Origin of the sequence: Agreia sp. Leaf283 (assembly GCF_001422485.1) — a bacterium.
In the GTDB taxonomy this organism is placed as follows: Bacteria; Actinomycetota; Actinomycetes; order Actinomycetales; family Microbacteriaceae; genus Agreia.
Window position 1 is genome coordinate 1 of sequence record NZ_LMNF01000004.1, and the last position, 56768, is coordinate 56768.

Annotated in this window: 58 protein-coding genes (1 of these 58 running past the window's edge); 33 read left to right on the forward strand and 25 right to left on the reverse strand. The window is 68.2% G+C overall.

From position 1 onward, the window contains the following. Positions 1-226: 226 nt before the first annotated feature. Both ASF51_RS16200 and ASF51_RS16205 read left to right on the forward strand, forming a co-directional pair. The gene (locus ASF51_RS16200; protein WP_055932339.1) at positions 227-1603 is read left to right on the forward strand and encodes a glycosyltransferase family 87 protein; all 1377 of its coding nucleotides are present in this window, start codon (positions 227-229) and stop codon (positions 1601-1603) included. Continuing rightward, positions 1600-3216 carry a hypothetical protein gene (locus ASF51_RS16205; RefSeq protein ID WP_055932342.1) on the forward strand — a complete coding sequence of 539 codons (1617 nt, stop codon included), beginning with the start codon at positions 1600-1602 and terminating at the stop codon, positions 3214-3216. The genes ASF51_RS16200 and ASF51_RS16205 overlap by 4 nt, the downstream gene beginning before the upstream one ends. Before the next feature lie 105 nt (positions 3217-3321). On the opposite strand, the gene ASF51_RS16210 is transcribed toward ASF51_RS16205, so the two are convergent. Beyond that, complete coding sequence (locus ASF51_RS16210) at positions 3322-4305, reverse strand: type IV toxin-antitoxin system AbiEi family antitoxin domain-containing protein (RefSeq protein ID WP_082480302.1); 984 nt, start codon at positions 4303-4305, stop codon at positions 3322-3324. 243 nt (positions 4306-4548) lie between these two features. Continuing rightward, complete coding sequence (locus ASF51_RS16215) at positions 4549-5610, reverse strand: LacI family DNA-binding transcriptional regulator (RefSeq protein ID WP_055932349.1); 1062 nt, start codon at positions 5608-5610, stop codon at positions 4549-4551. 67 nt (positions 5611-5677) lie between these two features. Between ASF51_RS16215 and ASF51_RS16220 the strand changes: the two genes are divergently transcribed. The 13 genes from ASF51_RS16220 (at position 5678) to ASF51_RS16280 (ending at position 15337) form a co-directional block, all read left to right on the forward strand. Further along, positions 5678-6916 carry an MFS transporter gene (locus ASF51_RS16220; RefSeq protein ID WP_055932352.1) on the forward strand — a complete coding sequence of 413 codons (1239 nt, stop codon included), beginning with the start codon at positions 5678-5680 and terminating at the stop codon, positions 6914-6916. Positions 6917-6941: 25 nt separating this feature from the next. Beyond that, positions 6942-7745, forward strand: a complete 804-nt coding sequence (locus tag ASF51_RS16225; RefSeq protein ID WP_055932355.1) for an IclR family transcriptional regulator C-terminal domain-containing protein — start codon at positions 6942-6944, stop codon at positions 7743-7745. A gap of 112 nt (positions 7746-7857) precedes the next feature. After that, positions 7858-9024, forward strand: coding sequence for a CaiB/BaiF CoA-transferase family protein (locus ASF51_RS16230; RefSeq protein WP_055933516.1), 1167 nt, complete (start codon positions 7858-7860; stop codon positions 9022-9024). Next, a complete protein-coding gene (locus tag ASF51_RS16235) occupies positions 9021-9845 on the forward strand; it encodes a citryl-CoA lyase (protein ID WP_055932358.1) in 825 nt (274 codons plus the stop codon). The genes ASF51_RS16230 and ASF51_RS16235 overlap by 4 nt, the downstream gene beginning before the upstream one ends. 2 nt (positions 9846-9847) lie before the next feature. After that, positions 9848-10708 carry an extradiol ring-cleavage dioxygenase gene (locus ASF51_RS16240; protein ID WP_055932361.1) on the forward strand — a complete coding sequence of 287 codons (861 nt, stop codon included), beginning with the start codon at positions 9848-9850 and terminating at the stop codon, positions 10706-10708. After that, the gene (locus ASF51_RS16245; protein ID WP_055932364.1) at positions 10705-11079 is read left to right on the forward strand and encodes a hypothetical protein; all 375 of its coding nucleotides are present in this window, start codon (positions 10705-10707) and stop codon (positions 11077-11079) included. The genes ASF51_RS16240 and ASF51_RS16245 overlap by 4 nt, the downstream gene beginning before the upstream one ends. Before the next feature lie 79 nt (positions 11080-11158). Further along, positions 11159-12646 carry an amidohydrolase family protein gene (locus ASF51_RS16250; RefSeq protein ID WP_055932367.1) on the forward strand — a complete coding sequence of 496 codons (1488 nt, stop codon included), beginning with the start codon at positions 11159-11161 and terminating at the stop codon, positions 12644-12646. Further along, positions 12643-13218 (forward strand): NADPH-dependent FMN reductase, encoded by a 576-nt coding sequence (locus ASF51_RS16255; RefSeq protein ID WP_055932370.1) that lies wholly within the window; start codon positions 12643-12645, stop codon positions 13216-13218. Before ASF51_RS16250 ends, ASF51_RS16255 begins: the two co-directional genes overlap by 4 nt. Positions 13219-13267: 49 nt before the next feature. Next, the gene (locus tag ASF51_RS16260; RefSeq protein ID WP_055932373.1) at positions 13268-13528 is read left to right on the forward strand and encodes a type II toxin-antitoxin system Phd/YefM family antitoxin; all 261 of its coding nucleotides are present in this window, start codon (positions 13268-13270) and stop codon (positions 13526-13528) included. Further along, a complete protein-coding gene (locus ASF51_RS16265; RefSeq protein WP_055932376.1) occupies positions 13525-13788 on the forward strand; it encodes a Txe/YoeB family addiction module toxin in 264 nt (87 codons plus the stop codon). The genes ASF51_RS16260 and ASF51_RS16265 overlap by 4 nt, the downstream gene beginning before the upstream one ends. Before the next feature lie 22 nt (positions 13789-13810). Then, positions 13811-14506 (forward strand): endonuclease NucS, encoded by a 696-nt coding sequence (nucS, locus tag ASF51_RS16270; RefSeq protein ID WP_055932380.1) that lies wholly within the window; start codon positions 13811-13813, stop codon positions 14504-14506. An 8-nt stretch (positions 14507-14514) separates the two neighbouring features. Beyond that, complete coding sequence (locus tag ASF51_RS16275; protein ID WP_055932383.1) at positions 14515-14928, forward strand: SseB family protein; 414 nt, start codon at positions 14515-14517, stop codon at positions 14926-14928. A 10-nt stretch (positions 14929-14938) separates the two neighbouring features. Next, positions 14939-15337, forward strand: a complete 399-nt coding sequence (locus tag ASF51_RS16280; protein WP_055932386.1) for a hypothetical protein — start codon at positions 14939-14941, stop codon at positions 15335-15337. Positions 15338-15369: 32 nt separating this feature from the next. Here ASF51_RS16280 and ASF51_RS16285 read toward each other — a convergent pair whose 3' ends face one another. The 4 genes from ASF51_RS16285 to ASF51_RS16305 all read right to left on the reverse strand — a co-directional run bounded on the left by ASF51_RS16285 (position 15370) and on the right by ASF51_RS16305 (position 20157). Further along, the gene (locus tag ASF51_RS16285) at positions 15370-17313 is read right to left on the reverse strand and encodes an amino acid transporter (RefSeq protein ID WP_055932390.1); all 1944 of its coding nucleotides are present in this window, start codon (positions 17311-17313) and stop codon (positions 15370-15372) included. Between the two features lie 73 nt (positions 17314-17386). Continuing rightward, on the reverse strand, positions 17387-18520 hold the full coding sequence (locus tag ASF51_RS16290; protein WP_055932393.1) for an SLC13 family permease: 1134 nt from the start codon (positions 18518-18520) through the stop codon (positions 17387-17389). Positions 18521-18705: 185 nt separating this feature from the next. Beyond that, positions 18706-19014 carry a hypothetical protein gene (locus ASF51_RS16295; RefSeq protein ID WP_157412195.1) on the reverse strand — a complete coding sequence of 103 codons (309 nt, stop codon included), beginning with the start codon at positions 19012-19014 and terminating at the stop codon, positions 18706-18708. Between the two features lie 450 nt (positions 19015-19464). Next, positions 19465-20157, reverse strand: coding sequence for a TetR/AcrR family transcriptional regulator (locus ASF51_RS16305; protein ID WP_055932402.1), 693 nt, complete (start codon positions 20155-20157; stop codon positions 19465-19467). A 79-nt stretch (positions 20158-20236) separates the two neighbouring features. Here ASF51_RS16305 and ASF51_RS16310 point away from each other — a divergent pair, with 79 nt between their 5' ends. Further along, positions 20237-20554, forward strand: coding sequence for a putative quinol monooxygenase (locus ASF51_RS16310; RefSeq protein ID WP_055932404.1), 318 nt, complete (start codon positions 20237-20239; stop codon positions 20552-20554). A 40-nt stretch (positions 20555-20594) separates the two neighbouring features. Here the strand turns inward: ASF51_RS16310 and ASF51_RS16315 are convergent, their stop codons facing one another. Beyond that, positions 20595-21398 (reverse strand): NAD(P)H-binding protein, encoded by an 804-nt coding sequence (locus tag ASF51_RS16315; RefSeq protein WP_055932407.1) that lies wholly within the window; start codon positions 21396-21398, stop codon positions 20595-20597. A gap of 80 nt (positions 21399-21478) precedes the next feature. Between ASF51_RS16315 and ASF51_RS16320 the strand changes: the two genes are divergently transcribed. Further along, complete coding sequence (locus ASF51_RS16320) at positions 21479-21892, forward strand: helix-turn-helix domain-containing protein (RefSeq protein WP_055932410.1); 414 nt, start codon at positions 21479-21481, stop codon at positions 21890-21892. Between the two features lie 43 nt (positions 21893-21935). Further along, entirely contained in the window at positions 21936-22607 is a 672-nt protein-coding gene (locus ASF51_RS16325; RefSeq protein WP_055932414.1) for an HAD hydrolase-like protein, read from the forward strand. Between the two features lie 60 nt (positions 22608-22667). Here ASF51_RS16325 and ASF51_RS16330 read toward each other — a convergent pair whose 3' ends face one another. Further along, positions 22668-23687, reverse strand: coding sequence for an endonuclease/exonuclease/phosphatase family protein (locus tag ASF51_RS16330; RefSeq protein WP_055932416.1), 1020 nt, complete (start codon positions 23685-23687; stop codon positions 22668-22670). Between the two features lie 74 nt (positions 23688-23761). Further along, positions 23762-24652, reverse strand: a complete 891-nt coding sequence (locus ASF51_RS16335) for a DMT family transporter (RefSeq protein ID WP_055932419.1) — start codon at positions 24650-24652, stop codon at positions 23762-23764. 184 nt (positions 24653-24836) lie between these two features. Between ASF51_RS16335 and ASF51_RS16340 the strand changes: the two genes are divergently transcribed. Further along, entirely contained in the window at positions 24837-26237 is a 1401-nt protein-coding gene (locus ASF51_RS16340) for a PLP-dependent aminotransferase family protein (RefSeq protein WP_055932422.1), read from the forward strand. Positions 26238-26418: 181 nt separating this feature from the next. On the opposite strand, the gene ASF51_RS19615 is transcribed toward ASF51_RS16340, so the two are convergent. From ASF51_RS19615 to ASF51_RS16355, 3 genes are all read right to left on the reverse strand, one after another. Continuing rightward, positions 26419-26805 (reverse strand): hypothetical protein, encoded by a 387-nt coding sequence (locus ASF51_RS19615; protein WP_055932425.1) that lies wholly within the window; start codon positions 26803-26805, stop codon positions 26419-26421. A gap of 184 nt (positions 26806-26989) precedes the next feature. After that, on the reverse strand, positions 26990-30082 hold the full coding sequence (locus ASF51_RS16350; RefSeq protein WP_055932428.1) for a glycoside hydrolase family 38 C-terminal domain-containing protein: 3093 nt from the start codon (positions 30080-30082) through the stop codon (positions 26990-26992). Positions 30083-30087: 5 nt separating this feature from the next. Beyond that, entirely contained in the window at positions 30088-31431 is a 1344-nt protein-coding gene (locus tag ASF51_RS16355) for an alpha-L-fucosidase (RefSeq protein WP_055932431.1), read from the reverse strand. A gap of 146 nt (positions 31432-31577) precedes the next feature. Here ASF51_RS16355 and ASF51_RS16360 point away from each other — a divergent pair, with 146 nt between their 5' ends. From ASF51_RS16360 to ASF51_RS16390, 7 genes are all read left to right on the forward strand, one after another. After that, the gene (locus ASF51_RS16360; RefSeq protein ID WP_055932439.1) at positions 31578-32930 is read left to right on the forward strand and encodes an alpha-L-fucosidase; all 1353 of its coding nucleotides are present in this window, start codon (positions 31578-31580) and stop codon (positions 32928-32930) included. Positions 32931-33100: 170 nt separating this feature from the next. Next, positions 33101-34351 carry an ABC transporter substrate-binding protein gene (locus ASF51_RS16365; protein WP_235497290.1) on the forward strand — a complete coding sequence of 417 codons (1251 nt, stop codon included), beginning with the start codon at positions 33101-33103 and terminating at the stop codon, positions 34349-34351. Between the two features lie 4 nt (positions 34352-34355). Beyond that, a complete protein-coding gene (locus ASF51_RS16370) occupies positions 34356-35324 on the forward strand; it encodes a carbohydrate ABC transporter permease (RefSeq protein ID WP_055932445.1) in 969 nt (322 codons plus the stop codon). Continuing rightward, positions 35314-36198, forward strand: coding sequence for a carbohydrate ABC transporter permease (locus ASF51_RS16375; RefSeq protein ID WP_055932448.1), 885 nt, complete (start codon positions 35314-35316; stop codon positions 36196-36198). Before ASF51_RS16370 ends, ASF51_RS16375 begins: the two co-directional genes overlap by 11 nt. Beyond that, positions 36198-37292, forward strand: coding sequence for a mandelate racemase/muconate lactonizing enzyme family protein (locus tag ASF51_RS16380; protein ID WP_055932451.1), 1095 nt, complete (start codon positions 36198-36200; stop codon positions 37290-37292). The genes ASF51_RS16375 and ASF51_RS16380 overlap by 1 nt, the downstream gene beginning before the upstream one ends. A 4-nt stretch (positions 37293-37296) precedes the next feature. Then, positions 37297-38304 (forward strand): aldo/keto reductase, encoded by a 1008-nt coding sequence (locus ASF51_RS16385; protein ID WP_055932454.1) that lies wholly within the window; start codon positions 37297-37299, stop codon positions 38302-38304. A gap of 23 nt (positions 38305-38327) precedes the next feature. Beyond that, the gene (locus ASF51_RS16390; protein WP_235497291.1) at positions 38328-39059 is read left to right on the forward strand and encodes a GntR family transcriptional regulator; all 732 of its coding nucleotides are present in this window, start codon (positions 38328-38330) and stop codon (positions 39057-39059) included. A gap of 15 nt (positions 39060-39074) precedes the next feature. Here ASF51_RS16390 and ASF51_RS16395 read toward each other — a convergent pair whose 3' ends face one another. From ASF51_RS16395 to ASF51_RS16410, 4 genes are read right to left on the reverse strand one after another with little or no spacing between them, the layout of a single operon-like run. Beyond that, the gene (locus tag ASF51_RS16395) at positions 39075-39398 is read right to left on the reverse strand and encodes an L-rhamnose mutarotase (RefSeq protein ID WP_055932460.1); all 324 of its coding nucleotides are present in this window, start codon (positions 39396-39398) and stop codon (positions 39075-39077) included. 3 nt (positions 39399-39401) lie between these two features. Next, a complete protein-coding gene (locus tag ASF51_RS16400; protein ID WP_055932463.1) occupies positions 39402-40256 on the reverse strand; it encodes an amidohydrolase in 855 nt (284 codons plus the stop codon). After that, positions 40253-41023: an SDR family NAD(P)-dependent oxidoreductase gene (locus ASF51_RS16405; protein WP_055932466.1), complete on the reverse strand. Its 771-nt coding sequence runs from the start codon at positions 41021-41023 to the stop codon at positions 40253-40255. The genes ASF51_RS16400 and ASF51_RS16405 overlap by 4 nt, the downstream gene beginning before the upstream one ends. 11 nt (positions 41024-41034) lie before the next feature. Further along, positions 41035-41883 (reverse strand): fumarylacetoacetate hydrolase family protein, encoded by an 849-nt coding sequence (locus ASF51_RS16410; protein WP_055932469.1) that lies wholly within the window; start codon positions 41881-41883, stop codon positions 41035-41037. A gap of 98 nt (positions 41884-41981) precedes the next feature. Here ASF51_RS16410 and ASF51_RS16415 point away from each other — a divergent pair, with 98 nt between their 5' ends. Then, the gene (locus ASF51_RS16415; protein ID WP_055932472.1) at positions 41982-43271 is read left to right on the forward strand and encodes an enolase C-terminal domain-like protein; all 1290 of its coding nucleotides are present in this window, start codon (positions 41982-41984) and stop codon (positions 43269-43271) included. Positions 43272-43275: 4 nt separating this feature from the next. Then, positions 43276-43953 (forward strand): FadR/GntR family transcriptional regulator, encoded by a 678-nt coding sequence (locus ASF51_RS16420; RefSeq protein WP_055932475.1) that lies wholly within the window; start codon positions 43276-43278, stop codon positions 43951-43953. Positions 43954-43981: 28 nt separating this feature from the next. Here the strand turns inward: ASF51_RS16420 and ASF51_RS16425 are convergent, their stop codons facing one another. Next, a complete protein-coding gene (locus ASF51_RS16425) occupies positions 43982-44845 on the reverse strand; it encodes an aminodeoxychorismate lyase (protein ID WP_055932478.1) in 864 nt (287 codons plus the stop codon). A gap of 49 nt (positions 44846-44894) precedes the next feature. On the opposite strand from ASF51_RS16425, the gene ASF51_RS16430 reads away from it, so the two are divergent. From ASF51_RS16430 to ASF51_RS16440, 3 genes are read left to right on the forward strand one after another with little or no spacing between them, the layout of a single operon-like run. Further along, the gene (locus ASF51_RS16430; RefSeq protein WP_055932481.1) at positions 44895-45320 is read left to right on the forward strand and encodes a YbjQ family protein; all 426 of its coding nucleotides are present in this window, start codon (positions 44895-44897) and stop codon (positions 45318-45320) included. 36 nt (positions 45321-45356) lie between these two features. Then, positions 45357-46178 (forward strand): ammonia-dependent NAD(+) synthetase, encoded by an 822-nt coding sequence (gene nadE, locus ASF51_RS16435; protein WP_055932488.1) that lies wholly within the window; start codon positions 45357-45359, stop codon positions 46176-46178. A gap of 17 nt (positions 46179-46195) precedes the next feature. Next, positions 46196-46576 carry a hypothetical protein gene (locus ASF51_RS16440; protein ID WP_055932491.1) on the forward strand — a complete coding sequence of 127 codons (381 nt, stop codon included), beginning with the start codon at positions 46196-46198 and terminating at the stop codon, positions 46574-46576. Between the two features lie 25 nt (positions 46577-46601). On the opposite strand, the gene ASF51_RS16445 is transcribed toward ASF51_RS16440, so the two are convergent. The 8 genes from ASF51_RS16445 to ASF51_RS16475 all read right to left on the reverse strand — a co-directional run bounded on the left by ASF51_RS16445 (position 46602) and on the right by ASF51_RS16475 (position 55755). Beyond that, complete coding sequence (locus ASF51_RS16445) at positions 46602-47288, reverse strand: response regulator (protein WP_055932494.1); 687 nt, start codon at positions 47286-47288, stop codon at positions 46602-46604. Then, entirely contained in the window at positions 47285-49921 is a 2637-nt protein-coding gene (locus ASF51_RS16450; protein WP_055932497.1) for an ATP-binding protein, read from the reverse strand. The genes ASF51_RS16445 and ASF51_RS16450 overlap by 4 nt, the downstream gene beginning before the upstream one ends. Before the next feature lie 2 nt (positions 49922-49923). Beyond that, positions 49924-50535, reverse strand: coding sequence for a potassium-transporting ATPase subunit KdpC (gene kdpC / locus ASF51_RS16455; protein WP_055932500.1), 612 nt, complete (start codon positions 50533-50535; stop codon positions 49924-49926). 87 nt (positions 50536-50622) lie between these two features. After that, entirely contained in the window at positions 50623-52797 is a 2175-nt protein-coding gene (gene kdpB, locus ASF51_RS16460; protein WP_055932504.1) for a potassium-transporting ATPase subunit KdpB, read from the reverse strand. 5 nt (positions 52798-52802) lie between these two features. Beyond that, positions 52803-54479, reverse strand: coding sequence for a potassium-transporting ATPase subunit KdpA (kdpA, locus tag ASF51_RS16465; RefSeq protein ID WP_055932507.1), 1677 nt, complete (start codon positions 54477-54479; stop codon positions 52803-52805). 2 nt (positions 54480-54481) lie between these two features. After that, positions 54482-54571, reverse strand: a complete 90-nt coding sequence (gene kdpF / locus ASF51_RS19210) for a K(+)-transporting ATPase subunit F (RefSeq protein WP_157412196.1) — start codon at positions 54569-54571, stop codon at positions 54482-54484. A 492-nt stretch (positions 54572-55063) separates the two neighbouring features. Then, on the reverse strand, positions 55064-55279 hold the full coding sequence (locus tag ASF51_RS16470; RefSeq protein WP_055932510.1) for a hypothetical protein: 216 nt from the start codon (positions 55277-55279) through the stop codon (positions 55064-55066). Positions 55280-55353: 74 nt separating this feature from the next. Continuing rightward, complete coding sequence (locus tag ASF51_RS16475; protein ID WP_082480304.1) at positions 55354-55755, reverse strand: helix-turn-helix domain-containing protein; 402 nt, start codon at positions 55753-55755, stop codon at positions 55354-55356. Positions 55756-55891: 136 nt separating this feature from the next. On the opposite strand from ASF51_RS16475, the gene ASF51_RS16480 reads away from it, so the two are divergent. After that, positions 55892-56503: an NADPH-dependent FMN reductase gene (locus ASF51_RS16480; protein ID WP_055932514.1), complete on the forward strand. Its 612-nt coding sequence runs from the start codon at positions 55892-55894 to the stop codon at positions 56501-56503. Between the two features lie 82 nt (positions 56504-56585). Beyond that, positions 56586-56768, forward strand: partial view of an iron chaperone gene (locus ASF51_RS16485; protein WP_055932516.1) — the 5' portion only. It continues 174 nt past the right edge of the window; only the first 183 of its 357 coding nucleotides appear in the window; its start codon is at positions 56586-56588; its stop codon lies beyond the right edge, outside the window.

A 56768-nucleotide genomic window follows, 5' to 3' on the forward strand; every position in this document is an offset into this window, starting at 1 on the left:
TCAAGACCGACGCCGTCAAGGCCGGCCTCCTCGTCGGAATCGCCAAGATCACCGTCAACACCAAGTAACACCCCCTCGTTCGTCGAGCCTGTCGAGACGCACACCCTTCGACAAGCTCAGGGAACGAAAAGGTACGAACGCCGAATGGCCCGCCACCGAAGTGGCGGGCCATTCCGCGTTTCACCACCCCCGCACCTTCCCAGCTCGATGATGCAAGGATCGATCAGTGAGAACAGTTCTGGCACTCGTCGCCTCTGCGGCCGTCGCCGTCGCCATCGGCTTCGAGACGACGCAGCTGAACCTCTTCTCCCGCACCGATCGACCGGCGATGCTGGCGGTTCTCGCCGCGGCCTGGCTGTTCTTCGCCCTGGCATTCCTCGCCCTGAGAAAGGTGCCCGCCCGGCACGTGACGTCGGTCGTCGTCGCCGGCGCCGTGCTCATCGGCGGAGCCGCGATGCTCGCCCCGCCCAACACCAGCACCGACTCGGCTCGCTACGCCTGGGACGGCATCGTCGCCACCGCGGGAATCTCGCCCTACGACCACGTCCCGGCATCCGATGCTCTCGAAGATCTGCGGCCCGACTGGCTGTTCCCCGCCGACTGCGACGCCACCCGCCTCAGCGAGACCACCACCGTTCCGAGCGGCGAGCCGCTGTGCACCGCCATCAACCGGCCGCACGTTCCCACGATCTACCCGCCGCTCGCCGAGCTCTACTTCACGGGCGTGCGCGCCCTCGTCGACCCGAGCGTCGAGTACTGGCCGTTCCAGCTCGGCGGGCTCGTCATCTCGCTCGGTGTCACATGGATGCTGCTGGTCGCGCTGCGTCGCCGCGGCATGGACCCGAGGTGGGCGGCCCTTTGGGCATGGTGCCCCCTGGTCGCGACCGAGGCGGTCACCAACTCCCACGTCGATGCGCTCGGAGTGGCGCTCGCCCTCGCGGCCAGCCTGCTCGTCGCATCCGGTCGCCGCGTCTGGGGCGGAATCGCGCTCGGCGCCGCCATCGCCACCAAGCTCATCCCCGTCATCCTCGCACCGCCGCTGCTCAAGAAGCGCCCGCTCACCCTGATCACGGTCTCGGTGGCCACCTTCGCGCTGCTCTACGTTCCCTACGTGGTGATGTCGGGATTCGGCGTGCTCGGCTACCTGCCCGGCTACCTGTCGGAGGAGGGCTACGACGACGGAAGTCGCTTCGCGCTGCTGTCGATCGTGCTCCCCGGATCGGCCTCCATCGTGGTCGCCGCCGCGCTCATCGCGGTGGCGACGGGCCTCGCGTGGTGGAAGTCGGACGCCTCGGCGCCGTGGCTCGCCCAGCTCGCGCTCGTCGGCAGCATCCTCATCATCGTGAGCCCGCGCTATCCCTGGTACGCGCTGCTGATGATCCCGTTCATCGTGCTCAGCCAGCGCTGGGAGTGGTTCGCAGTTCCGCTCGCCCTGTCGTGGCGCATGACCATGCCCACGCTCGCCGTGACGCGCATCGGCCTCGCGGTGGCCGCCGTGGTCGTGATCGGCGCCTGGCTGTACCGGCGCCGACGGGCGCGCGCCGTCGCATCCGGAACCCCGCAGGCGAGCCCACCCGCGACCCCACCGGCGGTGCCCGCGTGACGCTCGGGGCGGTCGGGGCGCCCGGCACGCTCGGCGCGCTCGTGAGGCGGCGCATCGAGATTCCGATCCTGGCGGTCGTCGGCGCCCTGATCGTGCTCATCGGCATCGACACCCCCTCGATCTGGTATGACGAGGCGGCCACGATCGTGTCGGCCACGCGCACCTGGCCCGAGCTCTGGGCGATGCTGCACACCGTCGACGCCGTGCACGGGGTCTACTACGCGTTCATGCACGTGTGGTTCGACATCGTGGGCTATTCGCCGTTCACCCTGCGGCTGCCGAGCGCGATCATCTCGGGCGGCACGGTGGCGCTCACGATGCTGCTGGCCTCGCGGTTCGGAACCCGCGGGTTCGCCCTGCTCGCGGGCGTCGTGCTGATCACGATCCCGCGGTTCACCTGGGCCGGCATCGAGGGCCGCTCGTATGCGCTGACCGCGCTGCTCGCCGCGGCCCTGACCCTGCTGCTGATGCGCGCGCTGCGCTCGCCTGTACGAGACTCGCGCTGGTCGGCCGTCTGGCCGTGGCTCGCCTACGCAGGCGTAGCGCTCGTCTCGGTGGGCGTCTTCGTGTACCTGTCGCTCGTGGTCGTGGCCCACGCGGTGACCGTGCTCGTGCTCACGAGCTCGGGCACGCTGAGCCGGCGCCAGCTGTTCGCCTTCGGCCGCACGGTGGTGCCGCTCGGCGTCGTCTGCATTCCCTTCGTGCTCATCGTGGCATCGCAGTCGGGTCAGGTGGCGTGGATCGATCCCATCAGCCAGCGCACCCTCACCGGAATCCTGATCACCCAGTTCGCGCCGATGAACCCGCCGTTCGCCATCTTCACCTGGCTCGTGGTGCTCATCGGAATCGCCACCTTCATCGTCGCCCGCCGCGCCGCGACGACCAGGGCCAGGGCCGCGCGCGATCTCATGGCGTGGGTGCTGCCGTGGCTCGTCGTTCCGACCGTGGTGCTGGTGCTCACATCGGTGCTGGTCACTCCGCTGTACTCGCCGCGCTACCTCACCTTCCTCGTGCCCGCGCTGGCAATCGCGATCGCCGGCGGAATCGTGGGCCTTGGGCGCCTCACCCGCCGCGCCACGCGACTGCCGGGCGCCGCCCGGTGGCCCCGGATGCGATCGGTTCCGTGGACCGCGTTGGCCGCGATCTCGGGGGTGCTGGTTCTCGCACTGCTGACGCAGCCCTCGTATGTCGCACAGCGCGGAGCGGAGGCGAAGCAGGACGCCTCGTGGTCGAAGGCGGCGTGGCGCGTGTCGGAGGTAGCGGCGTCGTTGCCGGCCGACGCCTCGCCAGCGGTCGTGTTCGGAAGCATCGCGTACCACCCGGCAGCCACGGCACGGGTGGTCGAGTACGCGTATCCGTGGGCCTTCACGTCGCTCGACGACGTGGCTCTCGTCGAGCCGATCGGCGTCACGGATCGGCTGTGGGAGACGGCCGAGCCCGTCGATACCGCGATGCTCGAGGGCGACGACACGGTGATCCTCGTGTCGAGCGGCCGCGACCGCGAGGTGAACGAGGCAGCGATCGAGGGAGCGGGCTTCACCGAGGTCGACCGCTGGCACTACACGAACCTCTGGGTGAAGGTCTACGACCGAACTCCTGTGCCGCTCAAGTAGCCGCACGATGCTGGAGCCGGCGTATCGAGATCACCGATCCGGTATCACAGGACGAACCGAGGGATTGTCGGTGTGTCGTCCCTCCTCCGACGGAGTGTCGTCGATTCATCCTGTTGAACGATTCCGGTTCATCCGTCGGAGTCGGTGAAGGTCCTCCATGTCCGAGACAGCCCGACTGATCGCGGCCAGAGTCGACGGCCACATGTCGAAGATGTGATGGGGAAGAATGCGAAGAGTCGGCCGGCCGAACGCGAACGACTGGAGAGTCTTTCCGTAGTCCCAGCTGATCTGCTCCTCTCCGGTGTGCCAGGCCCGGCTGTCGATATCGAGGCCGACCACGCCATTGATCAGCAGATCCAGATCGCTCGAGCCCGGAATGCCGACCTGCGGCTCGACCACGAAGCCGGCCCGTCGCATCCGCACCCGAACGATCGACTCGGGACCGGAATCGGCCGCGGGATCGAGCTCGACTCTCAGCCTCTGCAATCGACGCGGGAGCGATCTGAAGAGAGATTCGAGATTGTGAGCGTGCACGACCTCCTTCCGCAGTGCGGAGTCGATGGCTGCGATCGCATGTTCGTCGTCGAGGCAGAGCACCGCCTGACGGAGCGCGCTCATCGGATCGGCCAGCCAGTCGTCCGCCCACGACCGCGCCGTTCGAGTGCTCGCGGCGTTCGCGCGCTGCCAGTGCACACGTGGTGGGCCCGGCTCCGCCCAGAAGGTCTTGTCGGTCCGACGGGTCTCGGGACTCCGGCCGAGCGCGGCGATCTCGTCGAGGTGGAGACGAGATGCCGATGGGGGAACGTGGATATGAATCGCCGTGTCGAGCCCGCCCCATACGCCGACACGGCGAAGGGCACTCACACAGCCGACGCGTCCCCCGGCCATCACGGCCCGACGCTGGTCGATGTCGGCTTCCGGGAGCGCGTACATTCCTCGGCGGAGCCTCTCGAGAGCCCCCGAGCGGCATGCCGCATCGATGCTGGCCGGGTCTATGCGTGCCTCGAGGAGTGTTCGTCTCGACGCGACGTTGCCGTTGCGACGGACACAATGCTGGATGAGCCGGAGATCTCTCGAGGAAGCAGTCATTCGAGGATCGTCGTCTCGGTCGACTGGTGGGTGGACCAGAGATCGTCGTCGCGGGGGAGAATCCGCCGAGTTCGAGGATTCGGGAGGAGAAGTCGGGGTCGGATGGTTCCGGACGTTTCTCGTATTACAGGACGAACGGAGGAGTCGTCGGTGTGTCGTCGGTAGAACGACCGAGTGTCGTCAGTTCATCCTGTTGAACGAATCCCGGCCCGGACTCGGGAGTCACTCGATGGAACCCAGGACTCAGACAGTCGGAGCAGGCCCCGTCGTCGACCCCACGTGCAGTTCGCACGTGAACGCGATCGGAGTGTCGGGGCGCTCCCCGGCGAGCAGCGCGGTGACCGCGGCTCCGGCCGCGTGGCCCTTCTCGCTGGCGGGCTGCACCATCGTCGTGAGGTCGTGCGCGAAGCCGTCGATGCGGATTCCGTCGAAACCGATCACACTCACGTCCACCCCGACCACGAGACCGAGCTCCTCGACGGCCTGGATCACTCCGATCGCGAGCAGGTCGGCCTGGGCGACGATGGCGGTCGGGCGCTCCGACGCGGCGACGGAGAGCAGTTCGAGCGCCGCACGCCGACCGTCTTCGGGCGTGTTGTGCACCGACGACCAGGCCGGCGCATCCGGGTACACCTCGCGCGTGCCGAGCAGCCGCTCGCGAGTCACCGACACCGCGATCGGGGTGTCGTCGGTGACGGGGCCGGCGTCGTGGCCGTCGGCCGTGGCGAGCGTGGCGATGCCCACGCGGGTGTGGCCCAACGACTGCAGGTGCCGCGCGGCGACGACGGACGCAGCGCGGTTGTCGAGGGTCACCTCCACGAGCTCGGGGCGAGACGGCCCCTCGACCGAGACGACCGGAATGTCGCGGCGACCGAAGACCTCGATCGAGTGGTCGACGCGGGTCGAGCATCCGAGCAGGATCACGGCGTCGACGGCCGCCGTATCGATGGTCGCGGCGCCCTCGCCCGAGTCGGTGAGTAGCAGCAGTCCGGCGCCCTGCGGGCCGAGCGCGGTGGCGACTCCGTCGAGAGTGATGGATGTCACGGGGTCGCGGAACGCGTACAGCAGGCTGCCCTCGAGAACGACGCCGATCACGCCGCTGCGCCCCTGACGCAGCGAGCGTGCCCGGGGGTCTGGACCGTCGTAGCCCAGCGAAGCCGCGGCGGCGAGCACGCGCTCGCGCGTCGCATCCGACACCGGGCCCGACCCGCTGAACGCGATCGACGCGGTCGAAACGGAGACTCCGGCGGCCTTGGCCACGTCTGCGAGAGTGGGACGGCGGGTGTGTTGATCGCTCGCGGTCATGTTGGTAGCGTAGTCGAATCGATTCGATTTCGTGCGATACCGCTCTTCAACGCATTCAGGACACCCCATGACCACACCCACGAGCGACGTCGCCGTGCATCCCCCGCGTACCCTCGTCGCCTGGCGCAACGCGGTCTTCATCGTCTTCATCCTGAGCGGCGTGAGCATCGCCACGTGGGTGGCTCGCCTCCCGGCCATCCGCGACGGACTCGAACTGAACACGGCCAACGTCGGCGTGCTCATCTTCGGAATGTCCGCCGGATCGGTCGTCGGACTCATCGTGTCGCCCGCAATTCTTCGTCGCTTCGGGCCGCGCGCCGGAATCACGTTCTGCATCTCGCTGGTCGCCACGGGTCTCGTACTCATCGGAATCGGCGGTGGCCTCGTTCCTGCCGTCACCGTCGCCTTCATCGGCCTCGTGCTCTTCGGCTTCGGCAACGGAGCCTGCGACGTGATGATGAACGTCGAGGGCGCCGCGGCCGAACGCGCCATCGGCAAGACCCTCATGCCATTGATGCACGCGATGTTCTCGGGCGGAACCGTGCTCGGCGCCGGCATCGGCGCGCTCGCCTCGGCCCTCGCCATCCCGGTGTTCGCCCACCTGGTCGCCATCGCGGTCATCCTCGTGGCGGTCGTGATTGTCGCCGTCAGGTTCATCCCCCACGATCTGGATGCCGCCGACCAGGCCGAATCCGCAGGCTCGGCCCCGCGCATCCCGCTCGGCCAGCGACTCAAGGCGAGCCTCAAGATCTGGGCCGACGCCCGCCTGCTTCTCATCGGCGCGGTCATGCTCGGCATGGCGTTCGCCGAGGGCAGCGCCAACGACTGGATCGCGATCGCGACCGTCGACGGCCACGAGCAGTCGAACACCACGGGCGCCATCGTCTTCGGCATCTTCGTGGCCGCCATGACCGTTGGCCGCGTCGCCGGAGGGCCGCTGCTCGATCGCTTCGGACGCGTTCCGACGCTGCGCGTCACAGCCATCGTCGGCATCGCGGGATTGCTGCTCTTCATCCTCTCGACCGACCTGTGGGTCACCATCATCGGTGCGATCCTCTGGGGGCTCGGCGCCGCCCTCGGCTTCCCCGTGGGCATGAGCGCCGCGGCAGACGACGAGAAGAACTCGGCCGCGCGCGTGAGCGCCGTGGCGATCATGGGCTACACCGCGTTCCTTGCGGGCCCGCCGCTGCTCGGATTCCTCGGCGAGCACTTCGGCATCCTGAACGCTCTCTACGTGATCCTCGCGCTGCTCGTAGTCTCGTTCTTCGCGTCGCCGGCCACCCGCGAGCGCACGTACGAGAAATAGGCCCGTCGCGAAGTAGTCTCTCCCCATGGCAGGCCGCAGCGAATCCGCGAACTTCGTCGAGGCGCTCGCACGGGGTTTCGACATCATCGGCGCGTTCAGCGACAACCACACGGGAATGTCACTGGCCGAGATCGCCGCGGCCACGAACCTCGCGCGACCCACGGCGCACCGACTGCTCGCCACCCTGATCGAGCTCGGCTACGTGCGGCAAGACGGCTCGGTCTTCGAACTCACCCCCCGGGTACTCGACCTCGGCTACGCGTTCGTCAGTTCGCAGGGGCTGTGGCAGGTGGCGAAACCCCATCTCGAGGCCCTCGTTCACCTTACTGGCGAGTCGTCGTCGATGGCCCAGCTGAGCGGCAGCGACATCGTCTACACGGCCAGGGTCGCTGTGCCGAAGATCATCGCGCTGCGCGTCGAGATCGGCACCCGGTTTCCCGCCGTGGTCACCTCCCAGGGCAAGGTGCTGCTGGCTTGGCTGGCCCCGGATGCGCTGGAGCTCGCCCTCGATGCGCCCAGCCTGTCGCGGGTGGTGATCGCCCATCGAGACCGCGCCGACCTCGATCGCGAACTCGCCCTTGTGCGTGAGCGTGGGTGGGCACTCGCCGACGAGGAACTCGCTCCCGGGGTGCGGTCCATCGCCGCCCCCGTGCGTGACAAATCGGGCACCGTTCAGGCCGCCGTCAACGTCACCGTGCACGCCGCCGAGACGGCGACCTCCGACCTCGTCGAGCGTCACCTCAGCCACCTTCTGGAGACGGCGGCGCACATCTCCGCCGACTGGGCTCGGCTCGAGGCCCGCCCGTTCAGCGAGATTCTCGAGCCGTGATCGGCCATCCGCACGGAGCCCGCATCTGAGCATTGACGCGCGCCCAGCGGAGGCGCATACTTGGCTCGTGTCCGCCTGACGGACATTTGTCCGCAAGACAGATCTGGTGACGATGACGACTCCATCCCCCCGCACGACCCCCCGGTCCGGCCCGCTGGCCGGGCTCGTGGTCGCCGACTTCTCGCGCGTGCTCGCCGGCCCGTACTCCACGCAGCTGATGGCCGACCTCGGCGCAGATGTGATCAAGGTGGAGAGCCCCAGGGGCGACGAGACGCGCGACTGGGCGCCGCCCGAGCGCGACGGCGTGTCCACCTACTTCCTCGGCATCAACCGGAACAAGCGCGACGTCGTGCTCGACTTCGGCGACGAGGCCGACCGGGAACTCGCCCACGAGCTCGCCGCGCGGGCCGACATCGTGATCGAGAACTTCCGGCCCGGAGGCCTGACCAAGTTCGGGCTCGACTACGACTCCGTCGCGGCGCTCAACCCCGCCGTCATCTACGCCTCGATAAGTGGATTCGGCTCGAAGGGCGGGGCGGCGCTGCCCGGTTACGACCTGATCGTGCAGGCCGCATCCGGCTTGATGAGTCTGACGGGCGAACCCGACGGGCCTGCCTACCGAAGCGGCGTCTCGGTCTTCGACATCATGACCGGCATGCAGGCGACGATAGGCATCCTCGCCGCCCTGAACCACCGCAACAACACGGGCGAGGGGCAGCACATCGAGGTGAATCTGCTGTCGACGGCGCTCTCTGCGATGGCCAACCACAGCTCGACTTTTGTCGCCGGTGGCCAGGTGCCGTTCCGCATGGGCAACGCGCATCCGAGCCTGTTCCCCTACGAACCGCTGGCGGCCAGCGACGGCGTGATCGTGATCGTCGCCGCCAACGACGCCCAGTTCGTGAAGCTCGCCACCGCCCTGGGGCTCGCGCACCTGGCCGACGATCCCCGCTTCGCGAAGACCGAACTGCGCAACCGCAACCGCGAAGAGCTGCGTCCCCTGCTGCTGGAGGCCCTCGCGACCGCATCCGTGGCCGAGTGGTTCGAGACTCTGACACGGGCCGGCGTCGCCTGTGGGCCGATCAACACCATCGACGGGGGTGTGGCACTCGCCGAGAGCCTCGGCCTCGAGCCCGTGGTGCTCGTGGGCGAGGGCGAGAATGCCGTGCCCATGATCAGGAACCCCATCGATTTCTCTCTCACCCCGCCCGCCTACCGCAGCGCCCCACCCGCCCTGGGTGCCGACGACACCGAGATCAAGGACTGGCTCAGATCATGACCGACTACCCCACCGGAATCGGAACAAGCGATCTCTCGAGCATCTCGCTGCTGGGGCAGGATCTCAGCGCCGACCTTCTCGGCAAGGTCACCTTCGGCGAGCTGGCGTTCTGGCTCGTCGCCAAGAGGCGCCCCACGGCGGCCGAGGGCCGGGTGTTCGAAGCGGTGCTCGTGTCGCTTGCCGACCACGGCTTCACCCCGACCGCCATTGCCGCGCGGCTCACCTACTACAGCGCTCCGGATTCGCTTCAGGGAGCAGTCGCCGCCGGCCTGCTCGGCGGCGGCTCGCGCTTTCTCGGAGTCACGGAAGACACGGGCCTCTACCTCGACGCGATCGTGCAGTCCCTCGACGCGGATACGACGGCCTTCGACGACTCCGACTGGGACGAGGTGGCGCGCACCGCCCTGCACGCAGCGAAAGCCGAGAAGCGGCGCATTCCCGGCCTCGGGCATCCGGTTCACAAAGACGGCGACCCGCGCACCCCCGTGATCATGCGCATCGCCGAGGAGGAGGGCACCCTCGGCCCCCACCTGCGGCTGTTCGCGGCCATCGGCCGGGTGCAGCACGAGGTGCTCGGCAAGAACCTGCCCCTGAACGGCGCGGGAGTCGCGGGCGCGGCCCTCGCAGACTTGGGGCTGCCCGTCACGATGCTGCGCGGCTTCGCCCTTCTCGCCCGCACGGCCGGGCTGCTCGGCCACATCAGGGAGGAGCAGGTCAGCCCGATCGGCCCCGACGTCTACTACTCGGTCGACCGCAACGCGACGTATGTGCCGCCCCCCGTCGTTCCGCCCACCCCCGACCACTCCGGCGAAGGAGCCTGACGATGGCAGAACTGAGCGCCGTTCTGGCGACCACACACCACCCCTTCTATCTGAAGGCCACCACGGCGCCGCCCGAGAACCGGATGCCCCAGGCCGACGAATGGAAGCGCAAGGTCGAGGCCTACCGCGAGACGCTGACCGTGGCCAAGCCCGACATCCTCGTGATGGTCGGGGCAGACCACTTCCACCAGTTCTTCTCCGACAACTACCCCGCGTTCCTCATCGGCAAGCAGCCCACCTACGACGCGATCTTCTACAACGAGGAGCGCGAGTTCGGCATCCCGCCCTATGTGCTCGACGGCCACGAAGAGCTCTCGGGCTTTATGCTGCAGGGTCTGCTCGACCGCGGATTCGACTTCTCCGTCAGCCACGAACTGAAGCTCGATCACTCCATCATCTGCCCGATCATCACGACCAGGCCCGACGCCGATCTGCCCGTCGTGCCCATCTACACGAACATCTTCGCCCCGCCCCTGCCCAGCCCGAAGCGCTTCTGGCAGCTGGGCAGGGCCATCCGCAGCATCATCGACGAGTACCCCTCAGACCTGCGCATCGCCGCGGTCGGCAGCGGGCATCTGTCGCTCGAGCTCGGAGGGCCGAGGCAGTTCGGCGAGACGGGCCCCGACCCCGTCTTCGACCGCAAGGCGATCGACTGGCTGGCCTCCGGCGACATCGACGCGATCCTCGAGAACGTCACGCACGAGTCGATGGCTGGCGCGGGCAATGCCACGCACGGCTTCATGGACCTCATCCTCATGATGGGCATCGCGGGCTCCATTCCCGCCTCCTACGTCGACGAGCTCGACCTCTTCCACACCCGCGAGATGTACATGACCTGGTACCCGGGAGGCGACCCGCGATGAGCAGGTACTACGTGAACAAGTTCCTCTACCAGGTCGATCGCGACCCCGAACTTCTGGCCTCATACAAGGCCGATCCGGATGGCCTGGTCGAGCGGTGGGAGGCCGAGTACGGCCGGTGGCTGGGCACGGGGAACCGGGTCGAGACGACCAGTTGGCTCTCGTTCACCGACGAGGAGCGCCGCGCTCTCGTGGAGCACGACTACACCCGACTCTTCGAGCTCGGCGCCCACTTCTTCCTCACCCTCACGATTTTCATCGCCCTCTACAACGACGACTACGAGACGAAGTCCGGTCCGCTGGCGTTCCAGCGGGAGTATGCCGTCAAACTCGCCCACTGGCTCGGCAAGGACTACCCGACCGTCGCGCTCTGAGCCATCCGAACACCCCACGTCACGCCCCCCTCCCCGCATCACCCAGCACGACCGCAGACATCGCCGAAGGAGTCGAATCATGTCGCAGAACCCGAACACCCCCGAACCGCCCACCGACGGCAGGCCGATCGTCTTCCGAAACGGAACGGTCGTGACCGTCGACGATCAGCGTCGGGTCCTGAACAACGCCGATGTACTCGTGATCGGAAACAGCATCGCGGCCATCGGCGAGCGGCTGGCCGTGCCCGACGGCACCTTCGAGATCGACGCGACCGACGGCATCCTGATGCCCGGCATGATCGACACCCACCGGCACATGTGGCAGACCGCCATGCGCGGGTACGGCGCCGACTGGACCCTGACGCAATACTTCGTCTGGTACTACCTCGAGCACGGCAAGAGCTTCCGCCCCGAAGACGTGCACGCGGGCAACCGCCTCTCGGCGCTCGACGCGATCGATGCCGGTGTCACGACGACCGTCGACTGGTCGCACGGGCTTCGCACCATCGAGCACGGCGAGGCTGCCCTCGAAGCCCTCCGCGCATCCACGGGGCGGTTCGTTTTGGCGTACGGCAACATCTTCGCCGGCCCCTGGGAGTGGTCCGCCGACCCGGACGTGCTCGCCTTCCTCGCGAGGAACAACACGGGCGCCGACGACCTGAGGTTCCAGCTGGCATTCGATGTGACCGGCGACCCCGCCTTCCCCGAGCGCGCGGCGTTCGAGGCAGCTCGCGAGCTCGGCCTGCCGGTCACCACTCACGCGGGAGTCTGGGGCGCGACCAACGACGACGGCATCCGGCTCATGCACGAGAACGGATTCATGGCACCCGAGACGGTCTACGTGCACGCGGCCACGCTCAGCGACGACTCCTACCAGCGCATTGCCGCCACGGGCGGGTCCGTCTCCCTCTCGACCGAGAGCGAGCTGAGCTGCGGCCAGGGCTATCCGCCGTCGTGGATCCTGCGCCAGCACGGCATCCCGGTGTCTCTGTCGGTCGACACCAGCGTCTGGTTCTCGAGCGACCTGTTCTCGGCCATGCGGTCGACGCTCGGCGCGGATCGCGGGTGGGAGCACACCAAGGCCCACGACCACGGCGACACCGTCACCCACTCGCACCTGCGGGCAGAGCACGTCGTCGACTGGGCCACGCGGGGCGGAGCAGCGAGCCTCGGCATGCAGAACTTGGTGGGCTCGCTCGAGGTGGGCAAGCGGGCCGACATCGTTCTCATCAAGAACGATCACTCGCCGACTATGTACCCGATTCTCAATCCGAACGGGCACATCGCCCTGCAGGCCGGCCGCGGCGACGTGCACACGGTGATGGTCGACGGTGTGATCGCCAAGTACGACGGCAGGCTGCTGGGCGACGACCTCGCCTCGGTGAAGAAGGAGGTCGAGTCGACCGTCGACTACCTGCAGAGCGAGCTCGGCGAACCGGCCTGGAGGCAGGGCATGAACCCCGACGCCCCCGAGGCCAAGATGCTCGACAACCCCTACACCTACACCGAGTACAAAGACGCCTCGACTCATCAGAAGGAGTCGGAGCGGGCAGACGTGACGCTGTGAGACTCCTCGTGCTCGTCGCGAGCGTGCGCGAGACGCGGGTGGGCCGCGCCGTCGGCGACTGGGTGGTCGCGGCGGCCGGCGCTCATGCGCCGCATCCGGATGCCGGGGCGCTCGACATCGATCTCGTCGATCTGCGGGAATTGCGGCTCCCTCTGCACGACGAGCCGCATCATCCGAAGCTCGGCAATTACGTCGGCGAGCCGGCGAAGCGATGGAGCGCGCGGGTGGCCGCGGCCGATGCCGTGATCTTCGTGATGCCGGAATACAACCACAGCTTCTCGGCGCCGCTGAAGAACGCGATCGACTATCTGCACGCCGAGTGGGCAGGAAAGCCCGTAGGCATCGTGAGCTACGGCGGCCTCTCGGGCGGCACCCGCGCGGTCGTCGCTCTGCAGCCCGTCATGGTGAACCTCGGCATGAGGTGCCTGAGCACGAACGTCGAGATCGCGTGGGTGTCGGAGCACGTCGCCGACGGCGTCTTCGCCGCGACGGAGAGGCACGACCGAGCGCTGGCCGCCCTGCTCGGGGACCTACTCGCTGAGCGAGGTGAGGGCAGATCACTCTCGCGGTGACGTACTTACAAATGGTACGTTATCAAGTACCACACTCGGAAAGGGCCCCATGTCTGCGATCACCGCAACCGACGCACGCAAGAATCTCTTCGGCCTGATCCAGCAGGTCAACGACGACCATGCTCCCGTCGAGGTGGTCTCCAAGCACGGCAACGCGATCATCATGTCGAAGGACGACTACGACGCGATGGCAGAGACGGCGTACCTGTTGCGAAACCCTAAAGGAGCAGAGCGGCTGCTCGCAGCGCTGGAGCGCGCGAAGCGGGGCGAGGTCGAACACCACGATCTCATCGAGGTCGAGAGCGAGTGACCCGCCGCCTCGCGTTCGAATCCGAGGGCTGGGAGGACTATCTCTCCTGGCAGACGCAAGACCGCAAGACGCTCAGACGCATCAACACCCTCATCGCCGACATCCTCCGCGGCGACCCTTTCGAAGGAATCGGCAAGCCGGAGCCGCTCCAGCACCTGCTCTCCGGTGCATGGTCGCGGCGCATAGATGAAGTGAATCGACTCGTGTACTTCGTGTCCGAGTCTGAGATCGTCATCCTTCAAGCGCGCGATCACTACTGAGTTAACCCGATACCGTTGACGGGTGCGTCTCGTCATTGCGAACTGTTCCGTCGACTACGCAGGCCGCCTCTCGGCGCACCTGCCGCTGGCCACCCGACTCCTCATGCTCAAGAGCGACGGGTCGATCCTGGTGCACTCCGACGGCGGCTCGTACAAGCCGCTCAATTGGATGAGCCCGCCCTGCTACATCACCTTCGACGAGCCCGACGACGTGCAAAAGGATGCCGGCATCACCCAGCTCTGGAAGGTCACCCAGAAGAAGACCGACGACGTTCTGGTGGTCAGCATCTACGACGTTCTGCATGACTCGTCGCACGAGCTCGGCATCGACCCCGGCCTCCAGAAAGACGGAGTCGAGGCGCACCTGCAGAAGCTCCTCGCCGAGCAGATCACCCTGCTGGGCGACGGGCACACGCTCGTTCGCCGCGAATACATGACCGCCATCGGGCCCGTCGACATCCTGGCCCGCGATTCCGGCGGCGCGGCCGTGGCCATCGAGATCAAACGACGCGGCGACATCGACGGCGTCGAGCAGCTGACCCGCTACCTCGAGCTCATGAACCGCGACCCGCACCTCTCGCCCGTGCAGGGCATCTTCGCCGCCCAGGAGATCAAGCCGCAGGCCCGCACGCTCGCCCAGGACCGCGGCATCCGCTGTGTGGTGCTCGACTACGACGCCATGCGCGGCCTCGACGACAGCGACTCCCGACTCTTCTAGGAGCCCCCATGGCCAAGCGCCCCGTTCCCTTTCCCCGCTCGTACGTGAACACGTCCGTGCGCGACGCCCTCGCCGCGTTCGAGGCCGAGCCGAGCGTGGCCGGCATCCAGAAGGTCTTGTCGCTCGCGACCACGGGCGGGCTGGTCGTGGATGTCACGGGGTCGACCCCCGAGTCCGGCCCGCGTGTGCGCACACTCACCTCCACAGACGGCCAGCTGGTGCTGCCCCTGTTCACGAGCCTCGCCGAGCTGGGACTCGCCGTGCCCGAGGCCGAACGCGCCGACGTGCAGGGAACGATCCTCGCGGGCCGCGATGCCCTCGCGATCGTGCAGAGCGCCGACATCGTGGCCGTGCAGTTCGACCCGGGCAGCCGCCAGGTCATCGTGAAGCGCGCCTTCGTCGACGAGGCGCTGGCGAACTAGGCTCCCACTCATGGAACCAGACAAGAGCGCGCTCAAGCTGCTTCCGAAACCCCTCGTCAACAGCGCCGCCCGCACCGCAACGGTGAACGCGACGCTGGCGGGAGTGCTCACCGTGATCGGCTTCGTCGTTCTCTGGGCGCCGCTCTATCTGCTGCGCGCCGACGGGCAGCTGGTGCTCGCGCCCTTCGTGTTCATCTGCATCCCGGTGATCTGGTACTTCGCGATCCGCGCGATCGTCTTCGCGCGCCGCGGACTGCGCTGGGCTGAGACACCGGATGCGGCGGGAGCCACCGGACTCGGAGTGCGCGCCGCGCGCCGAAGCCTCGTCGGAGGAATCGCCGCAGTCGTCCTCCCGATCCCGCTCTTCCTGTTCGGCGGCCTCCCGCTGACTCTGCTCGGCCTCGCCTGAGCCTCGACACCGCGCTCGGCGAAGCTAGCCGGCTAGCTCACGTGCACGTCGGGGCGCCTCGTGCGCTGAGACTCGGCCCGACGCAGCACCTCGCGCGTCACCGGCGCGACCTCGCCGCCGCCCGTGATCAGGTACTTGAACATGTTCGAGATGGGGTTGCCCTCGGTCCACTCGAAGTAGATATCGGGCACCGTGCCCGTGAGGTCGCGGATAGCGAGCAGCACCGTCGCGATCGTGTTCGGGATGTTGCCGCTCGTCACCTGCAGCACCCGGTTTCCGTGCCGCACGACGCCTCGCACCTCGAGATCCTCCTCGAAGTTCGACGAGTCGGTGGGGTAGACCTCGAGAAAGATCACCGGCCGTCGCGACGGGATTCCGCTGTCTCGCCGCTCCTCTGAGATCTTCTGCTTGTATTCGCTCGCGCTGCCGTCGTCGGGCTCGTTGGCGACGATGAGAACCTGGTCGTAGGCATCCGCGTCGGCCAGCACGAAGTCCTGCGCCGCCGCATCCAACGTGACCGAAGTCGCGCGCAACTGGAACGAGCGCTGCACCCGCGACACGATCGACACTACGAGAATGCCGAGGATGAACAGCGCCGCGATGCGCACACCGTCGGGCCGCTCGAACACGTTCGTGATGGTCGTGTACACGAAGACGATCGCGATCACGCCGAATCCGATCGTGCGCTTGCGCTGCTTCTTGTGCAGGGCCGAGAGCGTCACGGCCACGGATGCCGAGGTGATCAGCACCAGCACGCCGGTCGCATAAGCGCCGCCCTGGGCATCCACGTCGGCCTGGAACACGATCGTGATCACGAACGCGATCAGCGAGAACACGATCACGAGCGGCCGCACGGCTCGCGCCCACTGCGGCGCCATTCCATAGCGCGGCAGGTAGCGGGGCACCAGGTTAAGCAGGCCGGCCATGGCCGAGGCGCCGGCGAACCACAGGATGCAGATGGTGCTGATGTCGTAGATCGTTCCGAACGCGGGCCCCAGGTATTCGTGCGCGAGGTAGGCGAGGGCGCGCCCGTTGGCCTCGCCGCCCGACTTGAACTCCGCCTGCGGAATGAGGAACGTGGTCACGATGCTCGACGTGATGAGGAACGTCGACATGATGATGGCCGCGGTCGTGAGCAGCCGCTGCGCGCCCCGAATGCGTCCGGCCGGGTTCGCCTCGGTGTCGCCGGGCTTTCCCGAGATCTGCGGCATGACCGCGACGCCGGTCTCGAAGCCGGAGAGTCCCAGTGCGAGCTTGGGGAAGACGATGAGGGCGATGCCGACCATCACCACGGGGTTGCCGTGTTGTGCGGTGAGCGCGGCCCACCAGTCGGTGACGACGACCGCGTTCTCGGCGACGTGCCCGATCGACACGGCGATCACGATCGCGTTGAGCACGAGGAACACGGCCACGAGCACCACGGCGATGTTGATGGCCTCCTTGAATCCGCGCAGGAACACCGCGGCCAGCAGGGCCACGAGCACGAGCGTGATCACGACCTCGTTGCCGTGGAACCAGCTCGGTGCGAACGGATTCTCGACGGCGTGCGCCGTCGCATCCGCCGCCGACAGAGTGATGGTGATCATGAAGTCGGTGACCGCGAAGCCCAGCAGCACGAGCACGAAGAGCTTGCCGCCCCACCACGGAAGCAGGCGCTCGAGCATGGCGATCGAGCCCTCTCCGCGGAAGCTCTCGCGGGCGACGCGGCGGTAGACGGGCAACGCCCCGAAGAGGGTCAGCAGCACGAGCACGACCGTGGCGAAGGGCGAGAGCAGCCCCGCGGCGACGGCCGCGATCGCGGGCTGGTAGCCGAGGGTCGAGAAGTAATCGACGCCGGTGAGGCACATCACCCGCCACCACGAGTTCGTCTTCTCGACCTTCGCGGCGTGGGGGCCCTGATGAGAGCCGGAGTCGTCGGTCAGGCCATCCAGAAGCCACGCGCCCAGGCCGCGCCGGCGCACTGTGGAAGTCGTCATGAGTACAGCTTGGCCCCCGCGCGGCTCGGCCGGTGACCGGATGCCGCCGCAGCACTGCAGTCCTAACGGATTCCTAACGGGCGCCACTCGTCAGCCACAGCGCCACGGTCGCGAGCGGCACCGTCAGCAGCACCACGCCGAGGCCGGCCAGCATGAACTTCGGCCACGAGAGTGTCACTCCGAGGCCGGTGATCTTCTGGTGCCAGAGCAGCGTCGCGAGCGAGGCCCACGGGGTGATCAGCGGCCCGAGGTTGACTCCGATGAGCAGGGCGGCGAGGCGCACCGGCGAGTGGCCGATCGGCTCGAGCACGAGGTAGGCGGGCAGGTTGTTGATGGCGTTCGACGAGACCGTGCCGAGGGCCGAGAGCTGCAGCAGGCTCAGCAGGTCGGTGCCCGACCCGCCGATGTTCGAGATGAAGGCCGTGAGCCCGCGCGCGTGGGCCGTCTCGACGAGCACGAACAGCCCCACCGCGATTCCGAGAGGCTGCCAGGGCACGAGCTTCAGGCTCAGGGCGCCGGGGCGCCGGATGCCGAACAGCACCACGATCACCACGGCCGCGACGGTGGCCGGAATCCAGACGGGCAGTCCGGAGACGAGCAGCGGCAGCAGGGCCGCGACCACGATCGCGCTCACGAGGAGGAGGGTGCGGTCGGGCGCCTTCTCCACGGCGGGCGCGGAGTAGCGGCCGCGCAGCTCCTTGCGGAACATCAGGCTGAGCACGATCACCGGCACGAGGATGCCGACCGCGGCAGGAGCGGCGACGAGCGCCGCGAATCCGGCCGGACCACCGACATCCATTCGCCCTTCGGCGAGCAGGTTGGTGAGGTTCGACACCGGCAGCAGCAGTGACGCGGTGTTCGCCAGCCACACCGTGGCGAGCGCGAACGGCAGGGGCGGCAGGCCCGCGTGCAGGGCGAGCAGCACGACCACCGGCGTCACGAGCACGGCGGTCGTGTCGAGCGACAGGAAGATGGTCGAGACCACCGCGAGCGCCAGCACGAACAGCCAGAGCAGGATGCGTCGGCCGCGGCCCCAGCGCGCCAGCCGGCCCGCGAGCGCGGTGAAGACTCCCGCGTCGGCGGCGAGTTCGGTGACGATCGTGATCGCGGCCACGAAGCCGAGAACCGGCACGACACGATCAGCGAGCACGAGGGTGTCGCGCCACGGCAGGATGCCCGTGGCGATCACCACGAAGGAGGCCGCCAGGAGCGAGACGACGACAACGAGTCCGCGGCGACTGGGTGGCTCGGCAGAGGAGGCGGAATCCGGTGCGGCCGTGGGGTGCTGTTCTATGAAGGTGATTCTATGACTGAGTTGCTGACAAGGAGGCGAGGGAGTCCCCAGCGCGTCAGACAGGCGGTCGAGCGCTCGCCAACCTCACATCGTCTGCCCTAGTAGGCCGCGGCGAACATCCAGATCGAGGGGATAAAGCACACGACGGGAGCTAGAAGGGCGAAAACTATTGTCGGAATCCTAAGCCAGCCCGACTCTCTACTTCGGATTGCGATCACCAAGGCTGCCACCCCGAAGAGTGTTCCGACGATGTTGATCCAGAGGACGGCTGCGGCGTATCGCCCAAGCACTTCTAGCCCGGATGCATCGAGTTCATTCGCGTCGTCGAGGTCTATGGCCGCGCCGGTATAGGCGGTTGAGACAGTGATGATATGGATGATAGACACGGTCCATCCGATGAATGTCACGAGCGACAGAATGAATCCGAAGATTGCGATTCGACGACTAGAAGACATAAGTCTTCCCTCCATGAAATCGTTCTCCACTACTGCCACACCGACCATCACAGAGTCGCGGCGACTCCGTTCCTGACCGGTAGGCGAAGACCCTCGATGTTTGGAAAGGCTAGAGCAAGTCAACCAGTTTGGTTCGATCCGTCATTTCCTTGATTCGGCGCAGTGGGAGCCATTCCGCACGGGGCTCGGGAATGAGTGGACGCAGAGGTCCCCGAATCAGCGAGACACAGAAGTTGTAGTCGACCCATGTAATGAACTGTGGAAGGGACTTCGAATACCTGAATAACCACAGAAAAGCCACGATCCAAAAAACGAACGCGAGCGGAATCAACAGGTATAGGGCCAATCCCCGGACGATTGCAAGGATGAAGGCTGGTACATCAGGCATGGTCGGTGGACGCTTCATCGAAGCCCTCCTTCCACAGCTACCGCCGCGATGCCGGCGAGGACGAAGTCGATTCCGTCACTGTACTGCTGCCGGTCGTCGTGCTCGGCGAGCTGGTCTGCCATCCGGCGGGAGAACGGGTGCGACGCGGCGGTCGCCTCGTCTTTCCAGCCTTCGGCGATGTCTCGGAGAAAAGTGCTGCGGTCGAGGTCGCGCGCGAGGCGTGTTGCAGATGCGTGCTGCCCAGCCACGCCGAGCACGAAGTTGAGCAGGCTCGAGGCGGCGGTGAACTGATATCGCTCGTCAACGCCCAGTGCATCGAGATGGGCCCCGATGGCTTCGAACATCTCCAGCAATGCGGCCTGCCAGGGTTCGCGCGAGAGCTGCGTGCCGACCCAGGGATGCGCGTCGAACAGGTCGAAGAACGCCAGCATCACCGCACGGATCCCGCCCTCCGCGTCGAGATCCGTCGGCACGTCTGCGAGCGCGTGAACCACGAGCCTCTGTGCCGCCGCGGCCAGGATCTCCTGCTTGCTCGCGAGGTGGTGGTAGATCGCGCCCGGTCCGGTCTCGAGCGCAATCGACAGGGCTCGGAAGGTCAGCGCCTCCTCACCCTCCGCGTCGAGCACCGCGATCGCGGCATCGATGATGGCGGCCGCCGACAGCGCGTCGGTTCGCCGCGACCGGCGAGCAGGAGTCGGGGATGTCACTCAGCCATCTTGACACAGAATGGAATAGCGTTCCATAATCGCTTTTGGAACAACGTTCCAATAACGAGAGAAGGAAGTCATGAAGAAGAACCAGCCCGGCGTGGTCCTGCGATTCCAGGCGAAGGAGGGCCAGGGAGACGCTCTGTTCAGCTACGTCAACGACCTGCACTACACCGGCGATCCCGATGGCCCGGTCGACTGGATGCTCAGCCGAGACGACGAGAACCCCGACGTGATGTGGGCGTTCGAGTTCTACCGCGACCAGGAGTCGTTCGACCGGCACTACTCCGACCCGTCGCTCGACGAGCCCCACCAGCGCATCTTCGACATGTTGGAGAGTCGGGAGGGCCTGGACTCGTCGATGAGGGTCGACGTGCACGTCGTCTCATCGAGCTGATCGGAGAACAGCCGCCCGGGTCATAGGCCTGCAGCGACGGTCATTCCTCGGATGCGCGAATCGCCTCGGCCGCGACGGCGGCGGCATCCCTCGGCTCACGACCGAGCAGCCGCGCGAGATCACCCGAGGTGCGAGCAAGAAAGCCGTGCCTGACAGCGGTGTGGATCGACATGAGCATGGCCGGCTGGAAGGGCTTCAGGCCGGCCACGCCCAGCTGCTTCCTCCGCCCCTCCAGGGTGATGTCCACCGGCACCACGCCCGCGAGTGCAGCGACCTGATGAGCGGTGATCGGCGGCCCGACGAGCTCATACGTCTGCCCCGAGTGCGCGGGAGGCGACGCTGCGACCACGGCGGCGGCCTCTGCCAGGTCGTCCCGTGAGACGGCGGCCAGGGCGCCTTCGCCGAAGGCCGACGTCAATTGCGACCCTGACCACTGCAGGAGGGAGCCGAACAGCTCGGCGTACATCCCGTTTCGCATGATCGTCCACGACAGCGCACTCTGCTGCAGTCGACGCTCCGTCCACCGATGGGCCAGCGCGAACGCGAGATGATCGCCCTCGCCGACGAGGCTCGTGTAGACCACATGCGACACGCCATCGCGCTCGGCAGCGGCAATGACGGACTCATGCCGCGCGATCACCACGTCGTCCTCGGCCTCGCCAGCCGACACGAGAACCAGGGTGTCGACGCCCACCAGCGAGATGCCGTCGGACCGGTCGAAGTCGAGCGGGCGAGATCCGCCGGCGCCGCTTCGGCTGCTCGCGACCACGGGCACACCGCGGTCGACGAGGTGGTTGAGGATGGCGTGGCCGAGCTTGCCCGTGCTGCCGGTGACGAGGATCACGTGATCGCCTTTCGTGGTTCTTTTCGGTAACTAGGCTGATTGTGTTCCGGTCGCTCGACCCGTCACAAGAAGGCACTCTCATGTCACTCACGAACACCGAAGTAACCGCCGAGCTCGAGCCCTGCGGAAAGGACGAGCATCCGGATTGCGGCATCCGCGACGTTCTCGACCGGGTGGGTGATAAATGGTCGGTTCTCGTGGTGGTCGAACTCGCCTCCGGTACCCGCAGGTTCCGCGAACTGCAGCGTGCCATCGACGGGATCTCACAGCGCATGCTGACACTCACGCTTCGCCGCCTCGAACGCGATGGCCTCGTGGAACGCACGGTCTACCCGACGGTGCCGCCGCAGGTGACCTACGAACTCACCGAATCGGGCAGGAGCCTGACCCACCTGGTCAAGGCGTTGGCGGACTGGTCGATCGAGCAGCGACCCGCCATCGCCGCGGCACGGCACCGCTACGACGCCTCCAATCCGGGACACCCCATCCGGTGACTGCACGAGAGGTGCGCCACCTCATCCCCATAAGATGTCTGCGATGACTAGCCACGCCCCCACCAAGCCCTGGTCGACGATCCTGTTCGATCTCGACGGCACGATCACCGACTCGGCCCCGGGCATCCTGCACCGGTTGGCACGCACGCTCGAGATCCTCGGACACCCCGTTCCGCCGCCCAGCGAACTGGTCAAGTTCGTGGGTCCGCCCATTCTCGACGGCTTCCGGGCCGTGGCCGACATCGATGCCGAAGGCGCGCAGGAGGCGCTCGTCGTCTATCGCGGGCTCGCCGCATCAGACGGGCCCGAGGGCGACAGCGTCGTGTACCCGGGAATCCTCGGTGTGCTGCGCGACATCCACGCCGCCGGTGTGCCGCTCGCCATCACGACGTCGAAGTCGGAGGTGCAGGCCGTGCGCATTCTGCAGCACCTCGGCATCGCCGACCTCTTCGCCACCATCACGGGCTCGAGCGAAGACGAGACCCGCAGCGCCAAGGCCGATGTCGTGGCCGAGGCGCTCGTTCGCCTGCGCGCCGCCGACGTCGACCTCTCGAACATGGTTCTCGTGGGCGACCGGCACCACGACATCGAGGGCGCGGCCGAGCACGGCATCCCCACGATCATGGTCGAGTGGGGCTACGGCTCCCCCGCCGAGGCGGCCGGCGCGATCCACGTGGTGCACTCGATGGAGCAGCTGCGGGCGCTGCTCGTCTAGGGCTGCGCTGTCCGCGCCCTTTCGGCGCATCCGCTGCCGGCCGACCGGGCGCCGACATGCCTAACGGGCGCGGATGCTCACGGTCGCGGCGACCGGGCGGTGGTCGCTGCCCGCGGAGTCCTCGGTCGTGACGACCTCGGCAGCGTCGGCGCGCCAGTCTCCCGTGGTCAACACGTGGTCGATCGGCGCAGCGACGAGTGCCGGCAGGCTTGTGGGCCAGGTGCCCACGCCGGCCGAGCCCGCCTCGGCGAGCGCGTCGGAGCATCCGCCCAGCGACCCGAGGTGATCGGGCGTCGCGTTGAGGTCACCGCCCAGAATCAGGTCGGGCTCGTCGCACAGCGACAGCACCCAGTCGACGTCGCTGCGCCACGACGACATGATCGACGGCAGCGGGGGCATCGGATGCGCCGCGACGATCACGGGGCCGCTCCCGTCTGCGGGTCGCGCCACGACGCTGGGCAGCATGCCGGTGTCGCCGAGCTCGGCTGTGATCTCGTAGCTGCCGAGGTCCTGCGCCACGAGCAGCGACGTCGGAGGCGTCTCGGCGGGGTCGCCGCGCTCGGCGGTGAAGACCTGCATGGGCCGGCCCGCGGCATCCATCGCACGACCGACGGCCTCGGCCGTCTCGCGCGTCGTCTCGGGGAGGGTGATCACCGAGGAATTCCGGGCGAGGGCCACACGAGCGATCTCGTCGGCGGTGACGGTGTCGTAGGTGTTCCAGCTGAGAACCCGGATGCTCGTGGCCGGGTCGGCGGAATCGGTAGCTGAGGCGGCGGGCTCGGGCGGTGCGTCCGATCCGAAGCCGCGCCCGGCCTGCACGGCGGCGTTCCCGCCGGCCGCGAGCAGGGCGATCACGGCCAGGCCGGCGACGACCGGACGTGCCTTGCGGGCCCGGCCCCGGAGCATCCAGAACAGCACCGCGCCGACCACTGCCAGCGCGACGAAGCCCACGGCGAGCAGCCCGCGAAACGCGATCAGCTGCGCGAAGACGAGCTGTCGCTGCAGCCCGAACAGTCCGGGCGCGCTGACGAGAAGCGCCGCGGCGGCGCAGATGACGAGCAGAACGATGCGACCCCACATGTGCCCGACCCTAGCGGCTGAACATCCGCGCCTCCTCGGCGCATCCGCCGCCGGTCGGCCGGGCGCCGACGCACCTAGCGGGCGCGGATGCTGGCCGACGCTACGCGGGCGCGCACCGCGGTCGCCGCGCACGCCACGACCACCAGGGCCCCCAACCAGACCAGCAGGTCGAGGCGCTCGCCCACGATCAGGGCAGACCACACGATCGTGAGCACCGGCTGCACGAGCTGGATCTGGCTCACCTGCGCGATCGGCCCGATGGCGAGACCGCGGTACCAGGCGAAGAATCCCAGGAACATGCTCACGAGGGCCAGGTACCCGAAGGCCAGCCAGTGCGCGGTGTCGGCCTGCGGCCAGCCGCCCGTCGACACCGAGACGGCCGTGAGCGGGATCATGATCGGCAGGCCCACCACGAGCGCCCAGCAGATCGTCTGCCACGAGCCGAGCTCGCGCGCGAGCAGGGCACCCTCGGCGTAGCCGATCGCCGCGAGCACGACCGCCCCGAGCAGCAGCAGGTCGCTCGGGTGCAGCCCCTCGAGGCCGCCGCCCGCGAGCGCGATGAACGCGATCACAGCCAGGACGCCGGCGCCCGACGCGATCAAGAAGGCGATGGATGGCCGCTCCTTCGCGCGGATCACCGCCGCGATGGCCGTCGCGGCCGGCAGCAGGCCGATGACCACGGCGCCATGCGCCGCCGGAACGGTCTGAAGCGCGAAGCTCGTGAGCAGCGGGAATCCGGCGACGACGCCGACCGCGACGACCGCGAGCCGCATCCATTGGCCGCCTCGGGGAAGGCGCTGTCGGCTGACAGCCAGCACGACCAGGGCGAGCACAGCGGCGACGACCGCGCGACCGGCCCCGATGAAGAGGGGATCGATCTGTTCGACCGCGATGCGGGTGAACGGCAGCGTGAACGAGAAGGCGAGGACTCCGAGGAACCCGAAGACGAGGCCGCCGCGGCTCATGCGCGGAGTTGCGCCGGTCGGTTTCGATACGACCGCGGCGTTCCCTGAGCCTGTCGAAGGGCGGTCTGCGTTTCGCGGAGCTGCGCCGGTCGAGTAGCCGCGCGATGAAGGAGCCGGCGTATCGAGACCACCATCGGAGGATAGCGCTGGCGCCGTCGACTCGATAGCGCTACTGTCATCTTTCATGAGCGACGATAGCACTTCCGCGATCGAGCGCCACCTCCGACGCCTGGTCGAGTCGCGCCCGGCAGGCTCGCGCCTGCCTTCCACCCGCGCGCTCGTCACTGAGCACTCAGCCAGTCCTCTGACGGTGCAGCGCGCCGTGCAGCGCCTGGTCGGCGAGGGACTCATCGAGACCCGCCCCGGAGCGGGCAGCTTCGTTGCGCGCCCCCGGGCCGTGCGGCACGCCGACTTCGCGTGGCAGACCACGGCCCTCGGCGAGGCGCGCGCCGATGCGTCCGCCGTGGGCACCGCCATGGCGTCGGTCGCGCCGTCGGTCATCACGATGCACTCGGGCTACCCCATAGAGGAACTGCTTCCCGGCCGCCTCGTTCGCGCGGCCCTGTCTCGGGCGGCGCGCGGCGCATCCGCCCTCGCCCGCGGCCCGGTCGACGGCCAGCCCGAGCTGCGCTCGTGGTTCGCCGGCGAGATCGCGCCGGTCGGAGCATCCGCGCCCGTCTCGAGCGACGACGTGATGATCACGCCGGGCGGGCAGAGTGCGCTCTCGTCGATCTTCCGCGCACTGGCGGCGCAGGGCGACGCGGTGATCATGGAATCGCCCACGTACTGGGGCGCGATCGCGGCGGCACGGCAGGCCGGGCTCCGCGTCATCCCGGTGGCCCGCGGGTCGCATGCGCCCTCGGCGTCCGAGCTCGACGACGCCTTCGCCTCGAGCGGAGCCCGCCTCTTCTACGCCCAACCTCACTTCGCGAACCCCACGGGCGCCCAGTGGAGCCGCGACGAGCGGCGCGACATCCTGGCCGTCGTTCGGGCACGCGGGGCGTATCTCATCGAAGACGATTGGGCGCACGACTTCGCCATCGAGGGCGATGTGCATCCGCTGGTGGCCGACGACGCCGACGGCCACGTGGTCTACATCCGCTCGCTTACAAAGAGCCTCAGTCCCTCGCTGCGGGTGGGCGCGGTGATCGCGCGCGGGCCCGCGCTCGCGCGCATCCAGGCCGATCGCACGGTCGACGATCTCTATGTGAGCGGGGTGCTGCAGTCGGCTGCCCTCGACGTGGTGCGCGACCCCGGATGGCGCAGCCACCTCGGGCGACTGCGGGTGCAGCTGCGCGATCGCCGCGACGAACTGGCGCGTCAGGTCGAGGCGCATCTGGGCGCCGGCGCGCTCACGTTTCTGCCCCGGGGCGGGCTCAATCTGTGGGTTCGGCTGGCCGACAACGTGGATGTCGCGGGGCTGGTCGCGCGCAGTCGCGCGGCGGGCGTGATGGTCGCGCCGGGCGCGGACTGGTTTCCGGCGGAGCCGACGGGGTCGTTCATCCGGCTCAACTACTCGGGGGCTCGGCCGGAGCAGTTCGCGGGCGCGATGGAGACGGTGGCGGCGCAACTCGCCGCTTCCTGAGGGCCCGCTCCCTGAGCCGCCCGTTCCCTGAGCCTGTCGAAGGGCGACAACCAGCGCGAAGACTTTCCCTTCGACAAGCTCAGGGAACGGAGGCCGGGAGGCTCTGGGAACGGCGGCCGGACGCACGGATGCCCGGGCCGCGTGTGCGGTCCGGGCATCCGGTGTTCAGTTCAGCGTCGCGTTACGCGTCGCTGGGCTTGCCGTTCTTGGAGCGGGCCTCGCGGGCAGCCTCGTGGGCCGCCCGTCCTTCGGCCTGCACCTCGCGGAGCACGGCGACGCGCTCCCGGTACTCGGTCGCGTCGATCTCGCCGCGGGCGAAGCGCTCGGCGAGAACGACCTCGCCGAGGTGGCCGCCGAGCCCTCGTCCACCGCGGAAGCCGCGGGGTCCGAAGTGGCCGCCGTGGCCGCCGCGTGCGGCGAAGCCGGGGAAGCCGGGGCCGAAGCCCGGGCCGCCGAACGGGAAGCCCGGGCCGAAGCCGGGGCGCTGTCCGCGACCGAACCCGCGTCGCTCGGAGTTGTCGGTGTTCTCTGTGTCGGGCTCGTAGCCCTCATCGAAATTGTGAGTCATGTGCTGTTCCATTCTGGGGATCGTGTGCCCCGGAAGGGCGTTCGTGCCGGGCCGGGGAGGCAGCCGTTCTGGCTGCTGTAGTAGATACTCCTCCGATCGGCCGCGAAGGGAATCCGCCCGCGGGATACACCTCGCCCACTCCCCCGGGGGTATCTTCACCGACCCGGGAATACGGGTTGGCCCCCTACCGCACGAAGCGCAGCGTCGCGATCTCGAACGCACGAAGCGTCACGACGTCGCCCGAGAGAACGGGGTCGCGCTGCAGCCCGAGCTGCTCCATCGGCCGCTCCAGCAGATCGACCTCGCGAAGCTCCGACACGTCGAAGCTCGCCGACACCCGCGCCACTGATGTCTGCCCGAGCGACTCGTAGAGCCGCACGATCACATCGCCCGACCCGTCCTCCGCGAGCTTCACCGCCTCGACGACGACGCCCGACATCCCGTCGCCCGACACACCGTCACCCACCACGGCCACGAGCGGTTCCACCGGCATCCCGAGGCCCTCGCGAAGCGGAATGTTCAGCTCGTACCCGGCCCGCACGGCGTCTCCGATGCTCGCCGAGGGAACGATCGCGGTGTGGAACTCGTGCACCCCGTGGTCGGTGTCGGGATCGGGGTAGGTGGGCGCGCGCAGCAGCGAGACCCGCACGATCGTGTTCATACCGCCTCCCTGGCGGGCGACCCGTCGAACCTCGTGCCCGTAGCTCGAGTCGTTCGCGATGGCGACTCCCTCGCCCTCGCCCACGTGCACCCAGCGGTGCGCGCAGACCTCGAAACGCGCGGCATCCCACGACGTGTTCTCGTGGATCGGCCGCGACAGGTGCCCGAATTGCGTCTCGAACCGGGCGCGCTCGGCGTGCACGTCGACGGGGTAGCTGAGCTTGAGCAGCTTCTCGGTCTCGTGCCAGTCGACCCGGGTGGCGCAGTGCACGGTCGCCGATTCGTCGTCGAGCGTGATGCGCTGTTCGACGGTCGACGCGCCGAAGCCGCGCCGCACCAGCACTCCCCCGGGCACCATCTCGATGCCGTCGACGTCGAGCAGGTCTGTGACCGCGTTGCGGTAGTAGCCGTCGATGTCCCACGCGTCCCACATCACGGGCTTGTCGTCGTGCAGCTGCAGCAGGTTCGCCCGCTGCCCGGGCGCCACGGCCTCGCGCCCGTCGGCGGCGGTCACGATCGACACGATCGTTCCCGCGCCGTCGAGGCGCACGGTCACGGCGTCGTTCGACAGCACGAATCCGTCGCCGTCGGGCGAAACACGAACGGCGTCAGCGAATGCGACGGGTCGCGCGATCGCGCCCGCCCCGCCCGCGGGCACCCCGTCGACCGCGTGCGGCCTCGCGTTGAAGACCAGCCGTGCGGCATCCGGAGCCCGGCCCGAGCCCGAGCCGAGCGCAGCACCCGCGAGCGCCTCCTGCGCCGCGGCGATGAGCCGCTCGAGCGTCTCCCGCACCAGCGCGTACCTCTCGCGCGCCTCGCGGTGCACCCAGGCGATCGACGATCCGGGCAAAATATCGTGGAACTGCTGGAGCAGCACCAGCCGCCACGCCTCGGCGAGCTCTGAGACGGGATAGTCGGCGACGCCGCGCACGGCGGCGGTCGTAGCCCACAGCTCGGCCTCGCGCAGCAGGTGCTCGCTGCGGCGGTTGCCGGACTTCATCTCGGACTGGCTCGTGTACGTGCCGCGGTGCAGCTCGAGGTAGAGCTCGCCGAACCACTGCGGGGCCGGATCGTATTCCGTCCGGGCGGCATCGAAGAACTCCTCGGGCGATTCGATGGCCACGCGCGGCAGCCCCTCGATGTCCGCGGCGCGCTCGGCCCTGTCGAGCATCTCGCGTACTGGCCCGCCACCGCCGTCTCCGAACCCGAACGGAATCAGCGACCGCGACGCGCGGGCCTTGTCGGCGAAGTTGCGAGCCGTGTGCGCCAGTTCGGCGGGAGTGAGGTCGCCGTTGTAGGTGTCGGCGGCCGGAAAGTGGGTGAAGACCGTGGTGCCGTCGATGCCCACCCAGTCGAAGGTGTGGTGCGGAAAGGTGTTGACCTGGTTCCACGAGATCTTCTGGGTGAGAAAGTAGTCGAACCCCGCAAGCCGCACGATCTGAGGCAGCGCGGCCGAGTATCCGAAGCTGTCGGGCAGCCACACCACACGACTGTCGATGCCGAGCTCGTCGTGAAAGAAGCGGGATCCGGCAACGAACTGCCTCACCATGGCCTCGCCGCCCACCATGTTCGTGTCCGACTCGACCCACATTCCGCCCACCGGAATGAACCGACCCTCGCGCACCCTCTCGAGCACGCGCGCATAGAGTTCGGGCCGGTCGTCGCGCAGCCAGACCCACTGCTGGGCGCTCGACATCACGAACTTCAGCTCGGGGCGATCCTCCATGAGCTGCAGCACGTTCGCCGCCGTGCGGGCCACCTTGCGCACCGTCTCACGCGTCGGCCACAGCCAGGCCGAGTCGATGTGCGCGTGGCCGATCGCGCTCACCCGGTGGGCGGATGCGACGGCCGGCGCATCCAGAACCGGTCTCAGCGCCGCGCGCGCGGCCGGGGCGCTGCCGGGCACCTCGGCCGGATCGACGAGGTCGAGCGCACGGTCGATTGCCTCGAGGATGCGCCAGCGCCGCGCATCCTGGGCGCCGAGCGTGGCGGCCAGCGCCCCGAGAAACTCGAGATCGGCGACGAGCGCGGTCACGTCCTCGTCGACGGCCACGATGTCGGCGCGGTTCACGCGATAGCGGGGCCGGATGCCGGCGGTCGCCTTCTCGCCGAGCGGCGTGGGGGTGAACGGCCGGTCGTGCCGGTCGAACACCTGCGGGTTGGCGGCAGCCTCTATGTAGAGGTCGATGTCTGCTCCCTCGCCGCTCTCCGCGGCGATCGGAATCCACTGGTTCATGGGGTTGAGCCCCTTCACCGCACGCCCGTCGGGCGTGTAGACGAGACCCTCCGCCTGGAAGCCCGACGAGTCGCCGTGCCAGCCGAGGTCGACGAGCAGCTCGATGCGGCGACCGGCCTCACTCGAGGGAACGCGGCCCCGCACCCGGAACCAGGTGGTTCCCCAGGCGGGACCCCACGCGTCGCCCACCTCGAACGGCTCGTAGAGCGCCGCGGTCTCGTCTGAGAGGGCGACGGCCGGCTCGACCGGCTCTCCTTGGCCGCCGTCGACGTGCCACGCGGTCAGCTGCAGTTCGGCGAGAACGATGCTGGCGTGCGGCCGGATGCGATCGCGCAGAAACCGTTCGAGCCGGCCCTCGATGAGATGGTTGGTGTCGTGCATCCGAGTCAGACGATGTCGAAGGTCAGCTGAACAGGCCCGGCGATCGTGGCGGCCGGCAGGCTCGCGACGATTCCGCCGTCGCCCTCCGAGACGGAGACGGGCTCGCCGCTCGCCGTGCGGGCGCTCGAGGCGACGAGCCGTGACGCGTCGAGCTGCAACAGAACCGTGGGCTCGGTCGTCTCGACGAAGGCGTGGGCGGTGTCACCGGTGCGGGTCCACCGCACCCAGGGTTCGTCGGAGGCCGTCGCGATGGAGGGATCGAGCGGACGGGAGTCGAAGATCGACGAGCCGTTCACCTCGTTCCACGCACCGAGCTGCTCGAGCGTGCGTCGCTGCAGCTCGGGCACGAGCCCCTCGCCGGTGAGGCCGATATTGAGCAGCAGGTTGCCGCCGCGTGACACCACGTCGACGAAGTGATGGATGGCCGCCGCCCCGTCGAGCGAGTTGCTCTCGTCTTCGAGGCGGTTGTAGCCGAAGGAGTAGCCGATGCCGCGGCAGTTCTCCCACGTCGACTCGGCCTCGACGCCCAGCCCCTGCTCGTACTCGCTCGTGCGGAAGTCCCAGTGGGTCTCGCCCCAGCGGTCGTTCACGACGCCGTCGGGAGCGGCGGCATAGAACTGCTCGAACATCGTGATGAGGCTCTTCGGGCCCGGCGTCTTGCCGGCATCCGGCCACTCGATGTCGCCCCACAGCACATCGGGAGTGTACTTCGCGATGAGATCGCTCACGTGGTCGAAGGCGTAGTCGGCGTAGGCCTGGTCGACCGGCCGGGGCATGTCGTCGCGCACGATCGGCGGATTCTTGCCGAAGAACCAGTCGAGGCCGCCCGAGTAGTAGACGCCGAAGCGCAGGCCCGCGTCGAGCGTCGCCCGCTGGAACTCGGCGACGAGGTCGCGCTTGGGGCCGCGGTGCACGGTGTTGCGGTCGCCCGTTCCCGGCGCATCCCACAGCGTGACGCCGTCGTGGTGCTTGGTGGTGGGCACGAAGTAGCGGGCGCCCGTGCTCGCCACGAGGGCGAGCACGGCGTCGGCGTCGAACTTCTCGGCCGTCCACGTGTCGATGAAGTCGTCGTAGGGAGCGCCCCCGTAGGTCTCGAGCTGGTGCTGCTGCGCCGGGCTGCCCTCGATGCGGATGGTGTTGTAGTACCACTCGGCATACGGGTTGTGCCGGAACCAGTGCTCCTTCTCGATGGTTCCGAGGGCGCCGATGGGCTCGGCCCAGGCGGGAACCGAGAACGGCCCCCAGTGCACGAAGATGCCGAGCTTCGCGTCGGAATACCACTGCGGTGTCGGGGTGACGAACTTCTCGTAGTCCGCCGGGCGGGTCGCTCCGTCTGTGAACATGGCCATGGGCTTCGTATGCCTCTCTGCATCGTGGGCTGGGTGCCGGTAGAACATCATTCGTCGCGCGCACCCTTGCAGAGCGACGATGATCGCTCTTATCCTATAGGAAATAGCCACTGACCTACAGGGCCGACTCAAGGGAGAGTTCATCCATGGCGCATCTGCCTGACAGCTTCATCAGACCCGACGACTTCACACTGCCGGGCGGGGAATGGTTCATCGGAGCGGGCTTCGGCCTCTTCGTGCACTGGGATCACGCCAGCCAGCAGGGCATCGAGATCTCGTGGCCCCTGGTCGGCCGCTCCATCATCCCCGGCGTCGCCCAGGCGGAAGACCCGGTCACGGTCGACGAATACCAGTCGAGTGCGGCGACGTTCAACCCCGTCGAATGGAACGCGACAGAGCTGGCCCGCCTCGCCAAGCGCGCCGGCGCCCAGTACGTGGTCTTCACCGCGCGCCATCACGCCGGCTACTCGATGTTCCACACCGAGCACTCCGACTTCGGCATCCAGAACTCGCCGTTCGGCCGCGACGTCACGAAGGAGTTCGTCGAGGCGATCCGCGCCGAGGGCATCCGTGTCGGCATCTACTACAGCCTTCCCGACTGGAACCACCCCGACTACCCGGCCTTCCAGCCCTCGGACCTGCCCTACGCCGAAGAGCACTGGCCCGCCGCCGGCCTGCCCGAGAACGCCGACAAGCCCATCGCCGCAGACCGGCACCGCCGCTCGAGCCCCGAGCAGTGGGCGAGGTTCCAGCAGTACCTGCGCGGCCAGCTCACCGAACTGCTCAGCAACTACGGCACGATCGATCTGCTCTGGTTCGACGGCGAGTGGGAGCGCAACGAGGACGAGTGGAACAGCGCCGGGCTCCGCGAGCTCATCAAGAGCCTGCAGCCCGACGTCGTGATCAACGAGCGCCTCCTAGGCCAGGGCGACTACAAGACCCCTGAGCAGGCCTTCCCGATCGAGGCGCCGACGGGCCCGTGGGAGCTGTGCCTGACCATCGGCGACAACTGGGCGTACAGGCCGGATGACACGGCCTACAAGTCCCCCCGATCGCTGGTGACCACACTCGTCGAGGTGGCGAGCCGCGGCGGCAATCTGCTGCTGAACATCGGGCCCAAGGGCGACGGCAGCCTCAACCCGGTGCAGATCGAGCGGCTGGAAGACATCGGCTCGTGGATGGACCGGCACGCGGAGAGCGTGATCGGCGTGCAGCCGACCGTGGGAGTTGACTTCTACGGCCCGAGCACGGCGCGGCCCGGCACGCTCTATCTCCACCTCGTGATGACACCCGTCGAGGAGGTCGTGGTTCGCGGGCTGCCGGTTCGGCGCATCAGCGGCATCCGGCTCCTCGAGACGGGCGAGGCGCTCGATCACTCCGTGAGCTTCGAGGTGCACGAGCAGGTCTCGCACGACTCCGAGCCCAGCGGCGAGATCCGTATTCCCGCACCCCGGGCATCCGGCGCCCTCATCGACGTCATCGCCGTCGACTTTCGCTGACAGACCTTGACGCCGGATCGGCGCCGACCTATAGTCCCAATGACCCTATATCAAAGACCCTATAGGATTTGGCTCCCGATCGGTCCCGACAATGACCGTCGCCCGATCGGCCGCGAACAGGGTCTCGCGTAGGCAATCACATGATGAATCCAATGAAGGAGGCACACACAGTGACACGCAACAATCGACGCAGACGGGCCGCAACGCTCGGAACAGCCGTTCTCATGGCCGGAGCCATGACCGCCCTCGCCGGGTGCTCGAGCGGAGGATCGGCCGCGGCCGACGGAACGCTCTCGATGTACACCTGGGTCAGCAGCCAGAGCGACCGCGACCAGTGGGAGTCGTTCGTCTCGCTCGCCCAGAAAGAGGACCCCGACCTCAAGATCACGATCGACGGGCCGAACTTCAACGACTACTGGACCAAGGTGAAGACGCGCCTCTCCGGCAGCAACCCGCCCTGCATCCTCACGACACAGGCGGCCCGTGCACAGGAGCTCGAAGGACTGCTGCTGCCGCTCGACGATCTGATCAAGTCGAACGACGTCGACACGTCGGACTACGACGCGTCGATGCTCGACGGCATGACGGTCGACGGAACGATCCGCGCCATCCCCTATGACGCGGAGCCGATCGTGCTGTTCTACAACGCCGACGCGTTCACCGCAGCGGGCCTCACCCCGCCCGGGGCGACGTACACCCGCGAGCAGTTCATCAGCGACGCCAAGGCGCTGACCAGCGGTGACAAGAAGGGTCTGGCCATCGCGCCCGGCATCTCCATCCCCACCGCCTGGGCCACGGCCGACGGCTACAGCGGGGTGGATGAGGACGGCACGCTCGACCTCACGAACTCCGACTTCGTCGACGAGATCCAGAGCTTCTTCGACCTCGTGTCGGTCGACCAGGTGGCCAACGCCCCCGAGGCCGCCGACTCCTCCGACGTCTCGCAGGCCGCCTTCACCAGCGGCGACGCGGCCATGCTGCTGGAGGGCCCGTGGATGTACGGAACCTTCGACGAGGCCGCGGACTTCACGATGGGCGTGACCATCGTTCCGAGCACATCCGGTGAGGCGCACGGCATGACGCAGGGCTCCGGCTTCGGCATCGCCAAGAACTGCTCCGACCCCGACGCGGCGTTCAAGGCGATCCTCGCCATGACCACCACCCCCGTGCTCGAGGCGCAGGCGCAGTCCCGCGGCATCGTCCCCTCCCGCCCCGAGGCGGTTCCGGCCTGGGCGGAGGGCAAGTCGCCCGAAGCCGCCGCGGCCGTGGACGCGCTGCTCGAGAACGCGAGCGCCTACATCACGACCCCCACCTGGAACCAGGTGGAGACGCTGATGAGCCAGTACGGCGTCGAGGGCTACCGCGGCGAGAAGACGGCAGACGAGATCATGGACACCATCCAGAACTCGGTGGGCGAGTAGCCGCATGGCCATCTCCACCAGCCCGGGTGTCATCGCCTCTTCGGAGGCGGTGGCACCCGCCGCCGACCAGCCGGCCGTGCGCATCCCCACCCCGGCCGGCAAGAAGAAGAAGGGCGACGGACTCACCGCCCTCGCGTACCTCGCGCCCGGGTTCACCGGATTCGTGTTCTTCATCGTGGTTCCGCTCATCGGCTCGCTCGTCATCAGTCTCTTCGAGTGGCCGCTCTTTGGCTCGCCCACCTTCATCGGCTTCGCCAACTACGAGAAGCTCTTCGGCGACCCGACCTTCTATACGGTTCTGCTGAACACCGTCATCTTCGCGTTCGTCTACACCGCGGTGAACCTGGCCCTGGCCCTCGGCGTCTCGCTCTGGCTCACGACCAAGCTCAAGTTCTCCGGCTTCTGGCGGGTCATCTTCTTTCTGCCGGCGATCACTCCCATGGTCGCCAACGCCCTCATCTGGCGCCTGATGCTCTCGCAGGACGGGCTGCTCAACTCGCTGCTGGGCACGTTCGGCATCGAGGGCGCCTCGTGGCTGTCAGACTCGCGCTTCGCCCTGCTCGCCGTCATCACCATGTCGGTCTGGCAGTCGTTCGGCTACAACGTGATCGTGCTCTCGGCCGGCCTCGGCGGCATCCCGAAGGAGATTCTCGAGGCCTCGCGCGTCGACGGCACGAGCGCGTGGAACCGGCTGCGCTTCATCATCCTTCCGATGATCTCGCCGTCGCTCTTCTTCACGATGACGATGACCATGATCGGCGCATTCCAGGTGTTCGTGCAGCCCCAGATCCTCACCCAGGGCGGACCCGGCGAATCGACCAACACGTTCGTGCTCTACCTGTATCGCAACGGCTTCGTGTTCGACAAACTCGGCTACGCCTCGGCGCTCGCCTGGATCCTGTTCATCGTCGTGATGCTCATCACCGCCCTGCAGTTCGCGGGCCAGAAGAAGTGGGTCAACTATGACAAGTGACACCGTGACCCGGCCCCGCAGGGTCAAGACCCGGATGCGTCCGGCCCAGCGGCGGACGGCCGTCAAGACGTGGGCCAACACGGCCGCCATCGCCGTCGTGGCGCTGGTCTTCACCTTCCCGTTCATCTGGATGTTCTTCACCGCGCTCAAGCCGGAGGACGAGGTCTTCTCGAGCAGCCCCACGTTCGTCGGATCGGAGGTGCGCTGGCAGAACTTCAGCGACGCCTGGACCCTCGTCCCGTTCGGCCGCTTCATCTTCAACGGCTTCTTCGTCTCGATCCTCGGCGCGCTGCTGTCGATCATCGTCGCCGTGTTGTCGGCCTACGCGTTCTCGCGGCTGCGCTTCAAATTCCGCGACCGTCTCTTCCTGCTCTACGTGCTCACGCTCGTGCTGCCCCAGGAGGTGCTGGTCGTTCCGCTGTTCATCATGATGAACAAGCTCGGACTCGTCGACACCTACGCCGCCCTCATCGTGCCGTTCGCGTTCACCGCCTTCGGCACGTTCCTCATGCGGCAGTTCTTCCTCACGATCCCCCTCGAATACGAGGAGGCGGCCCTGATCGACGGCGCCTCGCGGTTCCGCACCCTGTGGTCGGTGCTGCTCCCCCAGCTCACGGCGCCGCTATCGGTGCTGGCCGTGTTCTCGTTCATCGGCTACTACAACTCCTATCTGTGGCCGCTCATCGTGATCAACAGCCAGGACCTGGCCACGGTGCCTCTCGGTCTCTCGATGTTCACGGGCGAACGCGGCACCCAGTGGAGCCTGATGATGGCGGCCGCGACCCTCGCGGTCATCCCGTCGCTCATCATCGTGGCGCTGCTGCAGCGGCAGCTCATCAAGGGCGTCGCCCTCGGCGGATTCGGAGGCCGCTGATGGGCGCCCACACGATCGTGGATGCCGATGCCTGGCTCTGCGACATCGCCGTCGAGACCGTGCGCACAGACGCCATGCAGTCGTTCCTCAAGCAGGAGACCATCTTCGTGCGCATCCGCACCTCGGCCGGGATCGAGGGGATCGGCTACAGCTATACGATCGGCACCGGCGGACCGGCGGTGCTCAGCCTGCTGCGCACGAGCCTGCTGCAGGTTCTCGTGGGCATGGACGCGACGCGCACGGAGGAGATCTACACGACCCTCTTCAACTCGACCCGCGCCACCACGGTGGGCCCGATCACCGCGCTCGCCCTGGCGGCCGTCGACACCGCCGTCTGGGATGCCCGGAGCAAGGCCGCCGGCCTGCCCCTGTGGATCGAGGCCGGCGGCTCGAGCCCGTCGGTTCCCGTGTACGACACGGAGGGCGGGTGGCTGCACTTCACGACCGACGAGCTCGTCAGCCAGGCGGTCGAGTCTCAAAGACTCGGCATGAACGGCGTCAAGATCAAGGTCGGCAGGCCCCGAGCCCATGAGGATGCCGAGCGCCTCGCCGCGGTGCGCGACGCGGTCGGCCCGGGCATGGACATCATGATCGACGCCAACCAGTCGATGACCGCGGCCGAGGCCATCCGGCGGGCGCGGCTGTTCGAGCCCCTCGACATCTTCTGGTTCGAGGAGCCACTGCCCGCCGAGGATGTACAGGGCCATCTCGCCCTGGCGCGCTCCACGAGCATCCCGGTCGCCGTGGGCGAGAGCATGTACTCGATCGGCCACTTCCGCGAGTACCTCCAGGCCGGTGCCGCCTCCATCGTCCAGGTCGACGTCGCTCGCATCGGCGGCATCACGCCCTGGCTGAAGGTGGCGCATCTGGCCGAGGCATTCAATGTGAAGGTCGCCCCGCATTTCCTCATGGAACTGCACGTCTCATTGACGTGCGCGATTCCCAACGCGCTCTACCTCGAGCACATCCCCCAGCTGCGGGCCGTGACCCACCAGGATTTGTCGATCGTCGACGGGCGCGCTCAGGCGCCGGGAGAACCGGGCATCGGCATCGACTGGAACCTCGACGCCCTCGACACAGTGAAAGTACGGTGAACCGGTGAACGAGACGACGCTCTCCCCCGGAACGGTTACGCGCCCATTCGGCCGCGGCGGCCTGCGCGTCGGGCCGGTGGGCTTCGGCGCCGCGGGGCTCGGCAACCTCTATGGCGCCGTCCCCGACGACGTGTGGCCCGGATGCGTGCCCGCGGCCTGGGAGTCGGGCATCCGGTATTTCGACGTGGCGCCGCACTACGGTCTGGGACTGGCAGAGCAGCGCCTGGGCGAGTCGCTTGCCGGCCTGCCCCGCGACGAGTACGTGCTGTCGACGAAGGTGGGCCGCATCATCGTGCCGCGCGAGAATCCCGAGGGCGCGAACGACATGGCGAACCTGTTCGACGTGCCGGCCGACCGGGAGCGCATCGTCGACTATTCCCGCGACGGCGTTCTCCGCTCGGTGGAGGGCAGCCTCGAACGGCTGGGGGTCGACCGCATCGACGTGCTGTTCGTGCACGATCCCGACGCGCACTACCGCGAGGCGCTCGACGGCGCCTTCCCCGCTCTCGACGAGCTGAGGTCGCAGGGCGTCATCGGCTCGTACGGCGCCGGAATGAACCAGTCGGCGATGCTGACGCGTTTCGTCGAGAACACCGACCTCGACATCGTGATGCTGGCCGGACGCTTCAGCCTGCTCGATCAGAGCGGGCTCGCCGACCTCCTGCCCGCCGCGCTCGCCCGCGGCGTCTCGATCGCCGCGGCCGGCGTCTTCAACTCCGGCATCCTCGCGACCGATCGCCCGACGCCCGGCGCGCACTACGACTACGCCGCGGCATCCGGCGATCTCGTCGCGAAGGTCGACGCCATCGCCGACATCGCCGAGGCGCACGGCTTCACGGTTCCCGAGCTGGCGGCCCAGTTCCCCCTGCGGCATCCGGCGGTCTCGACGGTCGTGCTGGGTGCCCGCGATGCGCGACAGACCGAGCGCAACGCACGCCTGCTCGCGCGGGCCGTTCCCGACGAGATCTGGTCGGAGCTGGCCGAGGCGGGCCTCGTCTCCCTTTCATCGTGAGACAACGCAATAACATGGGCCACATGAGCATGAGCGCCGACGACGGGTCGAGGTTTCTTCCCGCGCGCCGTGCGCTCGCCGACGATGTCTACGACGCCGTGCTCGAGCTGCTCATGGACCAGGTGATCGAACCCGGGTCGCGCGCGAGCATCGACGGCATCGCCCGCCAGCTGAACGTGTCGCCCACGCCGGTGCGCGAGGCCCTGGCCCGCCTCGAGTCGGAGGGGCTCGTTCTCAAGCAGGCACTCAAGGGCTACACGGCCGCACCGCTGCTCGACGACGACGGGCTGCGTCAGCTGTTCGAGATGCGCAGACTGCTCGAGCCCACGGCCACTCGTCTCGCCGTGGAACGGCTCACCCCTGAGGCCCTGGCCGAGCTCGAGCGCCTGGCGATCGAGATGCACCGCAGTGGCGAGGCGTCGCAGTCGGGCGACGACCGCTTTCAGGACTACAAAGACTTCATGAATCAAGATGCGCAGTTCCACAAGCTCATCGCCGAGCACTCGGGGAACGTACTGCTCTCCGACGCCATCGTGCGGTTGCGTTCGCACATGCACCACTACCGCCTGTTCTTCAAGCATGGAGTCGCCGACGAGACGTCGGGTGAGCACGAGGCCGTTCTCGAGGCGCTGCGCAGCGGAGACGCCGCCGCGGCCGAGAGTGCGATGATCGAGCACATCTCGCACTCGTATGTGCGCATCGCGTCGGCTATCGGCGCCAGCGACCCAAGCTCTCCGCAGACATCGGATGTCTAATCCGGCCCATTACCGCTAGTCCTGTTCGCTGAGCCTCCACACCCGCGGCACGATCATGCCGGTGTAGCCGGGGCCCACTGTTTTGAAGTGGTCGACGAACGGCCCGATCATGTCCTGCCAGCGGGCGTTCGCCGGGTCTGAGTCGAGGGCCGTCAGGGCGGCCTCGAAGTCGTCGCAGTCGACCACGTGGAAGAGGTCGCGGCCGCTGCGCCAGATCGTCCAGTCGTGGATTCCGACGCGCGCGAAGCTCTCGACGAGGTCGGCGGGAACCGTCGCGTGGGTGCTGTCGTAGTCGTCTTCAAGGCCTTCGCGTACGAGAGAGTGCAGGGCGACGCGCATGGGTCAGTCCTTTCGAGGTGAGGGGATGGGTCGATAGACGCGCGCCGCCGTGCGGCCGAAGATGTCGTCGCGCTCGCTCTGGGAGAGCCCCGACGTCAGGTGGCCGGCAGCATCCGCCCAGCTCGCCAGCCCGCCAGTCACCCGCGTGAGCGGCCAGTCGCTGCCGAACATCAGGCGACTCGGCCCGAACACCTCGAGGGCGAGCTCGACCGGTTCGCGCAGCTCGTCGATCGACCACGACGACCAGTCGGCCTCGATCACCAGCCCGGAGAGCTTCGCGTGGACGTTGAGCGAGGACGCGAGCGCCCTCAGGCCCGCCGACCAGTCGGCGAGGTCGCCGCCGGCGATCGGCGGCTTGCCGAGGTGATCGAGAACGAAGGCGACGGCCGGATGCTCGGCCACGACAGCCGCCGCGTCGGCCAGCTGGTCGGGCCGCACCACCAGGTCGAACACGAGTCCCGCCGCGGCCAACGCCTCGAGGCCCGCGCCCACGTCGGGCCGGCGCAGCCAGTGGTCGTCGGGATCCTGATGGGCCAGGTGCCGTATTCCCACGAGGTGGTCGCCCCCGGGAGCCTGGCGCACGCGCTCCAGCTGGGATGCCACGTCGGCTGTCAGGTCGATCCAACCGACGACGCCGCGAACCCCCGGGTCGGCAGCAAGCGCCAGCAGGTCGATGGTCTCCGAAGCGCCGTTCGCCGACTGCACGAGGATCGTGCCGTCGATGCCCGCCTCGCGCTGTGCCTCATGCAGGTCGTCGAGCCAGAAGTCGCGATCGATCGGCGCCATGGACGCGCCGTCGATCCACGGCTGCGGCGTGCGCTCCCTTCGCCAGAGGTGCGCGTGGGAGTCGAGGATCACGAGTCGGCTCGTGGCTCGGCGGGGCGCAGGCGCAGCTCCTGCATTCCTCCGTCGACCGCGATGCTCGTGCCGGTGGTCGAGCGGCTGCGCGGGCTGGCGAGGTAGCAGACGGCGTCGGCGATCTCGGATGCCGCGACCAGGCGACCGTGCGGCTGCCGCGCCTCGAGGGCCGCGCGTTCGGAGGCCGGGTCGGCAGCACTGTCGAGCAGGCGCCCCACCCACGGCGTGTCGGCCGTGCCCGGGTTCACGCAGTTCACGCGCACGCCCTCGCGCAGGTGATCGGCCGCCATCGCTCGGGTGAGCGACAGCACGGCACCTTTCGACGCGCTGTAGAGCGCACGCTGCGGAAGGCCCGCGGTGGCCGCGATCGAGCAGGTGTTCACGATGGATGCGGCCGCCGACCTCCTGAGATGCGGCAGCGCTGCCCGGCTCACGCGGGCGATGCCGATCACGTTCACGTCGAGCACGCGCGTCCACTCATCGTCGGGGTTGTCCTCCACAGTTCCTTGGGCTCCGATGCCGGCGTTGTTGATCACGATGTCGAGCGATCCGTATTCGGCGACCACGGCATCCACCGCCCCGCGCACCGACGCGTCGTCACCGATGTCGGTCGCCACGGCGAAGGCGTCGGGATGCGCGCCGTCGATCCGCAGGTCGAGCACGGCCACCCGGGCGCCGCGCTCGATGAGTTCGGTCACGACGGCGGCGCCGATTCCCGACGCCCCGCCCGTGACGACGGCCACGAGTCCGTCGAATTCCTGTGTCATGGCTTCTCCTCCTATGCCTGGCCGAAGAGCTGGCGCTGGCGGCCGAGCCCCTCGATCTCGATCTCGACGACGTCGCCCTCGGCGATGTAGGGGAACCTGCCGGAGAGCGCGACTCCCTCCGGCGTTCCCGTGAGGATCACATCGCCAGGGTCGAGTGCGAGGTACTGGCTGAGGTGCCACACGATGTGATTCACGTCGAAGATGAGGTCGGCGGTCGACGAGTCCTGACGCGGTTCGCCGTTCACCCAGCTGCGCAGGCGCAGATCGCCCGGGTCGACCTCGTCGGCCGTGACGAGCCAGGGGCCGAGCGGCGTGAAGCCCGGCGCCGACTTGCCCTTGCTCCACTGGCCGCCGGACTCGGCGAGCTGGAAGTCGCGCTCCGACAGGTCGTTCGCGGTCAGATAGCCCGCGATGTGCCGAGCGGCGTCGGCCGGCGAGTCGAGGTAGAGGGCGCGCTCGCCGATCACGACGCCGAGTTCGACCTCCCAGTCGGTCTTCACGCTGCGCTTCGGAATGTCGACCTCGTCGAAGGGCCCGCCCACCGTGTTGGTGGTCTTGAGGAACAGGATCGGGATCTCCGGCGGCGCCGAGCCCGACTCGGCGGCGTGCGCCGCGTAGTTCATGCCGATGCACAGGATCGCCCCCGGCCTGGCGATGGGCGCGCCGACTCGCAGCTCGGCCGCCCCCTCGAGCTCGGGCAGCTCTCCGGCGTCGCGCGCCGCGGCTATGCGGTCGAGCACCGTGGATGCGAGGTGTGCGCCGTCGAGATCGGTCACGACGCCGCGCAGGTCGAGATGGCGGTCTCCATCGATCAGTACGGGGATCTCGTGGCCCACCGGGCCCAGTCTGGAGAATTTCATCGATGCTTCCTCTTCGAAGTGGTCGTGACGGACGCCGTGTTTGACAGTACAGACATCCTATGTTTAGGCTCGGCACCACCGTAGCCCGAAGGAGCGCAATGAGCAAGATCACCGAGTTCCGCCTCAGCGATGTGAGATTTCCCACGTCGCTGTCGCTCGACGGCTCCGACGCGATGAACCCCGACCCCGACTATTCGGCCGCCTACCTGGTGATCGGCACCGACGCGTCCGATGGCCACGAGGGTCATGGCTTCGTCTTCACCATCGGCCGGGGCAACGACGTCGAGGTCGAGGCGATCCGCTCGCTCGAGCCCTACTTCGTGGGCCGCGAGGTCGAAGCGCTGCTCGCCGACATGGGCGGCACGTGGCGAGAACTCGTCTACGACTCGCAGCTGCGCTGGCTCGGGCCGGAGAAGGGCGTGATGCATATGGCCATCGGCGCCGCCGTGAACGCGCTGTGGGATCTGCGGGCCAAGCGCGAGGGGCTGCCCCTCTGGCAGCTGCTCTCGCGTCTGACTCCCGATGAGATCGTCGACCTGGTCGACTTCCGCTACCTCTCCGACGCCCTCACCCGTGACGACGCGCTACACATCCTGCGTGCCGCGCAGGACGGCAGAGAGGGCCGCGAGGCATCGCTGATCGAGCACGGCTATCCCGCCTACACGACCACGCCGGGGTGGCTCGGCTATTCCGACGAGAAGCTGGCGCGGCTGTGCTCCGAGGCGGTCTCCGACGGCTTCACCCAGATCAAGCTGAAGGTCGGCGCAGACCGGGCCGACGACATCCGGCGCCTGGGAATCGCGCGCGACACGGTCGGACCCGACGTGCGCATCGCCGTCGACGCGAACCAGCGCTGGGATCGCGACGAGGCGATCGAATGGATCTCGCTGCTCGCGCCCTTCGACCTCGCCTGGGTCGAGGAGCCCACGAATCCCGACGACGTGCTGGCGCACGCCGCCATCTCACGCGCGATCGCCCCCACCCCGGTGGCCACGGGCGAACACGGCGCCAACCGGGTGATGTTCAAGCAGTTCCTGCAGGCGGATGCCCTGCAGGTCCTCCAGATCGACGCCACCCGCGTGGCAGGTGTCAACGAGAACATCGCGATCCTGCTGCTCGCGGCCAAGTTCGGCGTGCCTGTCTGCCCGCACGCCGGCGGCGTCGGCCTGTGCGAACTGGTGCAGCACCTGGCGATGTTCGATTCGATCGCGATCTCGGGCACGACCGAGGGGCGTCTCATCGAATTCGTCGATCACCTGCACGAGCACTTCGTCGAGCCGGTCGCTCTTCGCAACGGGCGCTACCGTGCGCCGCAGCAGCCGGGGTCGGGCGCGCAGATGCTCGACGAGACGGTCGAACGGTTCCGTTTTTCTCCCCGGCTAGGCTGACCCGGTGGCAGTGACGGATGACGCGATCTCGACGATCAAGGCGATGATCGTCTCGGGCGAGCTGAAGCCCGGGCAGCGGCTCCCGCCGGAGAAGGAGCTGAGCGAGACGCTCGGCCTGTCTCGCAATTCACTGCGCGAGGCGGTGAAGTCGCTCGAGATCATCCGGGTGCTGGATGTCCGCCGCGGCGATGGCACGTACGTCACGAGCCTCGAGCCCCAGCTTCTCCTCGAGGCGATGGCATTCGTCGTCGACCTGCACCAGGACCAGTCGATCGTCGAGATCTTCGACGTGAGGCGTGTGCTCGAACCGCACGCGGCCGCCCTGGCGGCCACCCGCATCACCGACGAGGAGCTGGAGCGGCTGCGCGTCTCGCTCGACGCCGTGTCGCTCACCACCTCGGTGGAGGACCTCGTGACGCACGACCTGGAGTTCCACCGGCTGATCAGCGAGGCCGGAGGCAACGGCTACCTCGCGAGCCTGCTCGACAGCATGTCCGGCGAGACGATCCGGGCCCGCATCTGGCGGGGCATCACGCAGGAGGGCTCCTCGGCACGCACCCTTGCGGAGCACGCCGCCATTCTGCAGGCCCTTCAGAACCACGATCCCGAGATGGCCCGAGCCGCCCTCACGCTGCACATCGGCGGCGTCGAGTCGTGGATCCGCTCCGCGCTCGAGCACTGACCTCGAGCACCGCTCGCCCTGCTCGCGCCTACTCGCGCCGGCCCAGCAGGTACGCCGTCATGCGCGCGCTGAGTTCGGCGTCGATCTCCCGCTCGACACCGTCGAGGCTGTTGATCGGAACGGCCTGCCGCACGCTCGACACCAACCAGAGCGCGTCGGCCGAGGCGAGCTCGGCCACGGGAACCACCGCGTACTCCGTCGCCAGGCCGATCGAGTGCGCGAAGTCGAACACGCTCGCCTGCGTCGTTCCGGCCAGGATCCCCTGGTCGGTGCGGGGCGTGACCAGGGTGTCGCCCCGACGCAGGATGACGTTGGCCGTGGGGCCCTCGAGAACGTAGCCATCGCTCGACGTGAAGATCACGTCGTCGGCGTCGCGGCGCTCGGCCTCCCGCAGCGCGGCGCGATTCACGGCATAGGAGAGGGTCTTGGCGCCCTGGAGCAGCCAGGGCGAGGTCTGGGCGACGTCGTGCCTGAGGCCCCGGTCGAGGGTCACGGCCCGGATGCCCTCGGTGCGGGCCCGCGCGAAGTCGCCCGCCTCGGCTGCGTACGCCCACCCCGTCGGAACCCCCGTTCCCTCTATGCCCCGCGTCATGACCGTCTTGACGTAGAGCTCGGCGACGTCGTCGTGCGCCTCGATGGCCGCGAGCACGGCCCTCCTGTAGAGGTCGAGATCGGGCTCGGGCAGGTCGAGCAGGCGCGCCGAGCGCGCGAAGCGGGCGAGATGAGGCTCCAACGCCTGCGCCCGGCCGTCGCAGACGCTGATGGTCTCGAAGATGCCATCGCCCCGGGTCACCCCGAGGTCCATGACCGACACGTGAGGAGTCTCGGGATCGGCCCGCACGCATCCGGCTTCGGCAGAGACAAGGAACAGCACTGGGCGCGACGAACTCATACCGAGAAAGGTACCCGCATGACGGCGCCGCCGCCGCTAGCATCGAGCCATGATCGTTGTGACAACCAATGAAATCGCCGGCCACCGCATCGATGCCGTCTTCGGCGAGGTCATGGGCCTCACCGTGAGATCGCGCGATATCGGCGCCCAGTTCACGGCCAGTTTCCGCGCGCTCGGCGGCGGCGAACTGCCCGAGATGACCAAGGCCCTGTACGAGAGCCGCCAGGAGGTCATGCACCGCATGGTTCTCGAGGCCGAGGCCAAGGGCGCGAACGCGATCGTCGCCATGCGGTTCGACACCTCGGAGATGGGAACCAACTGGACCGAGGTCTGCGCTTACGGCACGGCCGTCTACGTGATCCCGCTGGGTCGCGGAGAGGCCGGGGCGACGGGACAGTCGGCCTACATCGTCGAGTCCGCGGCGTCCGCACCGGCACCCGCGCAGGCGGATCAGACTCCTCCCACGCAGCTTTAGGCGCGTCGGGGCGCTGTTCGGCGTAGCTTTGTACTCATGCGCGAAGAACAGGCCCACATCATCGATGCCCTCACCGTTTTGCCGACGATCGACGCTCACGCCGAGATCGAACGCCGCACCTCCTTTCTCGTCGACTACCTGCGCCGCACGGGGGCCAAAGGCCTCGTGCTCGGCATCAGCGGCGGCCAGGACTCCTCGCTCGCGGGTCGGCTCTGCCAGCTGGCCGTCGAGCGCCTCCAGGGCGAGGGTGTGCAGGCGACCTTCATCGCCGTGCGCCTGCCCTACGGCGTTCAGGCCGACGAAGACGACGCCCAGCTCGCGCTGACGTTCATCAAGCCCGAGCGCGTGATCACCTTCGACATCAAGCGCGGGGTCGACGGCATCGCCGCGGAGTTCGTCGACGCTGTCGGGCGGCCCATCTCCGACTTCAACAAGGGCAACGTCAAGGCCCGCGCCCGCATGGTCGCCCAGTACGCCATCGCCGGCGACGAGGGCCTGCTGGTCGTGGGAACCGACCACGCGGCCGAGGCCGTGACGGGCTTCTTCACCAAGTTCGGTGACGGCGGCGCCGACATCCTGCCGCTGTCGGGTCTCACCAAGCGGCAGGGCCGCGCGCTGCTCGAAGCACTGGATGCGCCCGAGCGGCTCTACCTCAAGGCCCCGACAGCGGACCTGCTCGACGACACCCCCGGCCAGACCGACGAGGCGAACCTCGGGCTCACCTACTCCGACATCGACGACTTCCTCGAGGGCAAAGAGGTCGCCGACAGCGTCGCCGACGCGCTCATCGCGCGCTACGCGGCGACGGAGCACAAGCGTTCGCTCCCGGTCGGCCCGGCCGACTCCTGGTGGAGGTAGCGCGCTAGGGTCGGTGCATGGCATCCAGTTACGACTTCTTCATCTCCGGCGACCACAACGCGGCGAAGACCCTCATCGGCGACGCGCTCACCGCCGAGGGGTTCACCATCACGATGAACACCGACGGCGGCTTCCACGCCGTTCGCGGCAGCACCGCGGCCACGGTTCTCTGGGGAGGCCTCGCGGGCAAGAAGCTGCACATGGCGTTCGACACCCAGTTCTTCGTCGACAATCAGGGGCAGCTCGTCGCCCGCCTCGTTCGCGATCTGGGCACGAGCGCTCTCAAGGGCGGCGCGCTCGGAGCATCGAAGACCGCGACCGCATTCGAGGCGACCTCGCACGCGGTCGGCACGGCGCTGACCAACGCCGGGGTCCTCACGTCGAGCATCGCCAACTAGAGCCGACTCAGACTCAGGCTCAGACTCAGACCACGAAGCGGTAGCCCATGCCGGCCTCGGTCAGCAGGTGGCGTGGCCGCGCCGGTTCGCTCTCGAGCTTCTTGCGCAGCTGGGCGAGATACACGCGCAGGTAGCCCGAGTCGTTCGTGTGGTTCGGCCCCCACACCGCAGTGAGCAGGGCCGCCCTGGTCACGAGTCGCCCGGGGCTCCGCACCAGGGTCTCGAGAATGATCCATTCCGTCGGCGTGAGCCTCACGGTCTCGTCGCCACCGGCATCCGATCGCTTGGTGACCCGCTTGGCCGAGAGGTCAACGGTGACGTCGCCGAAGGCGATCAGCGCCTCATCGCCGGCCGACGGCACACGTCGGGTGAGGGCCCGGATGCGCGCGAGCAGCTCGTCGATGGCGAACGGCTTCGTGACGTAGTCGTCGGCGCCCGCATCGAGCGCGAGCACCTTCTCCGCCCCGTCGGTGCGGCCCGAGACCACGAGAATGGGCACCTGCGACCAGCCGCGCAGGCCCTCGATGACCTCGATGCCCGTCAGTTTCGGCATGCCGAGATCGAGCATGACCAGATCCGGATGCTCGTCGATCGCCGCGTTGAGGGCCTCGGCTCCGTCGCGGGCCACCACCACGTCGTAGCCGCGGGCCCGGAGCGTCACCGAGAGGGCGCGCAGGATCTGGGGGTCGTCGTCGGCGATGAGAATCTTCATTGCTGCTCCTCGAGATCGTCGGCCGACCGTTCATGCGGCGCCGTGGGCAGTGAGACGACCATCGTCAGCCCGCCTCCGGGGGTGTCCTCTGCCTCGATGGTTCCACCCATGCCCTCGACGAAGCCCTTCGACAGGGCGAGGCCCAGCCCGAGGCCGGTCGAGTTGTCGGTGTCTCCGAGGCGCTGGAACGGAACGAAGATCTCGTCTCGTCTCTCGCCCGGCACGCCCGGCCCGCTGTCGACGACCCGCAGCTCGACGCGACCGCGGAAGTCGCTGGCCGACAGCCGCACCCTCGCGCCATCCGGCGAGAACCGCACGGCGTTCGACAGCAGGTTCACCAGAACGCGCTGAAGCAGGATCTCGTCGGCCAGTACGGGGGGCAGCACGTCGCCGCCGAGCGAGAGCTCCACGCGATCGGGGCCGAGCTCCAACTCGTCGAGGGCGGGAACGATCACGTCTTCGACGTCGATCGGGTGCACCGAGACCGCCAGCACGCCCGCCTCGACCCGGCTCACGTCGAGCAGGTCGGTCACGAGGGTGGCGAGGGCGTCGAGACTCTCCTGGGCCGTGTCGAGCAGTTCCGCTCTGTCATCCGGACTGAGCTGCACCTCGGTCGAGCGCAACCCGCTGACCGCAGCCGTCGCCGCCGTCAGCGGGCGCCGCAGGTCGTGGCCGACCGCCGCGAGAAGCGCGCTGCGCATACGATCCGCGATCGCGAGCGGGCCGACCTCGCTCGCCGTCGCGGCCAGATCCCTGTGCTCGAGAGCCTGCTCCATCTGCGCGGCGATGACCCCGAGCAGGCGACGCTCGGATGCCGCGAGGTCGGGGCCGCACAGCTCGAGCGTGGCGCGGTCGCCGACGGGCACGATCGAGTCGCGCCCGTTCGTCGAGACGCTCCCGTTCGTCGAGCTTGTCGAGACGCGCCCGTTCGTCGAGACGCTCCCGTTCGTCGAGCCTGTCGAGACGGGTTTCCCTTCGACAGGCTCAGGGAACGGGGCAGCCTCACGGAACGGACCCGTGGACACGGCCAGCACACTGCCGTCGTCGCCCTTCAGACGCACCTCGCTCAGACTGAAAGCCTCGCGGGTCCTGTCGACGAGCGCCTGAAGCGCATCCTGCCCGCGCAGCACGCTGCCGGCGACGGTCGCGAGTAGCTCCGACTCGGCGGCCGCGCGTCGCGCCTGACGAGCACGCCGCGCCGCCCTGTCGACGACAACGCTGACGAGCACGGCATTCACGACATACAGGCCGAGCGCAAGCAGGTGCAGCGGTTCGCCCACAGAGACCGTGTAGAGCGGATCGACGAAGAAGAAGTCGAGCGTGAGGCCTGAGAGCAGCGCGGCGAACAGTGCGGGCCAGATGCCGCCGACCAGCGCCACGAGAACGACCAGCAGCTGGAACGTCAGCACGTCCGAGGTGATCGACTCATCCGACCTCAGTGAGACGAGCAGCCAGGTCACCAGCGGCCCGCCGCCGAGGGCGAGCACGAATCCGAGCACGCGACGGCGCACGGTCAGCGATCCGGTGAAACGAGGAAGAGAGAGCCGCCCTCCGGCCGCCGCGTGCGTCACGATGTGCACGTCGATGTCGCCGGATGCGCGGATCACGGTCGCGCCGATGCCCGGCCCCGACAGGGCCGCGCTGAGCCGGCTACGACGGCTCACGCCGATCACGAGCTGGGTCGCGTTCACGCCGCGGGCGTAGTCGACGAGGGCGGCCGGGATGTCGTCGCCGACCACCTGATGAAAGGTTCCGCCGAGCGACTCCACGAGCGAGCGCTGGGCCGCGAGCGCGCCGGGATGGGCCGCGCGCAGGCCGTCTTGACTGGTGACGTGAACGGCCACCAGCGTGCCGCCGGCCGACCGGGCTGCGATGCGGGCGCCGCGCTTCAGCAGCGTCTCCCCCTCGGGTCCGCCGGTCAGGGCCACGACCACGCGCTCCCTGGCCTCCCACTTGCTCGCGATGCCGTGGTCGGCGCGATACGACGTGAGCGCCGAGTCGACCTCGTCGGCCAGCCAGAGCAGGGCCAGCTCGCGAAGGGCGGTGAGGTTGCCGAGCCGGAAGTAGTTCGAGAGCGCGGCATCGATGCGCTCGGCCGGATAGACCCGCCCGTCGGCCAGCCGGTCGCGCAGGGCCTGGGGCGCCAGGTCGACGACCTCGAGCTGGTCGGCCGCGCGCACGACCCGATCGGGCACGGTCTCCTGCTGCCGGGCACCCGTGATCTGCTCCACGACGTCGCCGAGCGACTCGAGGTGCTGGATGTTCACGGTCGTCATCACGTCGATGCCGGCGTCGAGCAGTGCCTCGACGTCGTTCCAGCGCTTCGGATTGCGGGAGCCCGGCGCGTTGCTGTGGGCGAGCTCGTCGACGAGCGCGACATCCGGATGCCGCTCGAGCACCGCATCCAGATCCATCTCGCTCAGCGTCACCCCTCGGTGGGTCACAGCGACGCGCGGTACGACCTCGAGGCCGGCCACCATGCGGGCGGTGGCCTCGCGGCCGTGGGTCTCGACCACGGCGACCACGACGTCGCGCCCCTCGGCCGCAAGACGCGAGCCCTCTTCGAGCATCGTGTAGGTCTTGCCCACGCCGGGCGCGGCGCCGAGCAGCACGCGCAGCCGACCCCGCGACATCGTCAGTCGGCCAGCGCGGCGAGCGCGAGGTTGAGTTCGAGCACGTTCACGGTGGGGTCGCCGAGAATGCCGAGGTCGCGTGCCTGGATGTGATTCTCGACGAGCTCTGCCACCTCGTCTTCGGGGAGATCTCGGGCCTCGGCGATGCGCGGCACCTGAAGGCGCGCGTACTCCGGGCTGATCTGGGGATCGAGACCGGATGCGGATGCGGTCACGGCATCTGCGGGAACCTCGGACTCCGACACGCCCTCCAGTTTAGCGACCGAGGCCAGTCGGTCGCCGATGGCGGCGATGAGATCGGCATTCTCGGGCCCGTAGTTGCTGCCGCTCGACGCGGAGGCGTCGTACCCGTCACCGGCAGCGGACGGGCGTGACTGGAACCACTCGGGCAGGGCCGCCCCGTCGGCGTCGGTGAACGACTGGCCGATGAGGGCCGAACCGACCGTCTGGCCGTCGGCATCCTGAACCAGCTGGCCGTTGGCCTGGGCCGGCATCGCCAGCTGGCCGACGCCCGTGATGACGGCGGTGTACCCGACGCCGAGCACGGCGGTGAGGACCACCATGGCGCGGATCGCCACCCAGTACTGGCGGCCGGACCGTGAACGTGAACTCATTTTCTTAGCTTCTCTCTGTATGAATGCGGCCCTTCGACGAGCTCAGGGAACGACGTCCGTTCCCTGAGCTTGTCGAAGGGAAAATGCCTAGAACCCGGGGATCAGACTGACGACGAGGTCGACCAGCTTGATGCCGATGAACGGCGCGACCACCCCGCCGAGTCCGTAGACCAGCAGGTTGCGGCCCAGGATGCGCGAGGCCGACAGCGCCCGGTACTTCACGCCGCGCAGGGCCAGCGGCACGAGCACCACGATGATGACCGCGTTGAAGATGATCGCCGACAGGATCGCCGACGCCGGCGAGTGCAGCTGCATGATGTTCAGCAGCGCCAGCCCCGGGAACACCCCCGCGAACATGGCCGGGATGATCGCGAAGTACTTGGCCACGTCGTTCGCGATCGAGAAGGTCGTGAGCGCCCCGCGGGTGATGAGCAGCTGCTTGCCGATGCGCACGATATCGATGAGCTTCGTCGGGTCGCTGTCGAGGTCGACCATGTTGCCGGCCTCCTTCGCGGCCGACGTGCCCGTGTTCATCGCCACGCCCACGTCTGCCTGGGCAAGGGCGGGCGCGTCGTTCGTGCCGTCTCCGGTCATGGCGACGAGGTTGCCGCCCTCCTGCTCGCGCTTGATCAGCTCGAGCTTCTGCTCCGGCGTCGCCTCGGCGAGGAAGTCGTCGACCCCGGCCTCGGCCGCGATCGCCGCGGCCGTGAGCGGGTTGTCGCCCGTGACCATCACGGTGCGGATGCCCATGGCCCGCAGCTCCGCGAATCGCTCAGCGATGCCCTCCTTCACGATGTCCTTCAGGTAGACGACACCGAGGATGCGGGCTTCGCCCGGCTGCTCCCCGACGGGCGCCGCCTTGGTGGCGACCACCAGGGGTGTGCCGCCCGCGTTCGAGATGCGCTCGACGTGCTCGTCGAGCTGCGCGATCGTCGACGACGCCGCCCTTCCGGACTCCTCCACCCAGGCGAGCACGGCAGAACCGGCGCCCTTGCGGATCTGCGACCCGTCGGGCAGGTCGAGCCCCGACATCCGGGTCTGCGCGGTGAACGGCACGATCACTCCGTCGATGTCGACGGGCCGGTCGAAGCCCTTCGTCTCGGCGAGCGTCACGATCGACTTGCCCTCCGGGGTGGGGTCGGCGAGCGACGACGTGGCGGCGGCCTGGATGAGCTCCAGCGGCGCGACACCGTCGAGGGCCGAGAACTCGGCCGCCTGCCGGTTGCCGTAGGTGATGGTTCCGGTCTTGTCCATGAGCAGCGTGGTCACGTCGCCCGCGGCCTCGACGGCGCGCCCCGACATGGCGAGCACGTTGTGCTGCACCAGACGGTCCATGCCCGCGATGCCGATGGCCGAGAGCAGCGCGCCGATGGTGGTCGGGATCAGGCAGACGAGCAGCGCCACGAGCACCGGAACGCTGACTGACGCGGCCGAGTATCCGGCGATCGGGTTGAGCGTCAGCACGACCACCACGAAGATCACCGACAGGCTGGCGAGCAGGATATTGAGGGCGATCTCGTTCGGCGTCTTCTGCCGGGCGGCCCCCTCGACGAGCGCGATCATGCGGTCGACGAACGTCTCACCGGGCTTCGACGTGATGCGCACGACGATGCGGTCGGAGAGCACACGGGTGCCTCCGGTGACGGCGCTGCGGTCTCCGCCCGACTCCCGCACGACGGGCGCGGACTCGCCGGTGATGGCCGACTCGTCGACCGAGGCGATGCCCCACACGATGTCGCCATCGCCGGGGATCAGCTCCCCCGCCTCGACCACGACGTGGTCGCCGAGGGTGAGGTCGGCGCTCGAGACGGGACGGGTCTGCGCACGCTGGCCGCCGGCATCCGTCTCGGCGTCGTACGACGCGATCACGTTCGCGGTGGTCGAGGTGCGGGTCTGGCGCAGGCTGTCGGCCTGGGCCTTGCCGCGGCCCTCGGCCACCGACTCGGCGAGGTTCGCGAAGATGACGGTGAGCCAGAGCCACACCGCGATGCCCGCGGTGAAGCTGACCGGCACGGTCGAGCCGCCGGATGAGGCCGGCCCGCCGAGAAACGGCTCGGCGACGGCCAGAACGGTCGTGAGCGCGGCGCCGACCTCGACGACGAACATCACGGGGTTGTGCCACATCTGGCGTGGATCGAGCTTGCGGAACGCTCCGGGGAGCGCCGCGACGAGCTGGGCCGCGCCGAAGCCGCCCTGGGGAGGCTTCGGTGCGCCGGCGCCGGGCTTCTGCGTGGGCGAAACGGTTTCAGTCACAGATGACATGGGTATTACTGCAGCCCTTCAGCGAGCGGTGCGAGTGCGAGAACGGGGAAATAGGTGAGGGCCGAGACGATGATCGTGACGCCCACGAGCAGGCCCACGAACTGAGGGCGATGCGTCGGCAGGGTGCCGGCCGTGGAGGGGATCTTCGGCTGGGCAGCCAAGGAGCCCGCGAGCGCGAGCACCAGGACGATCGGAATGAACCGGCCGAACAGCATGGCCACACCGAGTGCCGTGTTGAACCACGGGGTGTTCGCCGTGAGTCCCGCGAAGGCCGACCCGTTGTTGTTGGCCGCCGAGGTGAACGCGTAGAGCACCTCGGTGAGCCCGTGCAGTCCGGGGTTCCAGATCGACGTGCTCTCGACGTCGTCGCGGATCGCGGGAATCGCGAAGCTCAGCGCCGTTCCGGCGAGCACCAGCGTCGGGGTGACCAGGATGTAGAGGCTGGCCAGCTTGATCTCCCGCGGGCCCAGCTTCTTGCCCAGGTACTCGGGGGTGCGTCCGACGAGCAGGCCGGCGATGAACACGGCGATCACGGCGAGGATCAGCATGCCGTAGAGACCCGAGCCCACGCCGCCCGGTGCGACCTCGCCGAGCATCATGTTGATGAGCGGCATCATGCCGCCGAGCGAGGTGAACGAGTCGTGCATCGAGTTGACGGCACCCGTCGAGGTGAGCGTCGACGTCGAGGCGAAGAGTGTGGACGTGGCGATGCCGAAGCGGGTCTCCTTGCCCTCCATCGCTCCGCCTGCGAGTTGCGGGGCTGTGCCCGCGCCGCCCAGTTCGAACAGCGTCAGTGCGGTGAGCGAGACCACGAAGATGGCGGCCATCGCCGCGAGGATCGCGAAGCCCTGGCGCTTGTCACCGACCATCACGCCGAAGGTGCGCGGCAGGCTGAACGGAATAGCGAGCATGAGCACGATCTGCAGCAGGTTCGTGAACCCTGTGGGGTTCTCGAAGGGGTGCGACGAGTTCGCGTTGAAGAAGCCGCCACCGTTGGTGCCGAGCATCTTGATGGCCTCCTGGCTGGCCACGGGCCCGCCCGGGATGCTCTGGGTTCCGCCGGTCAGGGTCGTCACCTCGGTGAAGCCCGAGAAGTTCTGGATGACGCCTCCCGCGATCAGCACGATCGCCGTGAGGGCGGCCAGGGGCAGCAGCAGGCGCAGCGTTCCGCGAGTGAGGTCGACCCAGAAGTTGCCGAGGGTGCCCTGGCGGGTGCGGGCGAATCCGCGCACGAGGGCGATCGCCACGGCGATGCCGACGGCGGCCGAGACGAAGTTCTGCACCGCGAGGCCGGCGAGCTGCACCGTGTAGCCCATGGTGACGTCGGGCGAGTAGCTCTGCCAGTTGGTGTTCGTGACGAAGGAGATCGCCGTGTTGAACGAGAGACCCTCGGGGATGGCGGGGAACCCGAGCGAGTACGGCAGGATCGCCTGCGCTCGCTGCAGGGCGTAGACCAGCAGCACGCCGACGAGCGAGAAAGCGAGCACGCTGCGGAGGTAGGCCATCCAGGTCTGCTCGCCCCGGGCATCCACCCCGATCAGCCTGTAGAAGCCGCGCTCGACCCGCAGGTCTTTCGACGACGAGTAGATGCGGGCCATGTAGTCGCCCAGCGGACGGTGGATCGCCACGAGGATGAGAACCAGCGCGCCGACCTGCAGAATCGCGAGAAGAGAGGAGTCCATGTCTAGAACTTCTCCGGCTTCACGAGTGCGTACACGAGGTAGGCGAGGGTGGCGACGGCCAGCACGGCCGAGAGCACGTCGAAGACGATCACAGCTTCGACACCCCCCAGGCGATGAGGCCGACGAGTGCGAACGCGGCGAAGATGCCGAGGACGTAGACGAGGTCGAGCACGGAGAACTCCATCGGATGATGTGGCATAACGCGCCCCGGTCGGGGTCGCACATCCGAGTAGATACCTGCTTTCGCCCGTGTTTCCGGGCCCTAACGAATCCCTAACGGGCGCCCCGCGCATCCATACGCTCTCGATACGCCGGCCCCGTTCCCTGAGCTTGAGCCCCCGTTCCCTGAGCCTGTCGAAGGGAGCTCCCGCACACCGCGCAGGTCGAGTAGGCCGCCTGCGGCCGTATCGAGGCCACCGTGGCGGATTTCGATACGCCGGCTCCCGTTCCCTGAGCTTGTCGAAGGGAGCTCCCGCACACCGGGTGAGTCGGCCAGCCGCCCTTCGACGAGTTCAGGGAGCGACTCCTCTACACGACGAAGGCCCCGGGTTCATCACCCGGGGCCCTCGATCGATCGGCTGCTGCTAGTCGCGCAGCTTCTCTTTGTACTCGTTCTTCGCTTCGGTGGAGTCGCGCTCGGCCTCGGCGCGCTTCACATCGGCCTCGGCCTTCTTGACCTCCGCGTCCGCACGGACCTCATCGACCTTGTCGCCGATGCGGTCCTTCGCGTCGTCGACCGCCTCGCCGATCTTCTTACCGGTGGCCTGTGCAGCGTCTTTGGCGTTCTCGAGAAAACCCATGAGTTCGTTCCTTCCGGTTGCTTTTCTCCACGGTATGAGCGTGCGCTGGGAGTTGCCGGGGAGCCGTCTCGGTGTCAGCCGTCGAAGCGGCGCCGGCTCTCCTCGATCTCGGACTGGTGCTGCTGGGTCCACCGAATGAACGCGCGCACCGGCTCGCTCAGCGTCTCGCCGAGTTCGGTGAGCTCGTACTCGACGCGCGGCGGCGACTCCGGGTAGCTGGTCCGGCTGACCAGGCCGTCCCTCTCGAGCGAGCGAAGCGTGCGGGTGAGCATCCGGTGCGAGATACCCTCGACCGCGTTCATCAGAGCCGTGAACCGCATCGGGCCGTCGTCGAGGGCTCGAATGACCGGCATCGACCAGCGGTCGCCCGTCATGGTGAAGATGTCGCGAACGAGGTTTCGGGTGCCCGGAACCTCGCACGCCTTCTCCACCCCCGCAATCGATTCCACTGCGGTCGCGATAGACAATGCCGCCATCTCGGATTACTTCCCTTCGTGTGCGTGACGCACTCCAAAGTGCGCGGTGAGAGGCGGGACTAAAACGCGCTCTCGACCTCTTCGTATGACTGACAACGTGCGTTAGGCACGAAAAGTTCCTAAGGAGAGAATCCAGATGACCAAGATCGCAATCATTCTCGGCAGCACGCGCCCCGGACGCAACGGAGAGGCCGTGGCGAAGTGGGTGCGCGACATCGCCTTGCAGCGCGACGACGCGACCTTCGAGCTCGTCGACCTGGCCGACTTCCCGCTCCCCCACCTCGACGAGCCCGGCTCGGCCGCGTGGGGCAACTACCAGAACGAGCACACCAAGGCCTGGTCGGCGAAGATCGCCGAGTTCGACGGCTTCGTCTTCGTGACCCCCGAGTACAACCACTCGACCTCCGGTGTTCTGAAGAACGCCCTCGACTACCTCTATAAGGAGTGGAACAACAAGGCCGCAGCCTTCGTGAGCTACGGCGGCGTCGGCGGCGCGCGTGCGGTCGAGCACCTGCGTCTCATCGCATCCGAGCTGCAGCTGGCCACTGTGCGCGCCCAGGTCGCGATCTCGCTCATGACCGAGTTCGAGAACTTCTCGGTCTTCACGCCCAGCGACTACCTGCTGCCCCAGGTCGACACCATGCTCGACCAGGTCGTCGCCTGGTCGAAGGCGCTCGAGCCGCTGCACGCCGCCGTCGCCGTGAACGACGCCGCCGCTGCCGACTCCGACGAGACCGTCGCCGCCTGATCGACTGAGATCACGGCCGGCCCGTCGTGGGATGCGACGGGCCGGCTCTTGTCCGGGTGCAGGCACGGTGGGAAAATCGGGCATGGCCACCGATGTCACGGACTACATCTCCAGCCTGACCGGTTCCGACCGACTTCGCATCGAGGAGATCTACTCGGCTGCCCGAGCTCTCGCGCCCGATGCCGTCGAGGGCTACACCTACGGCGTACCCGCGCTCCTGTACAAGGGCAAAGGCCTCCTCGCCGTGGTGAGGACGAAGAAGCAC

Coding starts and splice junctions, on each gene's coding strand:
- ASF51_RS16390 (WP_235497291.1), top strand. CDS start 38,328: ATGAGCATGAGCGCCGACGACGGGTCGAGGTTTCTTCCCGCGCGCCGT.
- ASF51_RS16470 (WP_055932510.1), bottom strand. CDS start 55,279: ATGGGTTTTCTCGAGAACGCCAAAGACGCTGCACAGGCCACCGGTAAG.
- ASF51_RS19615 (WP_055932425.1), bottom strand. CDS start 26,805: ATGACTCACAATTTCGATGAGGGCTACGAGCCCGACACAGAGAACACC.
- ASF51_RS16405 (WP_055932466.1), bottom strand. CDS start 41,023: ATGACACAGGAATTCGACGGACTCGTGGCCGTCGTCACGGGCGGGGCG.
- ASF51_RS16445 (WP_055932494.1), bottom strand. CDS start 47,288: ATGAAGATTCTCATCGCCGACGACGACCCCCAGATCCTGCGCGCCCTC.
- ASF51_RS16480 (WP_055932514.1), top strand. CDS start 55,892: ATGACCAAGATCGCAATCATTCTCGGCAGCACGCGCCCCGGACGCAAC.
- ASF51_RS16285 (WP_055932390.1), bottom strand. CDS start 17,313: ATGACGACTTCCACAGTGCGCCGGCGCGGCCTGGGCGCGTGGCTTCTG.
- ASF51_RS16375 (WP_055932448.1), top strand. CDS start 35,314: ATGACAAGTGACACCGTGACCCGGCCCCGCAGGGTCAAGACCCGGATG.
- ASF51_RS16410 (WP_055932469.1), bottom strand. CDS start 41,883: ATGAAATTCTCCAGACTGGGCCCGGTGGGCCACGAGATCCCCGTACTG.
- ASF51_RS16425 (WP_055932478.1), bottom strand. CDS start 44,845: ATGAGTTCGTCGCGCCCAGTGCTGTTCCTTGTCTCTGCCGAAGCCGGA.
- ASF51_RS16325 (WP_055932414.1), top strand. CDS start 21,936: ATGACTAGCCACGCCCCCACCAAGCCCTGGTCGACGATCCTGTTCGAT.
- ASF51_RS16220 (WP_055932352.1), top strand. CDS start 5,678: ATGACCACACCCACGAGCGACGTCGCCGTGCATCCCCCGCGTACCCTC.
- ASF51_RS16395 (WP_055932460.1), bottom strand. CDS start 39,398: ATGCGCGTCGCCCTGCACTCTCTCGTACGCGAAGGCCTTGAAGACGAC.
- ASF51_RS16225 (WP_055932355.1), top strand. CDS start 6,942: ATGGCAGGCCGCAGCGAATCCGCGAACTTCGTCGAGGCGCTCGCACGG.
- ASF51_RS16335 (WP_055932419.1), bottom strand. CDS start 24,652: ATGAGCCGCGGCGGCCTCGTCTTCGGGTTCCTCGGAGTCCTCGCCTTC.
- ASF51_RS16215 (WP_055932349.1), bottom strand. CDS start 5,610: ATGACCGCGAGCGATCAACACACCCGCCGTCCCACTCTCGCAGACGTG.
- kdpA (WP_055932507.1), bottom strand. CDS start 54,479: ATGGACTCCTCTCTTCTCGCGATTCTGCAGGTCGGCGCGCTGGTTCTC.
- ASF51_RS16240 (WP_055932361.1), top strand. CDS start 9,848: ATGGCAGAACTGAGCGCCGTTCTGGCGACCACACACCACCCCTTCTAT.
- ASF51_RS16260 (WP_055932373.1), top strand. CDS start 13,268: ATGTCTGCGATCACCGCAACCGACGCACGCAAGAATCTCTTCGGCCTG.
- ASF51_RS16210 (WP_082480302.1), bottom strand. CDS start 4,305: ATGACTGCTTCCTCGAGAGATCTCCGGCTCATCCAGCATTGTGTCCGT.
- ASF51_RS16475 (WP_082480304.1), bottom strand. CDS start 55,755: ATGGCGGCATTGTCTATCGCGACCGCAGTGGAATCGATTGCGGGGGTG.
- ASF51_RS16355 (WP_055932431.1), bottom strand. CDS start 31,431: ATGGCCATGTTCACAGACGGAGCGACCCGCCCGGCGGACTACGAGAAG.
- kdpC (WP_055932500.1), bottom strand. CDS start 50,535: ATGAGTTCACGTTCACGGTCCGGCCGCCAGTACTGGGTGGCGATCCGC.
- ASF51_RS16230 (WP_055933516.1), top strand. CDS start 7,858: ATGACGACTCCATCCCCCCGCACGACCCCCCGGTCCGGCCCGCTGGCC.
- ASF51_RS16310 (WP_055932404.1), top strand. CDS start 20,237: ATGAAGAAGAACCAGCCCGGCGTGGTCCTGCGATTCCAGGCGAAGGAG.
- ASF51_RS16250 (WP_055932367.1), top strand. CDS start 11,159: ATGTCGCAGAACCCGAACACCCCCGAACCGCCCACCGACGGCAGGCCG.
- ASF51_RS16450 (WP_055932497.1), bottom strand. CDS start 49,921: ATGTCGCGGGGTCGGCTGCGCGTGCTGCTCGGCGCCGCGCCCGGCGTG.
- ASF51_RS16235 (WP_055932358.1), top strand. CDS start 9,021: ATGACCGACTACCCCACCGGAATCGGAACAAGCGATCTCTCGAGCATC.
- ASF51_RS16360 (WP_055932439.1), top strand. CDS start 31,578: ATGGCGCATCTGCCTGACAGCTTCATCAGACCCGACGACTTCACACTG.
- ASF51_RS16330 (WP_055932416.1), bottom strand. CDS start 23,687: ATGTGGGGTCGCATCGTTCTGCTCGTCATCTGCGCCGCCGCGGCGCTT.
- ASF51_RS16275 (WP_055932383.1), top strand. CDS start 14,515: ATGGCCAAGCGCCCCGTTCCCTTTCCCCGCTCGTACGTGAACACGTCC.
- nadE (WP_055932488.1), top strand. CDS start 45,357: ATGCGCGAAGAACAGGCCCACATCATCGATGCCCTCACCGTTTTGCCG.
- ASF51_RS16280 (WP_055932386.1), top strand. CDS start 14,939: ATGGAACCAGACAAGAGCGCGCTCAAGCTGCTTCCGAAACCCCTCGTC.
- ASF51_RS16370 (WP_055932445.1), top strand. CDS start 34,356: ATGGCCATCTCCACCAGCCCGGGTGTCATCGCCTCTTCGGAGGCGGTG.
- ASF51_RS16430 (WP_055932481.1), top strand. CDS start 44,895: ATGATCGTTGTGACAACCAATGAAATCGCCGGCCACCGCATCGATGCC.
- kdpB (WP_055932504.1), bottom strand. CDS start 52,797: ATGTCATCTGTGACTGAAACCGTTTCGCCCACGCAGAAGCCCGGCGCC.
- ASF51_RS16380 (WP_055932451.1), top strand. CDS start 36,198: ATGGGCGCCCACACGATCGTGGATGCCGATGCCTGGCTCTGCGACATC.
- ASF51_RS16350 (WP_055932428.1), bottom strand. CDS start 30,082: ATGCACGACACCAACCATCTCATCGAGGGCCGGCTCGAACGGTTTCTG.
- ASF51_RS16340 (WP_055932422.1), top strand. CDS start 24,837: ATGAGCGACGATAGCACTTCCGCGATCGAGCGCCACCTCCGACGCCTG.
- ASF51_RS16245 (WP_055932364.1), top strand. CDS start 10,705: ATGAGCAGGTACTACGTGAACAAGTTCCTCTACCAGGTCGATCGCGAC.
- ASF51_RS16415 (WP_055932472.1), top strand. CDS start 41,982: ATGAGCAAGATCACCGAGTTCCGCCTCAGCGATGTGAGATTTCCCACG.
- ASF51_RS16320 (WP_055932410.1), top strand. CDS start 21,479: ATGTCACTCACGAACACCGAAGTAACCGCCGAGCTCGAGCCCTGCGGA.
- ASF51_RS16440 (WP_055932491.1), top strand. CDS start 46,196: ATGGCATCCAGTTACGACTTCTTCATCTCCGGCGACCACAACGCGGCG.